Genomic DNA, 43,876 nt, shown 5'->3' with positions numbered 1-43,876 from the left:
GTTGTTGCATTTGAATGAGATCTCAGTGGTGAGCGTGCCCTCAGTCGAGCAAGAAGCCGCCCGAGACTTGGTCCGGGCCCGTGAGGACTGTCGCGGTGATCTGATGGCGGTGCGGCATCGATTATCGAAATTTCTTTTGCGGCAAGGAATCGTGTACTACGGCGGCGAAGCCTGGAACAAGAAGCACCAGCTGTGGTTGCAGACGCACCGGTTCGACACCCCGGGACTGCAACTGGCCTTCGACGCGGCCTTCGACGCGATGCTGGCCACCGTGGATCGCCGTGATCGCCTCGATGCTGCGATCACGGCGATGGCCTGCGATTCAGCGTTCACCCCGGTGGTGACCCGGCTGGGGTGCGTGCGAGGCATTTCGACGCTGACGGCGTTCGGACTGGCCACCGAAATCGGAGACTGGCACCGGCTGTCGGGCCGGTCCATCGGTGCTTACCTCGGGTTGGTACCCACTGAATGTTCCTCGGGATCCACACGCGTGCAAGGCGGGGTGACCAAGACCGGGAACAGTCACGCTCGCCGGTTGCTGATCGAAGCGGCGTGGCATCACCGGGCGCCCTATCGGCCGGGACGCCATCTACGGCGACGCTGGGAAACTGCATCACCAGCAGCCCGTGCCCGCGGACAGGCCGCGAATCGGCGCCTGCACGCCCGCTGGGTCCGGTTCGATGACCGCAAGAAACGCTCGGTGGTCGCTAATGCGGCAATCGCTCGTGAACTGGCCGGCTGGTGCTGGTCGCTGGCCGTACTCGAAGACTAACCCGCCACCCACAAATGTCTGGATGAGGCCAACACGGGGTACCGGTAAGCGTCTGGGAGTGACCCGCGTCCGTTCTATGAGCAATCACGTTGCAGCGCAACAGATGACGCTCGATCTCTAGACAAGCGACCCACTCCGACTCGAAAGTCCCGTCCTGCGATAACCAACCCGCGTATATCAGACTGACACGCGTCGATACGACACGCTCGAGACCTCCGCACACCTCATCCGGTCAACGAAGCGGCGGCCACGACGACGGTCGCGGCCGCCGCTTCACCCTGCCCACTTGACACAACGTCTCCCATATCAGAACGGCGGTGGTCCGTCGGGGTCACCGAACGGTTCCGCACGGGCTGATGTGTAGGCACGTTGCCGGGCCAGCCTGTCGTTGCGATTGCGGTTGCGCTCTGCGGTGATACGTTGCGATCGCTGCTGTGCCCGAGTGCGTCGACGAGTGGGCATCATGGCGGTGCGTTCACCACAGCGAACATCGGAAGTCGGTGTGGATTCGGGTAGATCACCAGTGGGAATCGTCAGCGCCGGAAACAGGATCGCGCTGCCGGGGCTGGTGACATAGGTCTGCCCGGATGGCAGCGACCAGATAACCGTACCGTCGGCCAACTGTTTGTCCCGCCATCCCCAAAAAGTCTTGAGCAGATGGTGTTTTCGGCACACGCACTTCAAGTTGGACGGATGAGTCGGCCCGCCGTCAGCGTACGGAATGGTGTGGTCGATGTCGCAATACACCGCGGGCTGATCACAACCAGGGGCCCGGCAGGTCAGGTCGCGGCACCGGACAAACTCGGCCAGTTTGGCTGACGGGACGTAGTGCGGTTCGGCCGCTTCCGGAACGGTCAGCGCGTGCAGTGTGGCCGACTTGGCCAGTTCGGCCACCACCTGCGGGGGAATGAGCCCGTCGGCGCCGGCCATGTACCCCGGCGTGGTCCCGTTGCCGTCGATGCTGGCCTGCTCGGCGACCACATGGATCACCACATTGCGGTTTCGCATGCGACCCCGCGTCTCCGCGCAGTCGGGATCCCCGCAGGTGCACGTCAGCCGGTCGGCGCCGACGACCAGAGCGCCCAACGCATCCGCGCGGCGCTGCGCCCTCGTCCGCGGATCGGCCTCACACACCGTGCCCGCCAACTCATCTAATCGGCGATCCAGCGCCCGGCCGGTGCTGGCGAATACGTTGCCGTACACCTCGGCGATACCGGGAACCGACTCCGACACATTCAGGTAGCGGGTTTTGACCTCTTTGTTGGTCCGGCGGATCGCGTCCCGATCGACGTCGGCGACGATGGCATCAACCCGCATCGCCAGATTGCCCCGGGTGAGCGACGGCCAACGCGGGGCGCGCAACGCCACCTGCGCATCGACCGCCGCCAGCGCCTTCGGGTCGGTGATCAGCGCCGTGCGGTAGGCGATCACGCCGAACATCGCGTAGTTGATGTCTCCGGCGGCCAGACATTCCCCCACCTTGGGCAGCCGCTCCCGCAAGATTTCGGCATCTGACATATAGCTCGAGGCCAGCGCGCGGCTAACCCGCAGGGCCGCAGCCAGTTCCGCGGCAATCGCGTCCCACAGATCGGCGACCCACTCCGCGCGGTCGCCGTACTGGCGACTCCGCAACCCCATCAGGTCGGCTATCGCGTTCAGTCGCCGCGCCGTGGCCTGTGCTTCACTTCGCGCCGCTGCACACGCCTGCTCGAGCAATGCAGCCGACTCGCTGGTGGCCGACAACGCCGTTGACTCGAACATATATTCGATTATGCCAACAGGGTCCGACAAAACACCGACACGCGAAAGAAAACTAGAACGTGTTTCAGAAATGGGGTTCCGAGACCGCGGCCGCCTTGTTACGGTGACGCCCGTGATCCTCGACAAATTCCGACTCGACGACAAGGTCGCCGTCGTCACCGGTGGCGGCCGTGGCCTTGGCGCGGCGATCGCAGTGGCATTCGCTGAGGTCGGCGCCGACGTTGTCATCGCCTCGCGCACCCAATCCGAACTAGAGGCCGTTGCCGACCAAGTCCGCGCTGCGGGACGTCGCGCCCACGTCGTCGCCGGGGACTTGGCCCACCCCGAGGTGACCGCGGAGCTGGCCGGCCAGGCCGTCGAAGCCTTCGGACGGCTGGACATCGTCGTCAACAACGTCGGCGGCACCATGCCCAACGCGCTGTTGAGCACGTCGACGCAGGATCTCAAAGCCGCGTTCACCTTCAACGTCGCCACCGCCCACGCGTTGACCACCGCCGCGGCGCCGCTGATGCTCGAGCACTCCGGCGGCGGCGGCATCATCAACATCACCTCGACGATGGGACGGGTGGCCGGCCGCGGTTTCGCCGCCTACGGCACCGCCAAGGCCGCACTCGCGCACTACACCCGGCTGGCCGCGCTGGACCTGTGCCCGCGGATTCGGGTCAATGCCATCGCGCCGGGGTCGATTGCCACCTCGGCGTTGGACATCGTCGCCTCCAACGACGAGCTACGCGCGCCGATGGAAAAGGCGACACCGTTGCGCCGTCTCGGCAGGCCTGACGAGATCGCAGCCGCCGCAGTGTATTTGGCTTCACCCGCGGGCGCCTACCTGACCGGTAAGGTGATCGAGGTCGACGGCGGCATCACCTTCCCCAACCTCGACCTACCGATCCCGGACCTGTGAGCGGAACTATGAGCAAGGCCATTCGCGTCGCCCAGATCGGCACCGGCAACGTCGGTGTCCATGCACTACACGCCCTGATCAGCAATCCCCAGTTCGAGCTCACCGGCGTCTGGGTGTCATCAGATGCCAAAGCCGGTAAAGACGCCGGGGAGCTTGCCGGACTTGATGTCTCGACCGGCATCACCGCGAGCACCGATTTGGACGCGGTGCTCGCCACCAAGCCGCAGTGTGCGGTCTACACCGCGATGGCCGACAACCGGTTGCCCGACGCCCTCGACGACTACCGGCGCATCCTGGCCGCCGGGGTGAACGTCGTCGGCAGTAGCGCGGTCTTTTTGCAATACCCATGGCAGGTGCTTCCGCAGGAGATGCTTACGCCGATCGAAGATGCTGCGCGGGAGGGTAATTCGAGCCTATTCGTCAACGGCATCGATCCCGGATTCGCCAACGACCTGCTGCCGCTGGCGCTGGCGGGCACCTGCCAGAACATCGAGCAGATCCGCTGCATGGAGATCGTCGACTACGCCACCTACGACAGCCCGACGGTCATGTTCGACGTGATGGGATTCGGCAAACCGATCGACGAGATCCCGATGCTGCTGCAACCGGGGGTGCTGAGCCTGGCGTGGGGATCGGTGGTGCGACAGCTCGCCGCCGGGCTCGGTCTCGAACTCGACACGGTCGAAGAGATGTACGTACGCGAGCCGGCACCCGAGAACTTCGACATCGCCTCCGGCCATATCCCGAAGGGCAGCGCCGCCGCGTTGCGGTTCGAGGTGCTCGGATTGGTCGACGGTGATCCCGTCGTCGTCCTGGAGCACGTCACCCGACTGCGCGACGACCTTTGCCCCGACTGGCCGCAGCCGGCCCAACCCGGTGGCTCCTACCGCATCGAGATCACCGGCGAACCGTCCTACGCCGTCGACGTCTGCTTGAGCAGCCGCAAGGGCGACCACAATCACGCCGGCCTGGTGGCCACCGCGATGCGCGTCGTCAACGCCATCCCCGCTGTGGTGGCTGCCCCGCCCGGGATCCGGACCACGCTGGACCTACCGCTGGTCACCGGCCGCGGCCTCTACGCCGCGGGCTAGACGTTTCGGTTAACCTAACTTTCTTATTCGTCGGACGAAAGTGAGTTAGGTGACGCAGGAGACCCGCGCCCCGCTCAAAACGGGCTGGTATCTGCTCGGCCCGGCATTCGTCGCCGCGATCGCATATGTCGACCCGGGCAATGTGGCCGCCAACGTCAGCGCGGGCGCGCAGTTCGGTTTCTTGCTGCTGTGGGTCATCGTCATCGCAAACGTGATGGCCGGCCTCGTGCAATACCTGTCGGCGAAGCTCGGGCTGGTGACCGGGCGCTCGCTGCCGGAAGCCGTCGGCGCACAGCTGAGCCGGCGGGCCCGGCTGGCTTATTGGGCGCAAGCCGAGATCGTCGCGATGGCCACCGACGTTGCCGAGGTGATCGGCGGGGCTATTGCGCTGCGCATCCTGTTCGACCTGCCGCTGCTGATCGGCGGGCTGATCACCGGGGCGGTGTCGCTGCTACTGCTGAGAATCCAGGACCAGCGCGGCCAGCAGCTGTTCGAACGCGTCATCACCGGATTGCTGCTGGTGATTGCGATCGGCTTCACAGCCAGTTTCTTCGTCGCAACGCCGCCGCCCGACGCCGTGATCGGCGGGCTGGTGCCGCGATTCGGTGGGACGGAGAGTGTCCTGCTGGCCGCCGCCATCCTGGGCGCGACGGTCATGCCACACGCGGTGTATCTGCATTCCGGGTTGGCCCGCGACCGGCACGGCCATCCCGAGCCGGGCCCGCACCGGCGTCGGCTCCTGCGCGTCACCCGATTGGACGTCGGGCTGGCGATGGTGGTGGCCGGCGGGGTGAACGCCGCGATGCTGCTGATCGCTGCGCTCAACATGCGGGAGCGCGGCCGCACCGGTTCCATTGAGGGCGCTTACGCCGCGGTGCGGGACACCGTCAGCCCGACAGTCGCGGTGTTCTTCGCGATCGGATTACTGGTTTCGGGTTTGGCGTCGGCGTCGGTGGGCGCATACGCCGGCGCGATGATCATGCAGGGGTTGCTCTACCGGTCGGTTCCGATGCTGTTGCGCCAGCTGGTGACGCTGGCGCCTGCCCTGTTGATTCTGGCCCTGGGCGCCAACCCAACCCGAACGTTGGTCCTGTCGCAGGTCGTGTTGTCGTTCGGCATTCCGTTCGCGCTGCTTCCGTTGGTTCGGTTGACCAGCGATCGAGCGCTAATGGGAGACGACACCAATCACCGCATCACGACCGCTATCGGGTGGGTGGTCGGCGTGATGATCAGCCTGCTCAATGCGGTGCTGATCTACCTCACCGTGAGCGGCTCGGCATAGTGCGGTTGGCCTTGGCCTTCGGCTCGACCGGCGGGCCCAGCTCCAGGAGTTCGTCCAACAGAGCGTCCATCTGGCTTACCGGCGGCAGCGCTCCGCCCCGCTGCCGGTACGCACTCCGAACGCTGACCAGCAATCGCAATTCCCGTTCGATCGTGTCGCGGTCCCGCGTGCTGTCGCCTACCGAAGCGTCCATTGAGTAATCCTTGCACCGAAGCGCTGGCACCAACAGCGTGACGCGCCGGAATTAACCTCGCGGCCATTACCCGCTCATATCACTGTGTCGGTGGCACCGCCCAAGAGTTGTTGAGGGATTTGGCCGAACACGTAACGTCCGGCGACTGGATCCAGTGTAGGCGTCCAGATGACGTAGCGGTCGTCTGGCCATACAGGGTCCCATTGACCACCACCCGTGGCTGAGGCCGGCCAAATACTTCGCCCCGCTAACATGAAACTCGTGCCGGCGCGCCGTCATACCTACTTTGCGTACGGGTCGAACCTGTGCGTGCAGCAGATGGCGCAACGGTGTCCCGACGCCACCAATCCCCGGCGGGCGGTGCTGGCCGACCACGACTGGCTGATCAATCAGCGCGGCGTAGCCACCGTGGAGCCGTTTGACGGCGTGGAAGTGCACGGAGTCGTCTGGCAGCTATCCGATCACGACCTGGCCACTTTGGACAGCGCCGAGGGCGTGCCGCGGCGTTACCGCCGCGACCAGCTGACTGTGAAGACCAACGACGGGCCGTTGGATGCCTGGGTCTACATCGACGACCGAGTACATCCGGGTGCGCCGCGGCCCGGCTACCTCGAACGCATCATCGACGGAGCAGTCCATCACCGGTTGCCGAAGCGCTGGATCGACTTTTTGCGCCGATGGGACCCGGCTCGTTGGCCTCGCCCACGGTCGCGGCCCACAACGCCTGCGCCAGAGTCGCTTTCCGAGTTGCTATCGGAGGCCGGGGTGAGCGAGGAAAGCCGGCTGCGGTCGCGCTTCGGCTTTCTCGCCATTCACGGCGGCGGCCTGGAAGAGATGACCGACGTGATTGCCGAGCGTGCCGCCGACGCGGCCGGCGCGTCGGTGTATCTGGTGCGACATCCCGACCGCTATCCACATCACTTGTCGTCGGCCCGCTTCCGCGCTGACCAGTCGGCCCGACTCGCGGAGTTCCTCGTGCACGTCGACATCGCGATCTCGCTGCACGGATACGGGCGGATCGGCCGCGGCACGCAGCTGTTGGCCGGAGGCAGCAACCGGGCGCTGGCCGCTCACGTGGCCGGCCACCTCGACCTGCCCGGCTATCAGGTCGTCACCGACATCGACCAGATCCCGCTCGAGCTCCGCGGGCTGCATCCGCACAACCCGGTCAACCGGACCCGCGACGGCGGGACCCAGCTGGAGCTGCCGACCCGGGTCAGGGGCATCAGCCCGCGCAGTCCCCTCCCGGGTGACGACGGTTTGTCACCGGTGACTTCTGCTCTGGTGCAAGGCCTTACGGCCGCCGCGCGCTCCTGGAAATTGCAATCCGAATAACAACACGATCGGAGTTGGCTGATGGCCGCACAGGCGTCTCGTTCCTTTCGCTTCTCGATAGGCATCCACACCGCCAAGTCAAGTGCCGCGCTGCGGGATAAGGCACGACGCCTGGAGAACGCCGGATTCGACATCCTTCATCTCCCTGACCACCTCGGCGCGCCGGCACCGTTTCCGGTGCTGACGGCGATCGCGGCGGCCACTTCCACCGTGCGGCTGGGGACCTACGTGCTCAACGCCTGCTTCTACAAGCCGGCCCTGTTGGCTCGCGACGCAGCCGCCGTCAATGACCTCAGCGACGGCCGCCTCGAACTCGGCCTCGGGGCGGGCTACGTGCGGGAGGAATTCGAGGCCGCCGAGTTGCCGTACCCGAGTGCCGGTCAACGCGTCGACTACCTCGAGCACGTCACCACTTACCTGAAGAAGCACCTACCCAACGTGCCGATCCTGATCGCCGGCAACGGAAATCGATTGCTGACGGTGGCCGCCACGCATGCCGACATCATCGGTCTGACGGGTGCCAACGACCGCGGGGTCGGCGACCCGCTCGCCGAACGCATCGAGTTCGTCCGCGCCGCCGCCGGTGACCGGTTCGCCGATCTCGAGTTGAACCTGGCGATCACAGGGGTGTCAGACAGCTCCGGGAAACCCGACCTGTCGATGACTCGCAGGTATGCGCCCACCCTGTCCGACGAGCAGTTGCTGGCATTGCCTGCCGTGCTGAGCGGATCGCCCCGCGACATCGCCGATACGTTGCGCGGCTACCGGGACACCTACGGGCTCACGTCCGTCACTGTGCAGGAACACCATGCTGAAACCTTCGCCAAGGTGATCGCGGAATTCCGATGACCGTTGTCGACAACCTGCCGCAGTCGCGTGCCGGCTCGTTTCGGTTCGACCGGGCGGAATTAGCCGGAGCGGTCGGCGATCTGGGGGTTCTGGTGCCGATCGCGGTGGCATTGATCGTCAAGAACGGGCTCACGCCGACTGCGGTGCTGTTGCCGGCCGGGCTGCTGTACGTGGTGGCCGGCCTGGTGTATCGACTTCCGGTGCCGGTGCAGCCGTTGAAGGCGTTCGGGGCGATCGCGATCGCGCACGGTTTCGGAGCTGACGATATCGCCGCCGGCGCCCTGCTGCTGGGCGTCATTTTTGTGACGCTTGGGGTTTCGGGCCTGTTGGATTGGGTCGGGAAGGTGTTCCCGCAGCCGATCATTCGGGGGATTCAGCTCTCGGTGGGACTGCTGTTCTTTCAGTTGGCGTGGAAGCTGGTGTCTGCGACGCCGAAAGCGTTCACCGACCACCGGCGCTCGATCTGGTGGCTGGCGGGCGCCACCGTGGTGGTGATCGCATTGGCGCTGCTGTTGCGACGCCGGCAGGTCACCCTGGTCTTTCTGGCGATCGCCGTGGTGACGATGGTGCTGACCTTCCACGGCTCGGTCAGCTTCGGCCCGTCGGCGCTGCACGTCCCACACCTGAGTTGGGCCGCCCTCTCCGCCGCGGCTGTAGCCCTGGTGCTGCCGCAGTTACCGTTGTCGTTCGCCAACTCGTGTTTGGCCACCGCGGACACGGCCCGCGCCTACTTCGGCGATGCGGCCCGCCGGGTGCGACCAGGCCGCCTGGCGATCACTCTTGGTTTGGCCAACCTGTTCGCCGGCTCGATCAGCGGGATGCCGGTGTGTCACGGCGCCGGCGGGATGACAGCGCATCGCAGCTTCGGCGCCCGCAGTGGCGGGGCACCAATCATGTTGGGCAGTGCGCTGATCGCGCTTGCGCTGGCGATCGGAGCGACCCTGACCGCTGCGCTGGCCGGCTTTCCGGTGCCAATCCTGGCAGGTCTGCTGACGGTCGCCGGCCTGCTGCACATCATGTTGCTGAGAGACCTGCGGGGACCCTGGCAGTGGGCAATCGCCCTAGCGGTCGGAATCACCGGCTTCCTCAGCAATCTCGCCGTCGCACTCGTTGGGGCACTGCTGATTTGGTTTATCGTGGGTGGTCTTTACCGGCGATTTGGTCCAGCGCATGGTCCAGCACGTCGGCGAGCACCCGAAGACCGTCACGCACCCCGCCCGGCGAACCCGGCAGGTTGACCACCAAGGTCCGCCCCGCCACGCCGCAGATGCCGCGGGACAGCACCGAGGTCGGCACCTTCGGTAAACCGGAACGCCGGATGGCATCAGCCAGCCCGGGAATCATGTAGTCAAGCACCGCCGCGGTCTGGTCCGGGGTGCTGTCGCTGGGCGAGATGCCGGTGCCACCGGAGGTGATCACCACGTCGACAGCCTCGGCGATCGCGTCACGCAGCGCCTGACCCACCGGCTCGCCGTCACCGACCAGCACCGGCTGTACCGACGAGAATCCATGCTGCACAAGCCATTCCGATATCAAAGGCCCGCAGCGATCTTCGTAGACCCCGGCCGACGCGCGAGTCGAGGCGATGATGATCCGCGCGGATCGGTCAGTCATCACCGCTCCCATGTTCCGTGCCGGCCGCCGTCCTTCCGCAACACCCGGATGTCGTCGATACGCGCAGCCGGATCGACTGCTTTGATCATGTCGTACAGGGTCAGGGCCGCCACGCTCACCGCGGTCAGCGCCTCCATCTCGACCCCGGTGCGGTCGGTGCTGCGCACCGTCGCGGTGATGTCGACATCCGTCTCAGCAACACAGAATTCGATGTCGACGCCGGTGAGCGCCAACTGATGACACAGTGGAATCAGGTCGCTGGTGCGCTTGGCGGCCAGAATGCCCGCAACCCGCGCAGTGGCCAGGGCATCGCCTTTCGGCAGTCCGCCCGCGGCGATCAGCTCCACCACTCGCGAGGAAGTACGCAGCGAGCCCGCGGCGACCGCGGTGCGCTTGGTGGCCGCCTTGCCGGTGACGTCGACCATATGCGCCGCGCCCTGATCGTCGATGTGCGAGAGCGGACCCGCCCCCGACGGCGGCGTCGCCGCGGCGTCGGACATCACGCGTCCCATTCTGACAGGTAACTAGCGCAGGTCCCAGATCTGCACCGCAGAGCCGGCCGGAATCTCCGTGACCTCCGCCGGGAAATCCAGCAGGCAATTCGCCGACGCCAGTGACCCCAGATGGTGTGACCCCGGCGGGCCGTGGCTCACGACGGTGCCGGCGGCGGCGTCGAAAATCCCGCGGCGAAACTGGCGCTTGCCGGCCGGTGCGGTCAACGTCTCGGTCAGCACGGCGGATCGCCGCGGCCGGTGCGGATCGGGCAGCCCCATGGCTGAACGCAGTGCCGGACGGATGAACACCTCGAAGGACACCAGGGCACTGACCGGATTACCGGGCAGGGTGACGATCGGCGTGTCGGCCACCCGGCCGGTGCCCTGCGGCATGCCTGGCTGCATCGCCACCTTCACGAACTCCACGCCCTGATCACCGGCTCGGCCGAAGGCGTCCTTGACGACCTCGTAGGCACCCGCGCTGACGCCGCCGCTGGTGATGATCAGGTCCGACTCGGCGGCGTATCGGTCGAGCAACGCGGCGAACTCGGCGACGTCGTCGCCGGCAACCGCGGTGACGACCACCTCGGCGCCGGCGTCGCGGACGGCCGCGGCCAGCATCGGCGAGTTCGACTCGTAAATCTGACCCGGCCGCAGCGGCGTGCCTGGCGACACGAGCTCTGATCCGGTGGAAATGATCAGCACCCGCTGACGCGGAATCACCGACAGCTCATGCAGTCCCAGCGCGGCGACCAGGCCAACCACCGCCGGCGTGACCACCTGCCCGGCCGGCAACACCGTGCTGCCGGCGGCGACGTCCTCGCCGGCCCGGCGGATGTATTTGCCCTCGGCGCTGGGTGCGTGGATCCGCACCACATCGGTCCGCCCGTCGGTGGCCTCGACGGGCACTATCGCCGTCGCCCCGGCCGGGATCGGCGCGCCAGTCATGATCCGATGCGCGGTGCCCGGCCCGAGGGTGGGGACGTCGGTCCGACCGGCTGGAATGTCTTCGGCCACCGGCAGTTTCACCGGATGGTCGGCCGTCGCCGAGGCTACCTCGTCGGCACGCACCGCGTAACCGTCCATCGCAGAGTTGTCGAAAACCGGCAGCGACACCGTCGCGGTCACATCGTGGGACAGCACCCGGCCCTCGGCGTCGGGCAGTTCGGCGATGCCGGCGGGCCGGGCAGTAATCAGCCCGGCGACAACGCGTTGATGCTCCTCGACCGACCGCATGGCGTCAGTAAATATAGTTGGTAATCGTGAGGTGCCTGGTAGTTCGTGCCGCGCTGACGGATCAACCGATCCTGCTGGCCGAACACCAGGAACTGGTGAGCCATCAGGCGGCGGGAGCCGTTGTGGGGTTCGTCGGGATGATTCGCGACCACGACAACGGACGCCAGGTGGTGAAGCTGGAATATTCCGCCCACCCGTCGGCCGCCGATGTCATCGCCGAAGTCGTCGCAGAGGTCGCGGCGCAGTCGCCCGGGACGCGGGCTATTGCGGCCAGTCACCGGATTGGCGTCTTGCAGGTCGGCGAGGCGGCGTTGGTCGCCGCGGTCGCCGCCGATCATCGCCAAGCGGCGTTTGCCACCTGCGCACGGCTGGTGGACACCATCAAGGCGCGATTACCGGTGTGGAAACGCCAGGTTTTCGCCGACGGAACCGACGAGTGGGTGGGCTCGACTTAGCAGCCCACATTCATCCTCCAGCGAACGGCGGCAGTACGTCGATCGTGTTGCCCGCCTGCAGCGGTTGGGCTTGGTCGCGAACCGCCAGACCGTCGCAGAGGAAGGAGCACCGGCCAAGCACCAGGGCGAGTTCCGGGCTGCGGCCACCCAGCGTGTCGACAAGCTCGCCGACCGTGGCGCCGGAACGCACGGTCAGCTGCTCGCAATCGGATCCTGCGGCTGCGCGGGCGGCCGCGAAATACCGCACGGTGATTGCGTCGGCCGCCACCTCAGCCACCAATTGCGCTCATCGGCCGCGCCGGTTGGACGAAGTCAGGGTCGTTGATGCCGTGACCCGCCGGTTTGCCCCACATCGCGGTCCGCCATGCCGCCTCGATCGCGGCGTCGTTGGCGCCGCTGCGCAGCAGCCCCCGCAGGTCGGTCTCCTCGATGGCAAACAGGCAACTACGGAGCTGCCCGTCAGCGGTCAACCGGGCGCGGTTACATGTCGAGCAGAACGGGTGCGACACCGAGGCGATGATCCCGACCTTCCCGGTGCGTCCAGTCCCGGGATCAGTGATCCTCCACAACTCGGCTGCCGCCGAACCCCGCGGCGCCCGATCGGGTTCCAGCCTGAACGAATGACGTCGCAGCTGCGCCAGCACTTGGTTCGCGGTCACCGTGGCCTCACGGCGCCATTGATGTCCGGCATCGAGCGGCATCTGCTCGATGATCCGCAACTGGTAGTCGTAATCGAGGCAGAACCGCACCAGCGACACCGCGTCGTCGAGGCCGGTCAGCGGGTCCAGTACGGCATTCACCTTCACCGGTCGCAGACCCGCTGCGTGCGCCGCGGCCAGGCCGGCCAGCACGTCGGACAGTCGATCGCGGCGGGTGATCGCAGCGAAGTGCAGGTAATCGACGCTGTCCAGCGACACGTTCACCCGGTCCAAGCCGGCCCGTGCCAACGCCTCCGCGCGCTTGGCCAACAAGACCCCGTTGGTGGTCAGCGCGAGTTGCGGCCGCGGCCGGAGCTCGGCCGTTGCGGCGATGATCTCTTCAAGGTCCTTGGCCAGCAACGGTTCTCCACCAGTGAACCGCACCTTGGTGATGCCCAGTCGGGTCACACCCATCCGCACCAGCCTGATGATTTCGTCGGGTTGCAGCAGCTGCTCGGCCGCCGTCCACGGCAGACCCGCGGCGGGCATGCAGTAGGTGCATCGCAGATTGCAGCGGTCGGTCAGGGACACCCGCAAATCAGTCGCGAGTCGCCCATGGCTGTCGATCAACGGGCCGGTGGACGGGGGCTGCGTCGCCGGGCCACCGAAGCGACGCGGCACTCGCGGAAGGCCGAGCGTCGTGATCGTCATGGCACCATCCGAATCTGATCGCGAACAATTCTTACATTATCCATCGGCCCGGTTCTAGCATCTATCCGTGCCAGCGATGCGGATCCATCAGGCCGCTGAGCTACTGGGGTCAGCGACGACACCGTCCGGCGATGTGCTTGGCCGAGTTCTGGCGCAACAACGCCCGACCGTTACCGCCAAACCCGCTCGGCACAGGTAGCTCGGCAGGCACACCGTCGTCTCCCTGATGAGTACCGGGGCCGCACGCAAACTGAAACTCGAGCCAGGCAGTCTGGCCGTCGCGGTCGTCAAGGCCACCACCGTGATCGTCGAAACCCCTAAAGCGTTTGGGGATTGAGGCAATCGGGTACACGCTCGCCGTGAGTGCGGTCATCGAAAGATGGAAGCGCAGCCGGGCTTACGATTGGCTTCGCCTGAGGGGCTACGTCGCCTTCAATCTGCCCCGAACGGTGACTCTGCTGGGCACAGCGCTGCTGACCGGAATCGCCGCGGCGCATGTCTATGTGTTGACCAGCCAGCCGCCGTTGCCGGTGTATTTCGTCGTCTACGCCGCCATCCTGGGAGCCTGCTGTCTGTTAGCTGCCTCGTTTCTGTGGCTGGGCCGCAATCCCCGTGTGCCGCAATTAGGATGGTTTTTCGGTGATCTGGTTTCGGTCGTCTTTCTGGGCGTGTACCTGGCCAGTCGAGTGGCGACCCTGCCGGGGCTGGTGGCGGTGACCGGCCGGTGGGATTTCGCACCCGGGACGTTGGCGGGTGCGTTCGCGTTGGGCTTCATCGCTGTGCACATATCGGTGCTGCTGGGGATCAACGTGGCTTATCCCCAACGGCAGCGGTGGTCCGACTAATGGGAACGCCGCGATGACGACGTTCGATTATCCGGTGTGGCTGCGAGTCGACCATTGGCTCAACCTGTTGTTCGTCACGTTGATCATCCGTAGCGGGATCGAGATCCTCGCTACCCATCCGAAGCTGTACTGGAACGACGACAGCAGACCCGGAAGCGAGTGGGCACGCTTCACCCGCAAGGTGATGCCGCAGAACAAGCTGTACGACACCCTCGACGAAGAGGAGGACTACTCCCCGATCATTTCGCTGCCCGGCCACGCGCAGTTGGGCCTCGGACGGCACTGGCACTTTTTCGCGGTGATCGGCTGGATTCTGGTCGGACTCTCCTACTACATCCTGCTTTTCGCGACCGGACAGTGGCATCGCTACTGGCCCGCGTCGTGGTCGATCTTCCCCGAGGCGTGGAACGACATCGTCACCTACCTGACGTTCAACCTGCCGCCGATGCTGCCGGGTGAACCCTTCGACGCCATGCAGAAGCTGGCCTATGCAAGCGTGGTCTTTGTGCTGGCGCCGTTCCAGATCCTCACCGGCGCCGCCCAGTCCCCGGCGGTAGAGGCCAGATTTCCGTGGTACGTCCAGATGTGGGGCGGCCGGCAATGGGCGCGCAGCCTGCATTTCGTGGGGCTGGTCGCCTTTGTCGGCTTCATCGCCGTCCATCTGTCGATGGTCTTCTTTTGGGGCTGGGGCAAGCTGACCGCGGCGATGATCTTCGGCTCGGTCCGCAACACCAACTGGGCGACCGCGTGTTCGCTGCTGATCATCGCGACGGTCATCGCCATCCACGTCGCGGCAACGCTGTGGAGCCTGCGCAACCCTCGTTCGGTTCAGCGCAGGCTGGACGCGGTGGTCGGCTGCGCACGGCGGATTCTGTTGCGGCCGTTGGATTCGCGGCAGAACTATCCGGAGCGGAAACTGACCACGCAACACCGTGTCAACGGCAAGCCACCCTGCTCGACCGAGTACAAGGTGATGGCCGTACACAACTTCGTCGACTGGCGGCTGCGGGTTGGGGGCTTGGTCGAGAATCCGGTGACGTTGGATTTGGCCGAGTTGCGCGCGCTGGGCGCGCCGGAAGTCCAACGGGTCATGCACAACTGCGTCCAGGGTTGGACGAGCATCGGGCAGTGGAGCGGCCTGCATCTGAGCACCTTGGTGGAACTGGTGCGGCCGCTGCCGGAGGCAAAGTACATCTGCTCGATGACCATGCAGGACAACGACCGAGACGAGCCCGCCTCGCACGGCGGAGGCCAGTTCTACGAGGTGATGGACCTCGAACTGGCCTACAAGCCGCAGACCATCCTCGCCTACGAGATGAACGGCAAGCCGTTGCCGATCAAACACGGCGCACCGTTGCGGCTGCGGGTGGAGACCCAGGTCGGTTTCAAGATGGCCAAGTGGATCAACCAAATCGAGTTCGTCAACGACTACTCCGGCATCGGCAAGGGCGCGGGCGGCTGGCGAGAGGACAACGTCTACTACGCCAAGGACGTGGAGATCTGACATGGCCGACCCGGCGATGGTGCGCCCGGAGCTGATCAACCTGGCTCCCGCCGACCGCGATCGGGTTCTGGCCCAACTCGCCGCCAAAGGCGGGCACTGCGAGGCCTGCGGCGCAACCGATTTCAACGTCGGCCATGCGCTTTACCTAGGATTTCTGTTCCTCGATGAAGACGACGATGCGTACATGGTGGCATTGACGTGCCGTAACCCGAACTGCGCGCAGCCGCACACCGGAATCAGATTGCGCGAGAAGGACTTTCTCAGCGGCGACGGTGAAGAAGCCCGCGCCGCGACCTGGCTGGCTTCGGCTCCTCGCTGAACGCCGGCCGAGCAAGCCCGATGCGCTCGATCACGTCGGACAGCGCGCGGAGCTCGTCACACAGCGCTTGAAAACGGCGCTCATCGGCCTCGTCGAGCAGCCCGCGCGCACTGTAGTGCACCAGCCGGGGTAGCCGCCCGGCAAGCGCCGCACCCCATCTGATGCTGAAGTCGTATTTCTCGCCTTCGTCCACTTCGCCTTTTTGACCAAGTTGTTTGAGCGCCTCTATCTGTTCGGTGAGCCAGTCGACATCATCGTCAACGGTGATCGGTGCGGGTTTTTCGTCCATCTCAGCAGCCATTGTCCTCCGTTTGTTCTGTCAGAGGCGCGGGTTGGCGACGCTCACCACTTCCTGGTCAGTGGCAGCGTAAATGCGGGTGTCGTCGGTGCCGATTCGCCGGATCGGCGACGGCAGCCGGGTCGCGGCCAACACCGTCAATCCTTCGCCGCCGCGCTGCGAGTCGACCGCGTAGAGCATGTCGTCGTCGCGACGTGCGACATAGCTGCGGGTCGCTGCGGTGCCGTCGCCTGCTGACGACGCGACATCCATGGGCAGCGATCCACGCTCCTCGGGGGGCGAGGAGGGGCCTTTGTAGTAGCGGATTCCGGATGGCCCGTAGACGTGGTAGGCGCCTGGGTGCTAGCCACGTCTGGCTGGCCAGGGAAGCAAGGCGGTTCCGCGCACGTGAAAGACAACAGAAGTTTGATCGCGGCGACTCCGCGGGATGACGAACCTCGGGAAGACCGCCTATACGCTTTGAGGATGGGTACCAAGTCAGCAGAGAAAGTCGACTTCACACGCCTGGCTGCCGCATTGAACGACTACCGTTTTGCCTATCTGGTCACCGTCGATGACGACTACCGGGTGCACAGCGTGACCGTCGAACCCGAGCTGCGCGAACGCGTCATGGACGTCGGGCTAGTCGGCGGCCGAACCCGCAGAAACGTCGAAAGCCGCAGCACCGTCACGCTGTTGTGGCCACCGAGCGAGCCGGGTGGCTACTCGCTCATCGTCGATGGTCGGGCCGAAGTGGCCGAAACGAGCGACTCCAGTGACGACACCGCCGCGCTTCGGGTGGTACCGACGCGCGCGCTGTTGCATCGGAACGCCGACCCGAACACTCCCGGGTCCGCCAAAGGCTGCCTGCACGACTGTGTGGTGTTTTCCACTCCGTAAGCGGCGTGTCATCTCGCGCCGGGCGCATCGCGCGGACGTTGTGATGCCCGCTACACTTTGGCGTCTCGCCCTCGTAGCTCAGGGGATAGAGCACGGCTCTCCTAAAGCCGGTGTCGCAGGTTCGAATCCTGCCGGGGGCACTCGTTCTACCAGCACAAACGTCGAAAACAAGCTGGGGCGTGCCCCTAGCGTGCCCGATCTGGCGTGCTATTCCGGTCCGTTTCGATGCGTTTCGGTGTGTTTGTGGCGTCTGCGACTCCCGGCCCCGGCCGATTGGGGAATCACGGCCCGGAAAGTCTTTGGGCGCATCGCTTTGATTCGGTGCGATCCGGGGTATGGTGGCCGTGGTTCCGCAGGCAAACACATCGCAACGCTAATCGAGAAGCTGTTGCGATCCCGGCGGAACCTATCGCGCTCCTAGCGACGTTTGGTTCCATCTCCCACCGTGTCGTGGGAGTCTTCGTCAATGGACGAGTATGAAACGTTGCGTGTTGGTGTCGACGGAGGGGTCGCATTCGTGACGATCGATCATCCGCCGGTTAATCTGCTCGACGTCGCGATGCTAGGGGATCTGGTGCGTCTGCCTGACGACCTGCTGGCCCGGTCGGTGCGCGTCACGGTCTTCCGCAGTGCTGATCCGGAGTTCTTTATCGCTCATGCCGACCTGGACCTCATCCGTCAGTTGCCGCGAGACGTAACAGAGCGAAGTGACCAGTTGGGCCCGTTTCACCAGCTTGTGGAGCGCTGGCGCACATTGCCGCTGGTGACAATTGCTCAGCTTGAGGGCAGGGCACGTGGCGGTGGAAGCGAGTTGGCCTTGTCGCTCGACCTTCGCTTCGCGGCTCGAGGGCGTGCGGTCTTCGGGCAGCCCGAGGTTGCGCTCGGACTCATCCCGGGTGGTGGTGGCACGCAACGGCTGGCCCGGGTCATGGGCCGCGGCCGCGCGTTGGAAGTTGTGCTCGGCTGCTGCGATTTCGACGCCGACACCGCAGAGCGGTACGGCTGGGTGAACCGCACCTTACCGCCGGACGAGCTCGGCCCGTTCGTGGAAAAGTTGGCGCGCCGAATCGCGTCCTTCCCAGCCGACGCAGTCCGGAGGGCCAAGATCGCAGTTGACGCGGCGACGGGATCGATCGAAGCCGGCCTTCTCGAGGAGGGGTTCCAGTTCAACCAGACACTCGCAGACCCCGAACTGGAGGCGCGGTTCGACGCCGTCGTGGCCGGTGGTGCGCAGACCAGGGACGGTGAGCGCAACCTCGATGCACTGATCGAGCGATCGGCACGCTAGTGACCTGCATCCTTGGTCCCGCTTATCGGGCCGGATATCGGCGCGGTTAGGTAATCCCGGCGGCCAGTTCGAGGGCGACCGCGACCTCATGGCTGTTGGGTGAGGGGTTTGGGTAGCAGGCGTTCGGCGCGTGCGATGCGGGTCAAGACGGTATTGCGGTGTGTGAAAAGAACTTTCGCCGCGCGGGGGACGCTTGATTCGCCGCGCAGGCGAAGCCCGCAGCGGTCATCAGGATTGCTGCGATGCCGGCTGCCAGGCGCAGCCGCTCGTTGTCACGGCCGCTGCGCTAGTGGGGGATTTCGGCACGAATTTCGCCACCGGCATGCAAACCTTTAGGGGGTTCCAAGCGCCGGGGTGTTGAGGATGGGACGAGATTGCCAGCTGGAAGCCACGTATCGATGCGGATGCAGAAACCCCGCCGTCATGGCATCGCCTCGACCCACGCGATATGCCCGTCGTAGCCAAGCGTTCTCGCCATATCCCGGGAGCGATCCCGGTATTCGCGATGGCGGGCCTCGTCACCACGTGCCCGCACCTGGCGCGCTACTCTTCGTCAGCCACACGCAGCAGGACTTCAGCTACCGCTGACGGTCGTGAAAGAAGCGGTGAATGACTGCCTGGCAGTTCTACGATGTCTGCGCCGATGCGGTGAGCAATTCGCTTCGACCACTCAGCAGTGACTATCTGATCTTCGGCGCAGACAACGTAAGTACAAGGGACGGAGGGCGGTTCGGTCAGCGAGCAAGGCAGCGTCCATGGGTAAGCGGCCTGGGGTCGCAGGTGATCGATCGCTGCTGCCACGGTAGGTTCGTCGCAGTCGGCATAGAACATCTTTCGCACAAAGTCAAAGTCGACCCATACCATCCGTCCTTTCTCGTCAGGCGCACTCAACCCCTTGACCCATCCGTTGGCAAATTCCGGCGTAATCTGCTCCAGCCCTTGGTCTACCAAGCTGAGTCCGACCTCTGGAACCACGGCACACAGATACACCAAATGCCGCGCAGCCTGTCGAGCCGCGACCAACGTCGCCGTGGGACCGCCCAACGAGTGCCCCACGACCACCACATCGTCGTCGCAGCCCTGCAGGGCGCTGCACATCACATCCGCGTAGGTGTCGAAGTCTGCCGACCCATCGTCGCTCGGCAGGTCCGGCGCGACCACGTCATGGCCGGCTTGCTGAAGAAGCGGAGTCACCTTTTCCCAACACCAAGCGCCGTGCCACGCCCCGTGCACCAAGGCATACGTTGTCATGCGGAAAGAATAGGGATCAGAACCGCCTTAGACGGGCGGAAAAGGTACCGCGTAACTATCGACCCTCACCAGGCCGCCAGGACCTGACGCCAGACCTACGAAACGCCGTCTATAGCCGAGCTGATCGCGGATCCCGTTGCTATGGCGCATGTGCCATGGGACCCCGGTGGCGGATCCACCATGAAACGCGCCCGAGCTATAAGCGCCTGGGGGCGAGGGTCTGGGCTGGATTCCGCCGATGTGGCTGGTAGGAGCTTGTCTATTGTGGGGTGTACTGCAAAGTCAAATTTCTGTCCCGGATGGTCAAGACCGCGAGCGGGCTCGTGAGGCATCGTTGAGTCAACGGTTGAAAACCAATCCACTCCCGGCAGGGCATGTCGGAAGTCATTGCACAACAGGGAATTTCGATAAGGATACAAAATGTGGACAACACTGGCGTGGTACGCATTTTTCTGCGCAATGGTCGTCTTTGTCATCGCCGGCATAGACACAGCCACCGCCTGATCCCGATGACGCCGACGCACGCGAGGCGGAACCTTTCGGCCAAATCGACGGCGGCACTGCCGGCGCAGCGTGTCAGCTACGCGGTGGACTTCGCCGTTCGCCGAGTCGGTGGCCCTTGCCGCTTGCGATAGGCGGCAGGCCCACATCCGAACCAGCGCCCGCACGCGCGGGTCAGCACGCTTTGTTCGGCGTAGCCCAGTTCGCGGGTGAGATGGGACAGGCTCATGTGCGTGGTGCGCAGGTAGCGCTCGGCCGTTCCCTTGCGGACGTCGTCGACCAGGGCGGCGAGGGTCGTACCCTCGTCAGCAAGTCGGCGCTGCAATGCTTTTGGGTGCAGGTTGAACTGGGCGGCAATCACCTCCAGCGTCGCCACCCCGGTGGGCAACAGCTGCCGGATGATCGTTCGGACCGATTGCGCGAGTCCCGTTTCGGGTGCGGTGATGCTGTTGAGGTACTCGACGATGGCTCGGTGAGCGAGGTCATCTCGACGCAGGGGACGGCGCAGATCGGTTGCGCGTATGGTGAAACCCGCGGTCGGCTCAGCGAAGTGGGGTGTGCAGCCGAAGTAGGCGACATAGTCCTCACGCGGGGTCAAAGGGTCGTGAGGGAAGTGCACCGAAAGCGGCGAGTAGTCGGATCCGAGCAGGAATCGCAGTACCCGCAACGAAACCCCGAGTGACAACTCGATGGTCTGCGGACACGGCGGGGTGTGTTCGAGAAGGAACTCGAAGACCACGAACGACCGCTGCGGGTCTGCCAGCGGCGTGATGCGGATCCCGATGGCGGGGCTGTAGGCGGCCATGTAGGTACCGAAGATGGTGAACGCGTCGGCGACTGTGGCTGCGGTGCGTGCGGCCACACCGACCGGTCCGAGGATCTCGATGCCCTGCCGCGCCGCCAGGCGTCGCCCGAAATCGGGCGTGGCGGTGGCCTTGGCGGCAGACTCGATCGCCTGCAGCACACCGGACAACGGAATGAACACGTCGTATTCGCCGACGTCGCGGGGCCGGATGCCGGCCGCGTCCAGCAGGCGCACTGGATCACCACCCAGTTCGGCGACCAGGCGAGGGTAGTTCGCCAGTGATGTACCGCGGACTACGGACATGTCCCGACAGGCTAATCGCCGCAACCTCGATGCACGGCTGAAATCGGCAGGCGGCCCGGCAAGGAGGTTCTGCTGTCAGGGCCATTGGCCCCTGGCGGTCATGTGTGCGGCGGACAAGTATCACCAGTACGGACTTCGGGGAGGCCTCAAGTCGGCCAATCCACGGAAGGGGTTCCCATGAGTGAAGAGCATGCGGTGGTCTTGGTGGCCGGCTATCAGGACCTCGGCACGGCGCAGACCGAATTCCAGGCACTCACCGATCGGGTCAAGGACAAATCCATCAGCCTGACGGGCGCGGTCCTGGTCGGCAAGGACGCCGAGGGCAAACCAGCGTTGATTGATACCGGCAACAGGCTAGGGCGCCGGGGTGCTGCATGGGGCGCCGGGGTGGGCCTGGCTGTGGGCCTGTTCTCCCCGGCGCTGTTGGCGTCCGCGGCAATCGGCGCCGCCGCCGGTGCGGTGGCCGGCACGTTCGCCGACCATCGGCTCAAGAGCGGCCTCGGCGAGAAGATCGGCCAGGCGTTGGCCGCCGGTACAGGTGCGGTGATCGCCGTGTTGCCTGCGGAGAGCCGCCTTGCCGTCGAGCAGACTCTTTCCGGCTCCCCGATGAAATCCGTTGTCGCACTGGATAGCTCTACCTTCAGAGGCCTGGAGGGCGCGCTGGCTGAGGCGATGGCCAAGTTCAATCCCGATCGCACCCGCCTGCCTCTCCCCGACCGCAGTTTCGGCGGGGTGATGGGCCGCACCATGGGCGAGTCGGTGGGCGACTGGACGATCGTTCCGGGTCCTGAGGCGCCGGACGGGGCGCCGAACGTGTTGATGGTGCTAATCGATGACGCGGGTTTCGGTGGCCCCGATACCTTCGGCGGCGCGATCCGGACTCCGACCCTGACGCGGGTCGCGAACAATGGCTTGACGTACAACCGCTTCCATGTCACCGCCGTGTGTTCGCCTACCCGCGCGGCACTGCTGACTGGGCGCAATCACCACCGGGTCGGTTTCGGCTCGATCGCGGAGTATCCCGGTCCGTTCCCGGGCTATTCGTCGGTCAAGCCGCGCAGCTGCGCTGCGTTGCCGCGCATTCTGCGCGACAACGGCTACGTGACTGGCGGTTTCGGCAAGTGGCATTTGACGCCCGACAACGTTCAGGGCGCGGCGGGGCCGTTCGACAACTGGCCACTGGGGTGGGGATTCGACCACTATTGGGGTTTCCTGTCGGGCGCGGCGGGGCAGTACGACCCGATCATCACCGAGGACAACTCGGTGCTTGGGGTCCCGCCCGGCAAGGGCGGCCGGCCGTACTACTTCCCCGACGATCTGACCGACAAGGCGGTCGAGTGGTTGCACGCCGTCCGCGCTCAGGATGCGGAGAAGCCATGGATGATGTACTACTCCACCGGCGCCACCCACGCCCCGCACCACGTGTTCAAGCAGTGGGCGGACAAATACAAGGGCCAGTTCGACGAGGGCTGGGACGTCTACCGGCAAAAGACACTGGAGCGGCAGAAAAAACTGGGAATCGTTCCGCCCGAAACGGGATTGACGCAGCGGCCCGACCTGTTTCCGGCGTGGGACGGCCTGTCGGACAACCAGAAGAAGCTCTACGCGCGCCAAATGGAGGTGTTCGCCGGGTTCTCCGAGAACGCCGACTGGAACGTCGGCCGGCTCCTGGACGCCATCGAAGACCTCGGCGAGACGGACAACACGTTGGTCTTCTACATCTGGGGCGACAATGGCGCCAGCATGGAGGGCACCATCACGGGCTCGTTCAACGAGATGACATTCCTCAACGGTGTGGTCCTCGATGCCGACCATCAGCTGCGGCTCATCGAGCAGTACGGCGGGATCGAGGCTCTGGGCGATGAGCACACCGCGCCCCACTTCGCCTCCGCCTGGGCGCATGCCAACAACACCCCGTTCCAGTGGGGCAAGCAGATGGCCAGCCACCTCGGTGGTACCCGAGACCCAATGGTGGTCGCCTGGCCCAGCCGGATCAAACCGGATCCGCAGATGCGCGGCCAGTTCACGCACTGCATCGACATTGCGCCCACCGTGCTGGAAGCCGTCGGATTACCGGAACCGACAAGTGTCGACGGCATTGAGCAGGAACCCATGGACGGCACCAGCTTCCTGCACACGTTCGATAACCCGGCCGCTGAAGAGCGCCACACCGTGCAGTACTTCGAAATGTTCGGCAGCCGCGCGATCTACAAGGACGGCTGGTGGGCGTGCACTCGATTGGACAAGGCGCCCTGGGACTTCTCGCCGGAGACGCTAAAGCGGTTCGGGCCCGGGGTGTATGACCCGGATACGGATGTCTGGGAGCTTTACTACCTGCCCGATGATTTCTCGCAGGCGAACAATGTCGCCGCCGAGCAGCAAGACAAGGTCGACGAACTCACTCGGTTGTGGTGGCAAGAAGCCGAACGCAACCGCGTGCTCCCGCTGTTGGGTGGTCTGGCGGTGGTTTTCGGGAATCTACCGCCGATGCCCACCACCACTCGATTCGTTTTCAAGGGCGACGTGCAGAACGTTCAACGCGGCATGATTCCGCGTATCTACGGCCGCTCCTACGCGATCGAGGCGAAGATCACCGCTCCGGAAAACGCCGAGGGGGTGCTGGTGGCCAACGCCGACTTCATCGGCGGATTCGGTCTGTGGGTCGACGGGCAACGCAGGCTGCACCACACCTACTCGTTCCTGGGCGTGGAAACCTACCGGCAGGTATCCACCAAGCCGATTCCCACCGGCGACGTGACGGTGCGAATGCTCTTCGAGTCCGAGCAGCCGGCTCCCGGATCGGGTGGTCATGTCACCCTGTGGGCCGACGATCAGCTCATCGGCGAGGGCGACATGCCGCAGACGGTGCCGCTGGCATTCTCGTCGTACGCCGGTATGGATGTCGGCCGCGACAACGGCCTCGTAGTCGACCGCGACTACGAAGACAAGGCGCCCTACCCATTCACCGGAACCGTGCATGAGGTGGTGTTCGACCTCAAACCCGCCCACCACGAAGCCGAAGTGGCGCTGCACGAACACGCCGCCATCCAGGCCGTGGGGCAGGGGGCGGCCGGCTGACCGCACCGCACAAGGTGCGTCCTGCAAGGCCAAAAACTTGTCCTGAGATGTCAAGACTCCGCCCTGGCTGATGACGCATCGTGGAGTCGGCGGTAAGGACACCGCCCTCCCGATGGAAGTTCCGCGGGAGTCCTTGCCAGAGAAAGACTTTCGATGACGCTGACCGCCGAACCGACAACCACCAAGACCAGCTCCGGCGCGCCGCTGCCGTTGGTCGCCCTTCCGCAGGGCGAGCTGCTGAGCGTCAACGAAAACACCATCCCGCTGATCACCGACTCGCTCGGACCCGGCGTGCACGTCAAGCCATTGCGCCTGGACCTGGAGGCCGGGTGCTGGGTGGTGCTGGCCACCTTCAGCCCCGGCGCGGTCGTGCCGCTGCACTACCACACCGGCATCGCCGAGGTGTACACCCTCTCGGGCAGCTGGCACTACCTCGAATACCCCGACCAGCCGCAAACCGCGGGCTCCTACCTCTATGAGCCGGCTGGATCGGTGCACACCTTCGTCTGCCCCGAATCCAACACCGAGGACACCGTGATCTTCGTGCGCGTGGAGGGCGCCAACATCAACTTCACCGAGGACGGACAATTCCACTCCATCCTCGACGCGACGATGATCCGCGCCCTGGCGCACCAACTGGCTGAAGCCCGAAACCTCGGCTCACTGAACTACCTCTGCGGCGGCGCCGCCGGCTTCACCGCACCCAAAGCCTGAGGCCCGCCTTTGTGATGTGTATGGGCCGGCCTCCTGCCGGGGAGCGTGCCGACCGACCCATCACCGTAATCAGCCCCTCTCAACCGACCAACAGACCAACAGACAAAGGAGAAGCAAAGATGACCATCGAACGTGTCGCGATCACCGGAGGTGCACGCGGGATCGGTCGCGCCACCGCCGAGGCTTGCCTGCGCGCGGGAATGTCAGTGGTGATCGGCGATCTGGACGGGTCGGCGTGTGCGGCCGTCGCCGCCGAACTTGGTGACCGGGCGGTCGGCCTGGCGCTGGATGTCCGCAATCCGGAAAGCTTCGAGACGTTCCTCGCCGAGGCCGAAGAACGGATCGGGCCGCTGGACGCGCTAATCAACAACGCCGGCGTCGCGCCGATCGGCCTGTTCATCGACGAGGACCCCCGCGACACCCAACGCCTGGTCGACATCAACATCGGCGGGGTGCTCACGGGGACCCGCCTGGCGCTGCGGCGATTCCTCCCGCGCGGCCACGGCCACATCGTGAACCTGGCGTCGTCCGCCGGTCAGGTGGCCACCGCCGGCGGCGCGACCTACGCGGCAACCAAGCACGCCGTGGTCGGGTTCACCCGCGCGATCCGCGCCGAAACTCGCAACACCGGCGTGCGGACCACCATCGTGATGCCCGGACTGATCCGCACCGACATGATCAGCGGCTTCGAGAAACCCCGTGGCACCCGCATTGTCGGTCCCGACGCGGTTGCAGCCGCCATCGTCGGCGCGCTGCACAGCGGACGTCAGGAAGTGTTCGTCCCGCGCGAACTCGGCCCGATCGCCCGCCTCATCGCCGGCACACCGCCCGGCATCGCCGATCGGTTCAAACGGGCGCTCAAGGCTGACACTGTCATGGCGCACGCCGACATGGGTGCACGCGCGGTATACACCAAGCGAATCCGCAATGATGACAAGGAGGTTCAGCCATGACCGCATCGCAAACCCGAAACATCGTCGTCAACGGGGTGCTTTCCCCGGTGCTGATAGACGGACCCCATCCCGCCAACGACCTGTCGGAGGCCGTGGTGTTCGTGCACGGCAACCCCGACACCGGCAGTGACTGGGAACCACTGATGACCCCAGTCGCCGAGTTCGCCACCGTCGTCGCCCCGGACATGCCCGGCTTCGGCGGCGCCGACAAGCGCGCCGAGCAGGACTACACCGTGGCCGGCTACGCCGCACACCTGGGCGGCGTGATCGACCAGCTGGGCATCCAGCGGGTGCATCTGGTCGCCCACGACTTCGGCGGCCCCTTCGCCCTGGCCTGGGTGGCCGCCCACCCCGACCGGGTCGCCAGCGTCACGCTGATCAACACCGCGGTGCTGCTTGAATACCGCTGGCACCGGCTGGCCAAAATTTGGCGCACCCCCGTCGCCGGGGAACTGTTCATGCGAGCCACAACGCCGCGGGTCTTGCGCTTCGTGGTGCGCCACGACAACCCCGGCCTACCCGAACCCTGGGTCGAGCGCATCACCGAGCATCTCGTGCCGCCGGAAACCAAACGGGCCGTCCTGCGGCTGTATCGCTCGTGGCGTCAACGGCAGATGGACGCACTGGTCGAACCGCTGCGCGCGCGGGACCCCGACACGCTCGTGGTCTGGGGTGACGCCGACGTCTATCTGCCGGTCGCACAGGCCCACAAGCAGCGCCGCGTCTTCCCGCGCGCCCGGATTGAGATCTTGCCCGGTGTCGGTCACTGGGCCTGGCTCGAGCAACCCGACCGGGTCGCCGAGTTCGTCGTCCCGTTCCTGCGCGACCGGGTCGGCAAAACTGCTCAATAACCGACTACCACAAGGAGATTCACATGAGCACACCATTTGAAACCACCCCAGAGCAGTTCGCTGCGATGGCCGCGCGACCGGCAGACGCCCCAGTCGTGATGGTCAACCTGCTGCAGTTCAAGAAGCCCGGCGGCTTGGAGAGCTACCTGCAGTACGCGAAGGAAGTTACCCCGCACCTCGAACGGGTAGGTGCCACCCTCCGCTACGGCGGCACCGCCCCGGCGGTCATCCTCGGCGACGGACAGCGGCCGTGGTGGGACGCCATCCTCGTCGTCGAATACCCGACGCCGGCCGCCTTCGTCGAGATGGTGACCACCGAGGAATACGCCAAGGTGCACGAGCACCGTGCCGCGGCGCTCGAACGCGGCGACCTGATCGCGACGTCGATATGGTCAATCGGAGACTGAACCCGTTCGTCGTGGCCGCACTTGTGGTCGCCCGCCTGATGGGACCGGAGATCGTCGCCAACGCGCCGGTCCCACCCGGCGCGGGGCCCGTCACGGTGCCATTCCGTCAAACGCCGGCGAGTTGCGAGGTATCCATCTGATCGCCGAGAGTGAATACTTCGGGGCGTCGACGTCCGAGTCAGACAGGAAACGCCGTGGCACCCAAACCAGTGATTATCGTGGGCGCCGGCCCGGTCGGGTTGGCGGCCGCCCTCGAGCTGGCGCGGTTCGGCGTCCCGAGCGTTGTCCTCGAGCAGCGTGATTCGACATCACGCCATCCGAAGACCCGCAACTTCAACACCCGGACGATGGAGATCGCCCGCGGGTGGGGTCCGGTGGTCTACCCGCGTCTGCGGGGTATCGACACCCCACCCGGGTGGAAGAGCCCGATCAGGTTCCTCGATGCCGTCGTCGGCAGGGAACTCGGGCGGATCGAGTCCCGAGGGTTCGAGGGCCCTGGCGCGGACATCAGCCCCGCAGAACCGGTGATGTCAGCGCAGGACCTCGTCGAGATCATCCTGCGGGACGCGGCCATCGCAACGGGCATCGTCGACCTGCGGTTCGGCCACCGAGTGACCAATGTGGTGTCCGGGTGGCGCAACACCCACGACGCGGCCACCGTGGCGGTCTCGGTCCCCGTTCCCGAAGAGGCCTACACGCTGACCGGTGACGCTCTGGTCGCTGCTGACGGGGTCGACAGCCTGATCCGCTCCGCGCTGAACATCGCCATGCAGGGTGAACAGAACATCAATCACTTCGTCAACTGTCAGTTCATCTCCGGTATCGAGCGCTATGTCGAACACCGAACGGGTGTGCTCTTCTTCGTCGTGAATGCCGGCGCGGCAGGCGTATTGCAGCCGCTCGATGCACGTGGGCGCTGGCTGTGCCAGATCGCGGTGCCCCCGGAACGGTGGCGCCGCGAACTGTGGCAAGCCGACAGCGTGCGGCAATGGGTGCGCGCGGCTGTCGGCGTTCCGGACCTTGATGTGGACGTTAAGAGCGTCGGGCTGTGGCGGATGAATGTGACAGTGGCCGAACGCTTCACGCAGGGCCGGGTGGTCTTGTGCGGCGACGCCGCGCACCAATTCCCGCCCACCGGCGGTCTGGGGGTCAACACCGGCATTCAGGGCATGCACAACGTCATGTGGAAGCTGGCGTTGTGCTGTCGCGGCTCCGCGGCGTGGTCGCTGCTGGACACCTACAACGACGAACGCCGCCCTCCCGCACTGGAAACCGCGCGTCAGTCGTTGGAGAACCACCGCAATGTGGCGCGCCTGGCCGCCGCCACCTACGGACCAGGAGCCAACGATATGGATACCGAGGAGATCATCCGCGCATCGCGACGCTATGGCAACCACCTCGGCGTCGAATTCGGCACGGCCTACCGATCCACCGCCGTGGTCGGCAACGGCACCCAACCGCCCGAAGTGGACGACAGCTACTCGGACTACTCGCCCAGCGCGACCCCGGGCTGCCGGGCGCCGCACGTGTGGCTGGGCAGCCCGATCGCGCCGGTGTCGACTCTGGACCTGTTCGGCGCCGGCTTCACGGTCCTTACCGGACCAGCAGGCACCCCATGGCACGAAACGGCCCAACTTGCCGCTCGCACGCTGAAAGTGCCCGTCGCCAGCTACGCCATCGGCGCGCCCGGCTTGGCCGATTACGAGCAGCGATTCTTCGATCAGTACGGCCTCAGCCCTGCCAGTGCCGTACTGATCCGCCCGGACGGGTACGTCGCCTGGCGCAGCGCCTCCGGAGACCCCGACGGAACGCCTCTCCTGCGCGCGATCGAGCAAGTCCTGCACCGGCAACCCTGATGCCGGTGCCCAAGCAGTCCTAATCAGGGGCCCATTGGTGAACCCACAAGCGCCCCCCATTTGTGAATTTTCTAGCCGAGGGTAAATCCGTCGCAATGCGAAGGATGCGGCGGCCAAATCGCTGATGGGGTTTCCGCGCAGCCACACCCAAGCCGGTCGGCCCCGGCAGCCCGCGTCAGATTCAGGCCCGCGCCGACGGCCGACGCATCGGCACCACTCGTCGGGCTTGTCGATACCGGCACGCTTGATACTGGCCCAAATCAGCCGACCGCTGCCGCCGGTGAACGGCTCCTGTGACTCCATGCAGTCGTGGCAGAGGCTCAGCCCGACGAGCACCACAGCGGAGTGGACCGAACCCCAGCCCGGCGCGGCCTGGGTTACGCCGCGGACGTTCATCCCCTCACATTTCCCGCACGCCTTGATTTGTGCCCGCAGTTCCTTCATCTGCCGCTGGCGTCGCCGGTCGTCCATGTCGTTCTCGTTCTTAATACTGCTGTGCCTCAGCCCTTTTCGGCCAACCGGCTCAGGCTCGCGGCGATCTCCTCGGCCCGGCCGGACGCGACCTGCTGATAGACCATCGCAGCCTTGGGTGTGGAATGCCCCAGCCGCGCCATCGTCTCGGCCAACGTCGCTCCGGTCAGCGCGGTCATCGTCCCAGCGAAGTGACGCAGGTCGTGCAACCGCATGCCCTTACGGCCGATGGCCCTCAGCGCCGCGTTGAACTGCTCCCGGAACACCGCTCGCCCCGCATCAGGCACTAGACATGGTGGCGCCGATCGAAAAATTCCGTCCCGGCACCCCAGCATGTCCGTCGGTGGGCTCGACCCACGTTCGACCAGACCGTAGCGGCGATGATTGGGTCTCTCGCCGGGTTACCAGCAACGGCGTGGTCAGTGTGGCCTGGCAGCAGGTCTGCGTGGGCGCCCATTACGCCGGAAGCCGCTGCGATGTCCACGTCGACGGTGACCTGCTGCGTTTCTGGATCGGCGACCAACTCGTCAAAACCGCCGCCCGCACCGGCCGCGGCGAGGTACGAAACAAGCTGGCACTGCGCACCAGCGCAAGGCCCTAATCCACAACACGAGTGTCAAGGATCAACCGACACAGAAACGTCAACCATCAACCGACGCTGAACAAGGGCACCGCCCGAAGGGCACCGCCCGAAGGGCACCACCCGAAAATATGCTTGACCTGCGCTGATCGGAATCACAGTTCTGTTCAAACGTTCGAACGGTGGCCTCAGTGTCACGACAAGGTCGCCGATGCAGTACGACGGCGTATCATCCCGGCAGGCTGCTGCCTCCAGACGGCGGCGCCATGTACCATTTTGGCAAATCTGTGGGCAGGTGCGGTGCGGGCGTACGGAGGGGGACAACATGTCATCATGGTGTCGACACCCGGCGACTGAGGGGCAAAGAAGTAGGCAGCATGACCGAGCCAATGACCGTGGCGCCTAATTGGCGCGACCGTAAGCGGTATCTGTGGCTCCTCGGAGCGATCGTCCCGGTGAATGTGTTCATATCGTGGTTCGCGGTGAAGTTTACCGGGATAGCCGTGTTTTGGTGGTCCGGTGCAATAGCGGCATTCGTGATCATCCCCGTGCTCGACCATGTCGTCGGGTCTGACTCGGACAATCCTCCTGAGGGCGTCCTCGAATGGCTGCAAAACGACCGGTTCTACCGGTGGGCCACCTACCTGTATCTGCCCATCCAGTACCTGTCGCTCGTGTTCGCCTGCTGGCTATGGGCCGGCGGTGGTTGGCTCACAATGACTTTCGTCGACAAGTTGGGACTGATGGCGACAGTCGCAATAACTGGCGGCATCGCCATCAACGCCGCACACGAGTTGGGGCACAAACGGGAAGCGGCCGAGAAACGGCTAAGCAAGTTGGCGCTCGCCCAGACGTGCTACGGACATTTCTTTGTCGAACACAACCGCGGCCACCACGCGCGGGTCGCCACTCCCGACGACCCCGCCAGTTCGCGCATGGGTGAAAGCGTCTACCACTTCATTCTCAGATCGGTGGTCGGCAGTGCGCGATCTGCCTGGAACATCGAAGCCAGACGCCTTGGGTCGATGCGGCAGTCACGCTGGAGCCTCAGAAATGACGTGCTCAACGCTTGGCTGATGAGCATCGCACTGTTTACCATCCTGGCGGTCTGGTTTCGCCCGGTTGTCTTGCCGTGGCTCATAGGCCAAGCGATTGTCGGCTTTTGCATGCTCGAGACTGTCAACTACCTAGAACACTACGGGTTGCGCCGCCAGAAGCTGCCGGACGGAGGATACGAACCTGTGCGCCGCTCGCACAGCTGGAACAGCAACACATTGATCGCCAACGTTTTCCTTTTTCACCTCCAACGGCATTCCGATCACCATGTTCATCCGCTGCGCCGGTATCAGGCGCTATGCCATGCCGACGAAGCACCACAACTCCCGAGTGGGTACGCCTGCATGATGCTGCTGGCCTTGTGCCCTCTGTTATGGCGTCGCGTTATGGACCGGCGTGTCCTGGGGCATTACGGCGGCGACACCCGCCTGGCAGCGCTAAGCCCGCGCCACGAGAAACGATTGTTGGAGCGCTATCCGCCCCAGTCGTGATCGCTCATCGTGGTACCCCGGTAAGTCGAAGGCTGATCGAAGCCACGTCCGATTAAACCGAGGTCGCCGACGTGGCCCGATGAGGTCACCCGACACGTCGTACGGCCGATCCAGCCCAACCCACACGGCGGCGCCGCATCATGTTCTGTCGCTCTCCCGTGGAGTACTCACTCCTGCCTTCAGGTTGCAACGAGAAATCACCTACGTCCGTGCAGGATCCCTTCGATATTGCGTTCGGCAAGCGCGGTGATCGACATGAAGGGGTTGCAGCCGAGGTAGCCAGGCAGCAACGACGCATCGTTGACGTATAGCTTGTCGTACCCCTTGACCCGCCCGTAACCATCAGTCGCGATGCCTCGTACGCACCCGCCCATCGGATGGACGGTGTTGGGCGCGAAGACCTTTCCCGCGAATATATCGTCGCGGTAGTCGACGCCATTGGCTTGAGTCACTTTGTCGAAGACAGCCCGGGCTCTTGCGATCAGATTATCGGTATACCCTTGGGGCCAGCGGATGCTTATCGAATCCGAACGCTGATCGTACGTGATATCGGCACGGTCACCGGTCTTTACCATCACGTAATAGCCCAACGTGAACGTCTCGACCGGAAGCGGGATCGAGAACATGCTGGCGTATACGGGGTTATGCGGATCTTCACGGCCATCGAGGTTAATCAATCCCATGAGGGACTGGTGAGTGCCCGCTGGGTCGCTCTCTTTGAGCATGTGAGCGACCATGACGTCGCCGTTGTTTCCGTATCCGCGGCCGATCTCTTCGCTGAGGTTCGGTAGCGCCCCGGTGTCGCGGGCCTGTAGCAGGAGCTTGGTTGTGCCTAGCACCCCCCCATTCAGATGTAGCTCACTGCAACCAAATTCGTCGCGCACGACCTCTTTGCCCCACCGGTCGATCTCGCGGGTCGATACGACGTATTCGCCGGAACGCTCACGGCGGATAGCGGTTACTTCGGTGAGGGGCTTCAGGGTGACTTTGCCGGTCGTCAGTGCACGAGCGATATATGTCTGGTCGACGCTGCCATATCGGCCGTAGTTGTTCCCGTACTGCTGCTCTAAGTCGAGCGCCGAGCGTGGAACCTCGCCTGCCTCTTCCCTTTTCATGTAGTCAAAGGAGTACGCGCTACCGTTATAGTCGACTTTGTATCCGGCGGCCGTCGCATACTTGCGGCCGACGCGCGCATACTGATACCAGGGCGTCTGCTCGAACCATTCCATGTCACGGTAGTTGATCCGCAGCGTGGTCTTGGCACGTTCGAGATACGTTCCGAGGAACTGCGAAGTGTCGATGTCCGGGAAGGTTTCCCGGATCTGCCTTGGGGTCGGAATAGCGGCGATGGCTGCGTTGACCATCGACCCTCCTCCAACGGCGATGCCGCGGAATATGTTATGCGAGCCGTGGACAACCTTCTCGCAGATTCCGGCCTGGACCGGCTGGGGCGACGGCACGTGCTTCGCCACGTCCTCCATCGAAATCCCCTTGAAAGACGGGACAAGGCTCGGTGGAACCGATGCGAACCAGCCCGCGCGGGTGTCAGCAGGCAACATTTTTGAGAATCGTTTACCGTCGGCGTCGGGGCGGTCCCACAGCCGGCCCTTCTCCAAGACTAAGGTGTCCACACCGGACTGGCCGAGTCGCAGTGCCGACACCCCACCGCCATAGCCGCTGCCGACCACAATGGCCGTGTAGTGGCGGCGAGCAGTAGGTCGGCGCTGACTGATTTCAAACCCGACGGCTCCAGCACCGGCGGTCGCGGCAGCGGCGGCACCGAGGAAACGTCTCCGTGACAGCACTACCATGGAGGAAAACCATAGACCGGAATGCTCGGTTGCCCGGACGTTTCGTCCCGAAACTGGCAAGCCACGTCGGGGGCACTCTCATGGAATGAGGCGCGATAAGTTCCACCGCGCAACTCTCGTCGCAGGCAGCTATCGCCACGGCTGCGATCGGCTGGGCGTCACCAGCCGGCGCGGGACTGACGGCTCACAGCCTGGATGCCCGGCTGCATAGCCGCCCTGCACGATCTCGGATTCAAGCCGTGAGCATCATATGAGGCATGAGTGATTTGTTGGACGCACGCACCCAAATCCTGATCACCGCAGCGGAGTTGAGCGATCTGACGCAGGCAGACCGTCCCGTGACGATTCTCGATGTGCGCTGGCGACTCGATCAGCCCGACGGGCACGCGGCGTATCTGCAAGGCCACATACCGGGCGCGGTGTACGTATCACTCGAGGACGAGCTGAGCGACCATGCCGTCTCCGGCCGCGGACGCCACCCGCTGCCGTCTGGGCGCAGCGTCGAGGTGTCCGCGCGCCGTTGGGGCATCCGAGCGGGCGTGCCCACTGTCGTCTACGACGACTGGAATCGAGCGGCCTCGGCGCGGGCATGGTGGGTCCTGACGGCGGCCGGGCTGACCGACGTGCGCATCCTGGACGGCGGCCTGTCGGCGTGGCGGTTGGCCGGGGGAAGCTTGGACACCGGGCCGGTCACGCCGCCGCCGGGCAATGCGACTGTGTTGCACGATGATCTGTACGCCGGAGCGCTCCCGACTTTGACGGCGCAGCAGGCGGCCGCAGCCGATCTGACACTGCTCGACGCGCGCGCACCCGAACGCTTCCGCGGTGAGGTTGAGCCGGTCGATCCTGTCGCCGGTCACATCCCCGGTGCGAAGAATCTGCCCAGCAGCACCGTGCTCGCAGACGATGGCACGTTTCTCACGCAGGACGCGCTGGGCCAGTTGCTCTCCGAGCATGGCATCGACGGTGGCGGGCGAGTCGGTGCCTATTGCGGATCGGGTGTCACCGCCACCATCACGCTGGCGGCGCTCGCCACGATGGGCTTTCACGCGGCGCTGTTCCCAGGATCGTGGTCGGAATGGAGTTCGGATCCGTCACGCGCGGTGGCCCGGGGATCCGAGTAGCCGCCCGCGACTACAAGGTTTGTCAATCGCCGCCGACGGTAATGCGGCTACGAAGGTGGGGCGCGTTGGTCGACCTGCGCGGTCCGCTTAGGTCTCGTCGGTTCAGCCGAGAGCCGACGAGACCGTCTTCCTCTTCAGCCCCTTCGAGATCCAACTCTTCGGCGATGATGTCCGCTCGACCGGAAACATAGTGTCACTCTTTTAATTGTAGTAATGTGCGGCTATGGACACCGACGTCTGGATTCTCGGCGGCTACCAAAGCGATTTCGCCCGCAACCTCACCAAGGAAGGCCTGGACTTCGCGGATCTGACCGGCGAGGTCGTCGACGCCGCACTGGTCGCGGCCAAAGTGAACGCCGCCGATATCGGCGTCGTCCACGTCGCGAATGCCTTCGGCGAGATGTTCGCCGAACAGGCCCACCTCGGCGCGATGCCGGCCACCGTGTGTGACGGCCTGTGGGACACCCCGGCGTCCCGGCACGAAGCCGCTTGCGCGTCCGGCAGTGCGGCGACCCTGGCAGCGATGGCCGACCTGCGGTCGGGCAACTACGACACCGCGTTGGTCGTCGGCGTCGAACTAGAGAAGACCGTGCCCGGCGACACCGCAGCACGTCATCTCGGCGCCGCGGCGTGGACAGGCCACGAGGGAGCCGACGCGCGGTTCCTCTGGCCATCGATGTTCGCCCAGGTCGCCGACGAATACGACCGCCGCTACGGCCTGGACGACACCCATCTGCGGGCGATTGCGCAACTCAACTTCGCCAACGCGCGCCGAAACCCCAACGCGCAGACCCGAGAATGGACGGTGCCCGACCCGATCGGCGACGACGACGCAACCAACCCGGTTATCGAGGGCCGCCTGCGCCGGTTCGACTGCAGCCAGATGACCGACGGTGGCGCCGCAGTCGTCCTGGCCACCGACAATTATCTGCGCGACCATCCAAGCGCCCGCCCGATCGCCCGTATCACCGGCTGGGGGCATCGCACCGTCGGGCTGGGTCTGCGACAGAAACTCGACCGCGCGGCCAGTGGTGACTCGGCCGTCTACGTGCTACCGCATGTGCGGGCGGCAGTACTCGACGCGTTGCGCCGCGCACAGATGTCACTCGATGACCTCGACGGGATCGAAGTCCACGATTGCTTCACGCCCAGTGAGTATCTGGCGATCGACCACATCGGGCTGACTGGGCCGGGCGAGTCGTGGAAGGCCATCGAAAACGGTGAAATCGAGATCGACGGGCGGTTGCCGATCAACCCCAGCGGCGGGCTGATCGGCAGCGGCCACCCGGTCGGCGCGTCGGGCGTGCGCATGCTCGTCGACGCGGCCAAGCAAGTCAGCGGAACGGCCGGCGACTATCAAGTCGAGAATGCGAAAACCTTTGGCACGCTGAACTTCGGCGGTAGCACGGCCACCACGGTCGGCTTCGTCGTCAGCGAAGCGCAGGCCTGACCCATGGATGTCGAGATCGTCGGTAAATTCCTGTCGACGCTGCCCGAAGACGACGACCATCCTTACCGGACCGGTCCGTGGCGACCGCAGACCACCGAGTGGGACGCCGACGACCTCACCGCCGTGGCGGGCGAAATCCCCCGCGACTTGAACGGTGTCTACCTGCGCAACACCGAGAATCCATTGCACCCCGCCTTGAAGACTTATCACCCGTTCGACGGCGACGGCATGCTGCATGTTGTCGGCTTTCGCGATGGAAAGGCCTTCTACCGCAACCGCTTTATCCGAACCGATGGTTTCTTGGCCGAGAACGAAGCGGGTGAGCCGCTGTGGCCGGGGTTGGCCGAGCCGGTGCAATTGGCCAAGCGCGAGCGAGGCTGGGGCGCTCGTACCCGGATGAAGGACGCGTCGAGCACCGACGTCATCGTCCACCGCGGTATCGCGCTGACCAGCTTCTACCAGTGCGGTGATCTGTACCGGGTCGACCCGTACTCGGCCAACACCCTCGGCAAAGAAACGTGGGGTGGGCATTTCCCCGTCGAGTGGGGCGTTTCAGCGCATCCGAAGGTCGACAGCAAAACCGGCGAACTGCTGTTCTTCAACTACAGCAAGCAGGCCCCCTACATGCACTACGGCGTGGTCGACGAAAGCAACGAGCTGGTCCATTACGTCGATATCCCGCTGCCCGGAGCACGACTCCCGCACGACATGGCTTTCACCGAAAACTATGTGATCCTCAACGATTTCCCGTTGTTCTGGGATCCGAGACTGCTCGAACACGATGTGCACCTGCCACGGTTCTATCCAGACATTCCGTCGCGCTTCGCCGTGCTCCCGCGGCGCGGCGGAACCGGTGACATCCGGTGGTTCGAGGCGGACCCGACGTTCGTGCTGCACTTCGTCAACGCCTACGAAGACGGCGACGAGATTGTGCTAGACGGATTTTTCGAAGGTGCTCCCCAACCCGTGGACACCGGTGGCACGAAGTGGGACAAGCTCTTTCGCTTCCTGGCGCTGGATCGGCTGCAAACCCGGCTGCACCGGTGGCGGTTCAACATGGTCACGGGTGCGGTGAAGGAAGAGCAATTGTCGGAATCGATCACCGAATTCGGAACGATCAACCCCGATTACGCGGCCGGTGACTATCGCTACACCTATGCCGCCACCGGCAAGCCGGGCTGGTTCCTGTTCGACGGACTGGTCAAACATGACCTGCACACCGGAAGTGAAGAGCGTTACCCTTTCGGCGACGGCGTCTACGGAAGTGAAGCCGCGATGGCCGCACGCATGGGCGCCACCGGCGAGGACGACGGCTACTTAGTCACGCTGATCACCGATATGAAGGCCGACGCCTCCTATTGCCTGATCTTCGATGCCACGCGCGTCGGTGACGGCCCGGTATGCAAACTTGCGTTGCCCGAAAGGATTTCCAGCGGTACGCACGCCACCTGGGCGCCGGGCGCACAGTTGCGGCGCTGGCATACAGCCGACTCCCCCGCCGGGGAAATCGGGCTGTAGATGACGCCGACCTCCAATGCGGCGACGCCGACGACGCTGAGCCCCGGCGGCACCAATGCCGTCGGACGGATCCTCGGACTGCTCGGCGACGAGTGGACGCTGCTGATCATCCAGCAGGCGCTGTTGGGGGCAACCCGATACGGCGAGTTCATCGAGCGGCTGCCGATCTCAAACTCCGTGCTGACCAACCGGTTGCGAGCGCTGACTAATGACGGTCTGCTGGTTCGCACGACTTACCGAACCCGGCCCGTTCGCGCCGAGTATCTGATCAGCAAACGCGGACGGGCCCTTTGGCCGGTGCTGTTGTCGATCTGGGAGTGGGAGCGACGCTGGGTGCCCGAGCATGTCCACCGGCTTCCAGGGATGCGCCACACCGGCTGCAACAGCGACTTCGCGCCGATGCTGACCTGCCGATCGTGCACCGAGGTGGTGACCGAGAAACAGGTCACCGCCCGCTGGGGTCCAAGCGGCTCGTGGCCGCGCTCAGTACCCGAGGCGGTCACCCGGCGCAGAGCCAGCGCCGACGGCACACACCGTCAGGCAGGGCTTTTTCCGGAGACCATGAGCGTATTCGGAAACCGTTGGGCGGCAGCACTATTGGTCTGCGCCTTTTTGGGGACCACCCGCTTCACCGATTTCCAGACGCAGCTTGGCGCGCCCCCGACACTGCTGGCCGGCCGGCTACAGACGTTCTGCGCCAACGGTGTGCTCTCCGCGTCGCGACAAACCGGGCAGGCACGCGCTCGCTATCAGCTCACCGAAAAGGGGCGAGCGTTCTTCCCGGTGATCGTCACCGCGCTGCAATGCGGCCAGCAATGGTTTCACGCGCCGGAAGGGCCGGCCGTGCTGATCACCCATCTCGGCTGCGGCGAGCCGTTCACCGGGGAGTTGGCCTGCGACCAGTGCGCGCAGCCGCTGAAAGGCGCGCAGGTCAGCGTGGGCTAGTGGACCGACCGCCGCGCAGCGACGATGCCACCGCCCACACCGAGCACAGCACCGCGGCAGCCGCGGCGACGCCACCGACGTACAGCCCGTAGGCGGCCGATACCGGCGGCTTGACGTTGACGTCGTAATACCACACGGTCAGCGCGACGACGAGCAACGAGATCGCCAGCGCCGCAACCGATGCCGACTTCGCCGACACGCCCCTGCCGACCATCGCGCCCGCCACCAGCAGCGTCGAGGACAGCAGCACGATCAGCTGACCCGGCCCGAAGCCGGGCGGAAGATGCAGGCTGCCGATGCTGCCACCGATGGCGTTGGCCCAGCCGCCGCCGTTGACGCCCGTCGTCAGCCACGGCAGCCACGCGCTCACCGACACCGTCGCGGCGAACAGCGCAACCAACCAACCGGGACGTAGGCGCGACATACTGCTCAGTCAGGCCGGCGTGAAAACCGTGACGAACTTGTTCAAGGATTCGCGGATATCGCGGCGCAACGCGGCGGCGACGATCATGCCGATGGGTCCGAACAGCGCCGGACCCCCGAGATGCACATCAAAGCTGACGACCGAGTCATGGTTGTCAGGGCCCTTCGGCTTGACTTTCGCGATCAGCTTGACTTTGACGCCACCGACGCCGTCACCGTTGAGCGTCATGGCCTCCGGCGGCCTGTAGTGCACGATCGTCCACTTGATCCGGTTGGGCATGCCCTTGACTTCGACGATCGACTCGATGACGGTGCCCTTTTCCAACTGCTCAGGCAGCTTGCTCCGCCACACCCGGTGGATGGTCAGCCACTCCCGGTAGCGGGACAGGTTGGACGCATCCTGCCAAGCCTTTTCGGGCGGCACTGGTACATCGATCGATCCGGAGAGTTTCGCCATGAGCTAGTTCTGCTGGTCGCCCTTCTCGCTGTCGCTTAAAGCGTTCTTCGCCGCTTCCTGCACCTTGCTGACGGTGTCTTTGTACTTGCCCTCGGTCTTGGAGTCGACGAACTCGCCCGCCTTGTCGATGGCAGCGTCGACCTTGTCGGCGTTCTGCGCCAACAAGTCCTTGGCCTTGTCCAGAAATCCCATGTTGCTCCTTCCGCTGAAGCCTGTCGCTTTGGGCCTGCTTGTCTATCGTTCGCGAATCACGAGCTGTCCGCCAGCCGCCACCACGCATTCAACTCCGCGGTCACGAAAGGATCTACCCGCTCACCCGGCTTTGGCACGGCCACCTGGACGTGGGCTTCGTCGGCAGCGGCCAGCAGCCGCTCGATCGGTTCGGCCCATGGGTGCGGCGCCAGCCGAAACGTACACCAGTGGATCGGCACCAGAAGTCCGCCGTTGACGTCCAGATGCGCCTGAACCGCCTCCTCGGGATTCATGTGAATGTCCGGCCACGACCTGCTGTAGGCACCGATCGGCATCAGCGTCACGTCGAACGGTCCGTGGTCGGCGCCGATGTCGCCAAAGCTCTTGGTGTAGCCGGTGTCTCCGCCGAAGTACGCCCGGTGCGCAGGACCGATGATCGCCCACGATGCCCACAGCGTGCAGTTGCGGTTCAGGAAGCGACCGGAGAAATGCCGGGCCGGGGTGCAGATCAGGGTCAGCTCATCGACCTGTGCGTGCTCGTTCCAGTCGAGTTCGATGATGCGCTCGTCGGGGATGCCCCAATCACGCAGGTGCGCACCGACTCCGAGCGGAACGACGAACGGGGCCCATTGGCTGCGAGCCAGCGCGACGATGGTGTCGATGTCGAGGTGGTCGTAGTGGTCGTGGCTGATCACGATCGCGTCCAAGGCCGGTAGCGCGTGCAGTGGCACCGGCGGCGGATGCATCCGCTCGGGGCCGACGACATCCGAGGGCGAGCAACGATCACTCCACACCGGGTCGGTGAGAACGCGATACCCGTCGATCTCAAGCAGCGCCGTCGAGTGGCCGAACCAGCTGACCGCGATCTGGCCCGCAGCGGCCTCGAAGGCTCGGGGCTTCGGCGTGACCAACGGGATTTTCTTGGTCGGCCGGGTGGCGGCGCGGGCACCGATCACCTCCCACAGAATGTTCCGCTGTTCCTCCCGGTCGATGCTGAACTGGGAAGCCGGTTCCAGGTTGACGAAGACGCCGTCCTGAAAATTCGCTGACCGCTCGGCGGCCGCGCGAATGTCGGACGGTTGAGCCCCGAGCGCGGCCGGCGCACCATGCAGCGCGCGCAGCACCCATCCGCCGGTCGCCAGGGTGACCGTGCCGGCGGCCAGTCGTAGCGCCTCGCGCAGCATGCGATCAGGCTCCCTGGAAGTTCGGTGGGCGCTTCTCCACCCGGGCCACCTGCGCTTCGATCACGTCTTGGCTGGCCCATGCTTTGTCGAAGAGTTCTTTGTGCACCGGCGACGCCTCTTCGATGGAGCCGTCGTCGTTCAGCACCCGCTTGGCGTGCTGAATGGCCAGCGGCGCCAGGCCGGCGATCTCGGCGGCCCAGGCCTGCGCGTCGGCCACCGTGCCGATCCGGTTCGCCATACCGGTCTGCAGCGCGGTTTCGGCGGTCAGCTTCTCCGCAGAGAGCAGCATCGCTCGCGCCCGGCCGTGGCCGGCCAGCCAGGACAGTCGCCGGATGCTCCAGTTATCAAGCGCCAGACCATATTTCGACGTAGGAAACTGGAAGAACGCATCGGGCGCGACGACCCGCAGGTCACATTGCATCGCCAGTTGCAGGCCCGCGCCGATGGCGGGCCCGTTGATCGCACCGATCACCGGAATCGGCGCCGCGTCCATCACCCGGTGCAGTTCGATCAGCCGATCGGGATAGTCGGCGGCGAACGCGTCGCCGCTCAGGTCGGCGCCGGCGCAGAACACGGTGCCCTGCCCGGTCAGCACGATGGCGCGGACGTTCTCGCCGGCCGCCTTGTCCACGGCCTCGCGCAGCTCCTCGACGAGCTGGGAGTTCAGCGCGTTGCGCCGTTCCGGACGCTGCAACTCAATGGTCAGGACGTCTTCGACGCGAGTGACACCGATCATGCACCCAAGCCTATTAGCCTCAGCCCCGTGAGCCGGATCGGGACCGATGAACTGCGCGACGCGGTGCTCGACGAGGGGACTTTCATCAGCTGGGACACCACCGCGCTGGCGGTGCCGACGAACTCGTCGTACGCCCGCGAGCTGGCTGACGCCCGGGCCGCCACTGGCCGTGACGAGTCGGTGCTGACCGGTGAGGGCCGGGTGTTCGGGCGGCGGGTGGCGGTGGTGGTCTGCGAGTTCGAGTTCCTTGGCGGCTCGATCGGCGTCGCGGCGGCCGAACGCATCACCGCTGCCGTGCAACGCGCCACCGCCGAGCGGCTGCCGCTGCTGGCGTCGCCGAGCTCGGGAGGTACCCGGATGCAGGAGGGCACGCTCGCGTTTCTGCAGATGGTGAAGATCGCCGCGGCCGTCACGCTGCACAAACAGGCGCACCTGCCCTATTTGGTGTACTTGCGCCACCCGACCACCGGCGGGGTGTTCGCGTCGTGGGGTTCGCTGGGCCATGTCACCATCGCCCAGCCGGGCGCGTTGATCGGCTTCCTGGGGCCGCGGGTGTACGAGCAGCTCTACGGTGAACCGTTTCCTGCTGGGATCCAGACGGCTGAGAACCTGCAGCGGCACGGGGTGATCGACGCGGTCGTGCCGCTCGGGGAACTGCGCAGCATCCTCGACCATGCGCTCACCGTGGTCGCCGACGACGCGGGGCCGTCGCCGGCTACGCCGCCGCCCGAACCGCTGCCCGATGTGCCGGCCTGGGATTCGGTGGTGGCGTCACGGCGGCCGGATCGGCCCGGGGTCAGGCAGCTGCTGCGATACGGCTGCACCGAACACGTGCTGCTGTCTGGAACCGAGCGGGGCGAAGCCGCGACCACGCTGCTGGCGCTGGCCCGGTTCGCCGGTCAGCCCGCGGTGATCCTCGGCCAGCAGCGCATCGTCGGCGGTCTGGTCGGGCCCGCTGCGTTGCGCGAGGCCCGTCGCGGCATGACGCTGGCCGCCGGCCTGCGGCTACCGCTGGTGCTGGTCATCGATACCGCCGGCCCGGCACTGTCGGCCGAGGCGGAAGAGGGTGGGCTGGCCGGCGAGATTGCTCGCTGTCTGGCCGAGCTGGTCACGCTGGATACCCCGACGGTGTCGGTGCTGCTCGGTCAGGGCAGCGGCGGTCCGGCCCTGGCGATGGTGCCGGCCGACCGGGTGCTGGCCGCATTGCACGGCTGGCTGGCGCCGCTGCCGCCCGAGGGCGCCAGCGCGATCGTCTTCCGCGATACCGCGCACGCCGCCGAACTGTCTGCCGCGCAGGGCATCCGATCGGCCGACTTGTTGACGTCCGGCATCGTCGACGTCGTCGTGCCGGAGCACCCGGACGCCGCCGACGAGCCGGTCGAGTTCTGCGCCCGGTTGTCGGTGGCGATTGCCGCCGAGCTGCACGCGCTCCGCGGGGTGCCCGATGCCGACCGGATGGCGGCCCGCTTGCGGCGCTACCGCGACATCGGCCTGCCCTAGCCGTCCGCGGCGCCGGGGGCATCGGCAGCCCAGCGGTGTGCCCAGGTCTGCAGCGGCTCAAGAGCGGCCATCAACGAACGCCCATGTGCGGTAAGGAAATAACCGGCGTCCCCGTGATCCACGATGCGCAGCTGCCGCAATTCCTTCAACCGTGTGTTGAGCGAGCCGGGGTTGGTGTCGCAGGCCGTTTGCAACGCCCGGAAGGTCAGCGGGCCGTTGCGCAGCTCCCAGAGCAGGCGCAGGGCGCCGCGGCGTCCCAGGGCGTCGAGGGCCACCATGATCGGCCGCCCCGAGCGCGATCCGCGGGCCGACGAACCGATGCGCGGCGAATTCATGCTTTACATTTTGTAGCACGACGACTACTTTCGTCACCATGACACGCTATAAAAACGATAGCGCCCGCATCGCTCCGGCCGCCGAGCCGCTACCCGAGGACATCCAGCAGGCCATCGACGCGATCATGCGCGGCCGCCCACCGCTGGTGTTGTTCACCACGTTGGCGCGCGATCGCCGGCTGTTCTTCAAGTTCTTCAACTCAGGACTGCTCGACAAGGGGCATCTCACCATCCGGCAACGCGAGATCGTCATCGACCGGGTAACGGCGTCCTGTGGCGCCGAGTATGAATGGGGCGTGCACGTCAGCGTCTTCGCCGCCAAAGCCGGCCTGACAGAAGCACAAATCACTTCGTTGACGGTCGGCGGACCCGACGACACCTGCTGGACCGACGCCGATCGGCTGCTGATCCGGTTG

At 65.3% G+C, this 43,876-nt stretch carries 45 protein-coding genes, 1 tRNA gene and 3 pseudogenes; 29 read left to right on the top strand and 20 right to left on the bottom strand.

The genetic code is table 11. The features are described 5' to 3' along the window. On the top strand, positions 1-772 hold a 772-nt coding region (locus VEI45_RS12275), incomplete at its 5' end, for a transposase (RefSeq protein ID WP_324853487.1). A 306-nt stretch (positions 773-1,078) separates the two neighbouring features. Here VEI45_RS12275 and VEI45_RS12270 read toward each other — a convergent pair. After that, positions 1,079-2,533: an HNH endonuclease signature motif containing protein gene (locus tag VEI45_RS12270; RefSeq protein WP_324853485.1), complete on the bottom strand. Its 1,455-nt coding sequence runs from the start codon at positions 2,531-2,533 to the stop codon at positions 1,079-1,081. A gap of 112 nt (positions 2,534-2,645) precedes the next feature. Here VEI45_RS12270 and VEI45_RS12265 point away from each other — a divergent pair, with 112 nt between their 5' ends. From VEI45_RS12265 to VEI45_RS12255, 3 genes are read left to right on the top strand one after another with little or no spacing between them, the layout of a single operon-like run. Next, complete coding sequence (locus VEI45_RS12265; protein ID WP_324853483.1) at positions 2,646-3,437, top strand: SDR family oxidoreductase; 792 nt, start codon at positions 2,646-2,648, stop codon at positions 3,435-3,437. A gap of 8 nt (positions 3,438-3,445) precedes the next feature. Continuing rightward, positions 3,446-4,528 carry a diacylglycerol kinase gene (locus VEI45_RS12260; RefSeq protein WP_324853482.1) on the top strand — a complete coding sequence of 361 codons (1,083 nt, stop codon included), beginning with the start codon at positions 3,446-3,448 and terminating at the stop codon, positions 4,526-4,528. A 49-nt stretch (positions 4,529-4,577) separates the two neighbouring features. Further along, positions 4,578-5,810, top strand: a complete 1,233-nt coding sequence (locus VEI45_RS12255; protein ID WP_324853480.1) for an Nramp family divalent metal transporter — start codon at positions 4,578-4,580, stop codon at positions 5,808-5,810. On the opposite strand, the gene VEI45_RS12250 is transcribed toward VEI45_RS12255, so the two are convergent. After that, on the bottom strand, positions 5,788-6,003 hold the full coding sequence (locus tag VEI45_RS12250; protein WP_324853478.1) for a hypothetical protein: 216 nt from the start codon (positions 6,001-6,003) through the stop codon (positions 5,788-5,790). The two genes, VEI45_RS12255 and VEI45_RS12250, sit on opposite strands and share 23 nt — an antisense overlap. 252 nt (positions 6,004-6,255) lie before the next feature. Between VEI45_RS12250 and VEI45_RS12245 the strand changes: the two genes are divergently transcribed. From VEI45_RS12245 to VEI45_RS12235, 3 genes are read left to right on the top strand one after another with little or no spacing between them, the layout of a single operon-like run. Further along, on the top strand, positions 6,256-7,338 hold the full coding sequence (locus VEI45_RS12245; protein WP_414687464.1) for a poly-gamma-glutamate hydrolase family protein: 1,083 nt from the start codon (positions 6,256-6,258) through the stop codon (positions 7,336-7,338). Between the two features lie 21 nt (positions 7,339-7,359). Then, positions 7,360-8,187, top strand: a complete 828-nt coding sequence (locus VEI45_RS12240) for an LLM class F420-dependent oxidoreductase (protein ID WP_324853474.1) — start codon at positions 7,360-7,362, stop codon at positions 8,185-8,187. Next, the gene (locus VEI45_RS12235) at positions 8,184-9,425 is read left to right on the top strand and encodes a putative sulfate/molybdate transporter (RefSeq protein ID WP_324853472.1); all 1,242 of its coding nucleotides are present in this window, start codon (positions 8,184-8,186) and stop codon (positions 9,423-9,425) included. Before VEI45_RS12240 ends, VEI45_RS12235 begins: the two co-directional genes overlap by 4 nt. Here VEI45_RS12235 and VEI45_RS12230 read toward each other — a convergent pair. The 3 genes from VEI45_RS12230 to glp are packed head-to-tail and all read right to left on the bottom strand — an operon-like array spanning position 9,319 to position 11,531. Further along, positions 9,319-9,801 carry a MogA/MoaB family molybdenum cofactor biosynthesis protein gene (locus tag VEI45_RS12230; protein ID WP_324853470.1) on the bottom strand — a complete coding sequence of 161 codons (483 nt, stop codon included), beginning with the start codon at positions 9,799-9,801 and terminating at the stop codon, positions 9,319-9,321. The two genes, VEI45_RS12235 and VEI45_RS12230, sit on opposite strands and share 107 nt — an antisense overlap. Then, positions 9,801-10,301 carry a cyclic pyranopterin monophosphate synthase MoaC gene (gene moaC / locus VEI45_RS12225; RefSeq protein ID WP_324853494.1) on the bottom strand — a complete coding sequence of 167 codons (501 nt, stop codon included), beginning with the start codon at positions 10,299-10,301 and terminating at the stop codon, positions 9,801-9,803. Before moaC ends, VEI45_RS12230 begins: the two co-directional genes overlap by 1 nt. 24 nt (positions 10,302-10,325) lie before the next feature. Beyond that, positions 10,326-11,531 (bottom strand): gephyrin-like molybdotransferase Glp, encoded by a 1,206-nt coding sequence (glp, locus tag VEI45_RS12220; protein WP_324853468.1) that lies wholly within the window; start codon positions 11,529-11,531, stop codon positions 10,326-10,328. Between the two features lie 35 nt (positions 11,532-11,566). Here glp and VEI45_RS12215 point away from each other — a divergent pair, with 35 nt between their 5' ends. Then, complete coding sequence (locus VEI45_RS12215; RefSeq protein ID WP_324853492.1) at positions 11,567-11,986, top strand: molybdenum cofactor biosynthesis protein MoaE; 420 nt, start codon at positions 11,567-11,569, stop codon at positions 11,984-11,986. Positions 11,987-11,996: 10 nt separating this feature from the next. Here the strand turns inward: VEI45_RS12215 and VEI45_RS12210 are convergent, their stop codons facing one another. Next, the gene (locus VEI45_RS12210; protein WP_414687463.1) at positions 11,997-12,266 is read right to left on the bottom strand and encodes a MoaD/ThiS family protein; all 270 of its coding nucleotides are present in this window, start codon (positions 12,264-12,266) and stop codon (positions 11,997-11,999) included. Continuing rightward, positions 12,256-13,335 carry a GTP 3',8-cyclase MoaA gene (gene moaA, locus VEI45_RS12205; protein ID WP_324853464.1) on the bottom strand — a complete coding sequence of 360 codons (1,080 nt, stop codon included), beginning with the start codon at positions 13,333-13,335 and terminating at the stop codon, positions 12,256-12,258. The genes VEI45_RS12210 and moaA overlap by 11 nt, the downstream gene beginning before the upstream one ends. Before the next feature lie 202 nt (positions 13,336-13,537). On the opposite strand from moaA, the pseudogene VEI45_RS12200 reads away from it, so the two are divergent. The 4 genes and pseudogenes from VEI45_RS12200 to VEI45_RS12185 all read left to right on the top strand — a co-directional run. After that, a pseudogene (locus VEI45_RS12200) lies at positions 13,538-13,672 on the top strand (TOBE domain-containing protein); the annotation flags it as partial. A gap of 22 nt (positions 13,673-13,694) precedes the next feature. Further along, positions 13,695-14,180: an oxidoreductase gene (locus tag VEI45_RS12195; protein WP_324853463.1), complete on the top strand. Its 486-nt coding sequence runs from the start codon at positions 13,695-13,697 to the stop codon at positions 14,178-14,180. A 13-nt stretch (positions 14,181-14,193) separates the two neighbouring features. After that, entirely contained in the window at positions 14,194-15,684 is a 1,491-nt protein-coding gene (locus VEI45_RS12190; protein ID WP_324853461.1) for a molybdopterin-dependent oxidoreductase, read from the top strand. A gap of 1 nt (position 15,685) precedes the next feature. Next, the gene (locus tag VEI45_RS12185; RefSeq protein ID WP_324853459.1) at positions 15,686-16,003 is read left to right on the top strand and encodes a hypothetical protein; all 318 of its coding nucleotides are present in this window, start codon (positions 15,686-15,688) and stop codon (positions 16,001-16,003) included. On the opposite strand, the gene VEI45_RS12180 is transcribed toward VEI45_RS12185, so the two are convergent. Both VEI45_RS12180 and VEI45_RS12175 read right to left on the bottom strand, forming a co-directional pair. After that, positions 15,945-16,304 (bottom strand): hypothetical protein, encoded by a 360-nt coding sequence (locus tag VEI45_RS12180; protein ID WP_324853457.1) that lies wholly within the window; start codon positions 16,302-16,304, stop codon positions 15,945-15,947. The genes VEI45_RS12185 and VEI45_RS12180 overlap by 59 nt on opposite strands. 36 nt (positions 16,305-16,340) lie before the next feature. Further along, a pseudogene (locus tag VEI45_RS12175) lies at positions 16,341-16,631 on the bottom strand (hypothetical protein); the annotation flags it as partial. 135 nt (positions 16,632-16,766) lie between these two features. Here VEI45_RS12175 and VEI45_RS12170 point away from each other — a divergent pair. The 3 genes from VEI45_RS12170 to VEI45_RS12160 all read left to right on the top strand — a co-directional run bounded on the left by VEI45_RS12170 (position 16,767) and on the right by VEI45_RS12160 (position 18,468). Continuing rightward, positions 16,767-17,180, top strand: coding sequence for a pyridoxamine 5'-phosphate oxidase family protein (locus VEI45_RS12170; RefSeq protein WP_324853455.1), 414 nt, complete (start codon positions 16,767-16,769; stop codon positions 17,178-17,180). Between the two features lie 67 nt (positions 17,181-17,247). Continuing rightward, positions 17,248-17,320, top strand: a tRNA-Arg gene (locus VEI45_RS12165). A gap of 326 nt (positions 17,321-17,646) precedes the next feature. After that, positions 17,647-18,468 carry an enoyl-CoA hydratase/isomerase family protein gene (locus VEI45_RS12160; protein ID WP_324853453.1) on the top strand — a complete coding sequence of 274 codons (822 nt, stop codon included), beginning with the start codon at positions 17,647-17,649 and terminating at the stop codon, positions 18,466-18,468. Between the two features lie 86 nt (positions 18,469-18,554). On the opposite strand, the gene VEI45_RS12155 is transcribed toward VEI45_RS12160, so the two are convergent. The 3 genes from VEI45_RS12155 to VEI45_RS12145 all read right to left on the bottom strand — a co-directional run bounded on the left by VEI45_RS12155 (position 18,555) and on the right by VEI45_RS12145 (position 21,328). Continuing rightward, a complete protein-coding gene (locus tag VEI45_RS12155) occupies positions 18,555-18,677 on the bottom strand; it encodes a helix-turn-helix domain-containing protein (protein WP_324853491.1) in 123 nt (40 codons plus the stop codon). A 334-nt stretch (positions 18,678-19,011) separates the two neighbouring features. Further along, positions 19,012-19,719 carry an alpha/beta fold hydrolase gene (locus VEI45_RS12150; protein WP_324853451.1) on the bottom strand — a complete coding sequence of 236 codons (708 nt, stop codon included), beginning with the start codon at positions 19,717-19,719 and terminating at the stop codon, positions 19,012-19,014. Between the two features lie 580 nt (positions 19,720-20,299). Further along, on the bottom strand, positions 20,300-21,328 hold the full coding sequence (locus tag VEI45_RS12145; RefSeq protein ID WP_324853449.1) for an AraC family transcriptional regulator: 1,029 nt from the start codon (positions 21,326-21,328) through the stop codon (positions 20,300-20,302). A gap of 177 nt (positions 21,329-21,505) precedes the next feature. Here VEI45_RS12145 and VEI45_RS12140 point away from each other — a divergent pair, with 177 nt between their 5' ends. The 6 genes from VEI45_RS12140 (at position 21,506) to VEI45_RS12115 (ending at position 29,187) form a co-directional block, all read left to right on the top strand. Then, complete coding sequence (locus tag VEI45_RS12140; RefSeq protein ID WP_324853447.1) at positions 21,506-24,406, top strand: arylsulfatase; 2,901 nt, start codon at positions 21,506-21,508, stop codon at positions 24,404-24,406. A gap of 153 nt (positions 24,407-24,559) precedes the next feature. Continuing rightward, positions 24,560-25,120, top strand: a complete 561-nt coding sequence (locus VEI45_RS12135) for a 2,4'-dihydroxyacetophenone dioxygenase family protein (protein WP_324853445.1) — start codon at positions 24,560-24,562, stop codon at positions 25,118-25,120. A 119-nt stretch (positions 25,121-25,239) separates the two neighbouring features. Continuing rightward, the gene (locus VEI45_RS12130) at positions 25,240-26,073 is read left to right on the top strand and encodes an SDR family NAD(P)-dependent oxidoreductase (RefSeq protein ID WP_324853443.1); all 834 of its coding nucleotides are present in this window, start codon (positions 25,240-25,242) and stop codon (positions 26,071-26,073) included. After that, positions 26,070-26,924, top strand: coding sequence for an alpha/beta hydrolase (locus tag VEI45_RS12125; RefSeq protein WP_324853441.1), 855 nt, complete (start codon positions 26,070-26,072; stop codon positions 26,922-26,924). The genes VEI45_RS12130 and VEI45_RS12125 overlap by 4 nt, the downstream gene beginning before the upstream one ends. 23 nt (positions 26,925-26,947) lie before the next feature. Further along, positions 26,948-27,331, top strand: coding sequence for a DUF1330 domain-containing protein (locus VEI45_RS12120; protein WP_324853439.1), 384 nt, complete (start codon positions 26,948-26,950; stop codon positions 27,329-27,331). Positions 27,332-27,525: 194 nt separating this feature from the next. Next, on the top strand, positions 27,526-29,187 hold the full coding sequence (locus tag VEI45_RS12115) for an FAD-dependent monooxygenase (RefSeq protein ID WP_324853437.1): 1,662 nt from the start codon (positions 27,526-27,528) through the stop codon (positions 29,185-29,187). A 500-nt stretch (positions 29,188-29,687) separates the two neighbouring features. On the opposite strand, the gene VEI45_RS12110 is transcribed toward VEI45_RS12115, so the two are convergent. Further along, the gene (locus VEI45_RS12110; RefSeq protein WP_324853435.1) at positions 29,688-29,945 is read right to left on the bottom strand and encodes a hypothetical protein; all 258 of its coding nucleotides are present in this window, start codon (positions 29,943-29,945) and stop codon (positions 29,688-29,690) included. Between VEI45_RS12110 and VEI45_RS12105 the strand changes: the two are divergent. Both VEI45_RS12105 and VEI45_RS12100 read left to right on the top strand, forming a co-directional pair. Next, positions 29,933-30,259, top strand: a pseudogene (locus tag VEI45_RS12105) (IS481 family transposase); the annotation flags it as partial. The gene VEI45_RS12110 and the pseudogene VEI45_RS12105 sit on opposite strands and share 13 nt — an antisense overlap. 356 nt (positions 30,260-30,615) lie before the next feature. After that, positions 30,616-31,785 (top strand): alkane 1-monooxygenase, encoded by a 1,170-nt coding sequence (locus VEI45_RS12100; RefSeq protein WP_324853433.1) that lies wholly within the window; start codon positions 30,616-30,618, stop codon positions 31,783-31,785. Between the two features lie 197 nt (positions 31,786-31,982). On the opposite strand, the gene VEI45_RS12095 is transcribed toward VEI45_RS12100, so the two are convergent. Beyond that, positions 31,983-33,596, bottom strand: a complete 1,614-nt coding sequence (locus VEI45_RS12095; RefSeq protein WP_324853431.1) for a GMC oxidoreductase — start codon at positions 33,594-33,596, stop codon at positions 31,983-31,985. A 269-nt stretch (positions 33,597-33,865) separates the two neighbouring features. Between VEI45_RS12095 and VEI45_RS12090 the strand changes: the two genes are divergently transcribed. From VEI45_RS12090 to VEI45_RS12075, 4 genes are all read left to right on the top strand, one after another. Continuing rightward, positions 33,866-34,720 carry a sulfurtransferase gene (locus VEI45_RS12090; protein ID WP_324853489.1) on the top strand — a complete coding sequence of 285 codons (855 nt, stop codon included), beginning with the start codon at positions 33,866-33,868 and terminating at the stop codon, positions 34,718-34,720. Positions 34,721-34,943: 223 nt separating this feature from the next. Further along, complete coding sequence (locus VEI45_RS12085) at positions 34,944-36,170, top strand: acetyl-CoA acetyltransferase (protein ID WP_324853430.1); 1,227 nt, start codon at positions 34,944-34,946, stop codon at positions 36,168-36,170. A gap of 3 nt (positions 36,171-36,173) precedes the next feature. Then, positions 36,174-37,688 carry a carotenoid oxygenase family protein gene (locus tag VEI45_RS12080; protein WP_324853428.1) on the top strand — a complete coding sequence of 505 codons (1,515 nt, stop codon included), beginning with the start codon at positions 36,174-36,176 and terminating at the stop codon, positions 37,686-37,688. Next, a complete protein-coding gene (locus VEI45_RS12075; protein ID WP_324853426.1) occupies positions 37,689-38,633 on the top strand; it encodes a winged helix-turn-helix transcriptional regulator in 945 nt (314 codons plus the stop codon). On the opposite strand, the gene VEI45_RS12070 is transcribed toward VEI45_RS12075, so the two are convergent. The 5 genes from VEI45_RS12070 to VEI45_RS12050 are packed head-to-tail and all read right to left on the bottom strand — an operon-like array spanning position 38,620 to position 41,625. After that, positions 38,620-39,057, bottom strand: a complete 438-nt coding sequence (locus VEI45_RS12070; protein WP_324853423.1) for a hypothetical protein — start codon at positions 39,055-39,057, stop codon at positions 38,620-38,622. The genes VEI45_RS12075 and VEI45_RS12070 overlap by 14 nt on opposite strands. 9 nt (positions 39,058-39,066) lie before the next feature. Next, a complete protein-coding gene (locus VEI45_RS12065) occupies positions 39,067-39,513 on the bottom strand; it encodes a type II toxin-antitoxin system Rv0910 family toxin (protein WP_324853421.1) in 447 nt (148 codons plus the stop codon). A gap of 3 nt (positions 39,514-39,516) precedes the next feature. Next, complete coding sequence (locus VEI45_RS12060; protein ID WP_324853419.1) at positions 39,517-39,705, bottom strand: antitoxin; 189 nt, start codon at positions 39,703-39,705, stop codon at positions 39,517-39,519. 56 nt (positions 39,706-39,761) lie between these two features. Continuing rightward, complete coding sequence (locus VEI45_RS12055) at positions 39,762-40,889, bottom strand: MBL fold metallo-hydrolase (RefSeq protein WP_324853417.1); 1,128 nt, start codon at positions 40,887-40,889, stop codon at positions 39,762-39,764. A gap of 4 nt (positions 40,890-40,893) precedes the next feature. Then, a complete protein-coding gene (locus VEI45_RS12050; protein WP_324853415.1) occupies positions 40,894-41,625 on the bottom strand; it encodes an enoyl-CoA hydratase in 732 nt (243 codons plus the stop codon). 27 nt (positions 41,626-41,652) lie between these two features. On the opposite strand from VEI45_RS12050, the gene VEI45_RS12045 reads away from it, so the two are divergent. Next, positions 41,653-43,125 carry a carboxyl transferase domain-containing protein gene (locus VEI45_RS12045; protein WP_324853413.1) on the top strand — a complete coding sequence of 491 codons (1,473 nt, stop codon included), beginning with the start codon at positions 41,653-41,655 and terminating at the stop codon, positions 43,123-43,125. On the opposite strand, the gene VEI45_RS12040 is transcribed toward VEI45_RS12045, so the two are convergent. Next, a complete protein-coding gene (locus VEI45_RS12040; RefSeq protein ID WP_324853411.1) occupies positions 43,122-43,460 on the bottom strand; it encodes a winged helix-turn-helix transcriptional regulator in 339 nt (112 codons plus the stop codon). The genes VEI45_RS12045 and VEI45_RS12040 overlap by 4 nt on opposite strands. A gap of 38 nt (positions 43,461-43,498) precedes the next feature. Between VEI45_RS12040 and VEI45_RS12035 the strand changes: the two genes are divergently transcribed. Next, on the top strand, positions 43,499-43,876 hold a 378-nt coding region (locus VEI45_RS12035), incomplete at its 3' end, for a carboxymuconolactone decarboxylase family protein (protein ID WP_324853409.1).

The sequence above is a fragment of the Mycobacterium sp. genome (genome assembly GCF_035623875.1).
Taxonomy (GTDB): domain Bacteria; phylum Actinomycetota; class Actinomycetes; order Mycobacteriales; family Mycobacteriaceae; genus Mycobacterium.
Note: the sequence above shows the minus strand (reverse complement) of the source record. Positions and strands in the feature narration are given on the sequence as shown.

Bases quoted from the DNA above. Each gene is read 5' to 3' on its own strand.
- VEI45_RS12270 (WP_324853485.1), bottom strand. From the start codon at position 2,533: ATGTTCGAGTCAACGGCGTTGTCGGCCACCAGCGAGTCGGCTGCATTG.
- glp (WP_324853468.1), bottom strand. From the start codon at position 11,531: ATGCGGTCGGTCGAGGAGCATCAACGCGTTGTCGCCGGGCTGATTACT.
- VEI45_RS12240 (WP_324853474.1), top strand. From the start codon at position 7,360: ATGGCCGCACAGGCGTCTCGTTCCTTTCGCTTCTCGATAGGCATCCAC.
- VEI45_RS12180 (WP_324853457.1), bottom strand. From the start codon at position 16,304: ATGGCTGCTGAGATGGACGAAAAACCCGCACCGATCACCGTTGACGAT.
- VEI45_RS12160 (WP_324853453.1), top strand. From the start codon at position 17,647: ATGGACGAGTATGAAACGTTGCGTGTTGGTGTCGACGGAGGGGTCGCA.
- VEI45_RS12135 (WP_324853445.1), top strand. From the start codon at position 24,560: ATGACGCTGACCGCCGAACCGACAACCACCAAGACCAGCTCCGGCGCG.
- VEI45_RS12085 (WP_324853430.1), top strand. From the start codon at position 34,944: ATGGACACCGACGTCTGGATTCTCGGCGGCTACCAAAGCGATTTCGCC.
- VEI45_RS12050 (WP_324853415.1), bottom strand. From the start codon at position 41,625: ATGATCGGTGTCACTCGCGTCGAAGACGTCCTGACCATTGAGTTGCAG.
- VEI45_RS12145 (WP_324853449.1), bottom strand. From the start codon at position 21,328: ATGTCCGTAGTCCGCGGTACATCACTGGCGAACTACCCTCGCCTGGTC.
- VEI45_RS12075 (WP_324853426.1), top strand. From the start codon at position 37,689: ATGACGCCGACCTCCAATGCGGCGACGCCGACGACGCTGAGCCCCGGC.
- VEI45_RS12130 (WP_324853443.1), top strand. From the start codon at position 25,240: ATGACCATCGAACGTGTCGCGATCACCGGAGGTGCACGCGGGATCGGT.
- VEI45_RS12190 (WP_324853461.1), top strand. From the start codon at position 14,194: ATGACGACGTTCGATTATCCGGTGTGGCTGCGAGTCGACCATTGGCTC.
- moaA (WP_324853464.1), bottom strand. From the start codon at position 13,335: ATGACGATCACGACGCTCGGCCTTCCGCGAGTGCCGCGTCGCTTCGGT.
- VEI45_RS12070 (WP_324853423.1), bottom strand. From the start codon at position 39,057: ATGTCGCGCCTACGTCCCGGTTGGTTGGTTGCGCTGTTCGCCGCGACG.
- VEI45_RS12100 (WP_324853433.1), top strand. From the start codon at position 30,616: ATGACCGAGCCAATGACCGTGGCGCCTAATTGGCGCGACCGTAAGCGG.
- VEI45_RS12185 (WP_324853459.1), top strand. From the start codon at position 15,686: ATGGCCGACCCGGCGATGGTGCGCCCGGAGCTGATCAACCTGGCTCCC.
- VEI45_RS12230 (WP_324853470.1), bottom strand. From the start codon at position 9,801: ATGACTGACCGATCCGCGCGGATCATCATCGCCTCGACTCGCGCGTCG.
- VEI45_RS12150 (WP_324853451.1), bottom strand. From the start codon at position 19,719: ATGACAACGTATGCCTTGGTGCACGGGGCGTGGCACGGCGCTTGGTGT.
- VEI45_RS12040 (WP_324853411.1), bottom strand. From the start codon at position 43,460: ATGAATTCGCCGCGCATCGGTTCGTCGGCCCGCGGATCGCGCTCGGGG.
- VEI45_RS12235 (WP_324853472.1), top strand. From the start codon at position 8,184: ATGACCGTTGTCGACAACCTGCCGCAGTCGCGTGCCGGCTCGTTTCGG.
- VEI45_RS12245 (WP_414687464.1), top strand. From the start codon at position 6,256: ATGAAACTCGTGCCGGCGCGCCGTCATACCTACTTTGCGTACGGGTCG.
- VEI45_RS12260 (WP_324853482.1), top strand. From the start codon at position 3,446: ATGAGCAAGGCCATTCGCGTCGCCCAGATCGGCACCGGCAACGTCGGT.
- VEI45_RS12080 (WP_324853428.1), top strand. From the start codon at position 36,174: ATGGATGTCGAGATCGTCGGTAAATTCCTGTCGACGCTGCCCGAAGAC.
- VEI45_RS12065 (WP_324853421.1), bottom strand. From the start codon at position 39,513: ATGGCGAAACTCTCCGGATCGATCGATGTACCAGTGCCGCCCGAAAAG.
- VEI45_RS12125 (WP_324853441.1), top strand. From the start codon at position 26,070: ATGACCGCATCGCAAACCCGAAACATCGTCGTCAACGGGGTGCTTTCC.
- VEI45_RS12120 (WP_324853439.1), top strand. From the start codon at position 26,948: ATGAGCACACCATTTGAAACCACCCCAGAGCAGTTCGCTGCGATGGCC.
- VEI45_RS12170 (WP_324853455.1), top strand. From the start codon at position 16,767: ATGGGTACCAAGTCAGCAGAGAAAGTCGACTTCACACGCCTGGCTGCC.
- moaC (WP_324853494.1), bottom strand. From the start codon at position 10,301: ATGTCCGACGCCGCGGCGACGCCGCCGTCGGGGGCGGGTCCGCTCTCG.
- VEI45_RS12095 (WP_324853431.1), bottom strand. From the start codon at position 33,596: ATGGTAGTGCTGTCACGGAGACGTTTCCTCGGTGCCGCCGCTGCCGCG.
- VEI45_RS12250 (WP_324853478.1), bottom strand. From the start codon at position 6,003: ATGGACGCTTCGGTAGGCGACAGCACGCGGGACCGCGACACGATCGAA.
- VEI45_RS12060 (WP_324853419.1), bottom strand. From the start codon at position 39,705: ATGGGATTTCTGGACAAGGCCAAGGACTTGTTGGCGCAGAACGCCGAC.
- VEI45_RS12140 (WP_324853447.1), top strand. From the start codon at position 21,506: ATGAGTGAAGAGCATGCGGTGGTCTTGGTGGCCGGCTATCAGGACCTC.
- VEI45_RS12055 (WP_324853417.1), bottom strand. From the start codon at position 40,889: ATGCTGCGCGAGGCGCTACGACTGGCCGCCGGCACGGTCACCCTGGCG.